Source organism: Stenotrophomonas sp. 05L413 (genome assembly GCF_056397945.1).
Map to the genome: position 1 here is coordinate 679,940 of NZ_JBFTOL010000001.1, position 57,671 is coordinate 737,610.

At 67.4% G+C, this 57,671-nt stretch carries 46 protein-coding genes and 1 riboswitch (2 of these 47 running past the window's edge); of the genes, 20 read left to right on the forward strand and 26 right to left on the reverse strand.

What is annotated here, in order from left to right:
• Window positions 1-67 carry the 3' portion of a phosphoethanolamine transferase gene (locus tag AC1DIQ_RS03090; RefSeq protein ID WP_478049414.1) on the forward strand. It extends 1,586 nt beyond the left edge of the window, so the window shows 67 of its 1,653 coding nt (coding positions 1,587-1,653); the start codon falls outside the window, past its left edge; its stop codon occupies window positions 65-67.
• A 286-nt stretch (window positions 68-353) separates the two neighbouring features.
• Entirely contained in the window at window positions 354-2,348 is a 1,995-nt protein-coding gene (locus tag AC1DIQ_RS03095) for a M2 family metallopeptidase (RefSeq protein WP_478049415.1), read from the forward strand.
• 97 nt (window positions 2,349-2,445) lie between these two features.
• Here AC1DIQ_RS03095 and AC1DIQ_RS03100 read toward each other — a convergent pair whose 3' ends face one another.
• From AC1DIQ_RS03100 to AC1DIQ_RS03110, 3 genes are all read right to left on the reverse strand, one after another.
• Window positions 2,446-2,832, reverse strand: coding sequence for a hypothetical protein (locus AC1DIQ_RS03100; RefSeq protein ID WP_121038811.1), 387 nt, complete (start codon window positions 2,830-2,832; stop codon window positions 2,446-2,448).
• 80 nt (window positions 2,833-2,912) lie between these two features.
• Window positions 2,913-3,806, reverse strand: coding sequence for a siderophore-interacting protein (locus AC1DIQ_RS03105; protein WP_478049416.1), 894 nt, complete (start codon window positions 3,804-3,806; stop codon window positions 2,913-2,915).
• A gap of 157 nt (window positions 3,807-3,963) precedes the next feature.
• A complete protein-coding gene (locus AC1DIQ_RS03110; RefSeq protein WP_478049417.1) occupies window positions 3,964-5,187 on the reverse strand; it encodes a multidrug effflux MFS transporter in 1,224 nt (407 codons plus the stop codon).
• Between the two features lie 281 nt (window positions 5,188-5,468).
• A riboswitch (glycine riboswitch) is annotated at window positions 5,469-5,570 on the forward strand.
• Between the two features lie 88 nt (window positions 5,571-5,658).
• On the opposite strand from AC1DIQ_RS03110, the gene gcvP reads away from it, so the two are divergent.
• Window positions 5,659-8,538, forward strand: a complete 2,880-nt coding sequence (gene gcvP / locus AC1DIQ_RS03115; RefSeq protein WP_478049418.1) for an aminomethyl-transferring glycine dehydrogenase — start codon at window positions 5,659-5,661, stop codon at window positions 8,536-8,538.
• 744 nt (window positions 8,539-9,282) lie between these two features.
• On the opposite strand, the gene AC1DIQ_RS03120 is transcribed toward gcvP, so the two are convergent.
• Window positions 9,283-10,674, reverse strand: coding sequence for an amino acid permease (locus AC1DIQ_RS03120; RefSeq protein WP_121038824.1), 1,392 nt, complete (start codon window positions 10,672-10,674; stop codon window positions 9,283-9,285).
• A gap of 81 nt (window positions 10,675-10,755) precedes the next feature.
• Window positions 10,756-11,466 (reverse strand): AraC family transcriptional regulator, encoded by a 711-nt coding sequence (locus tag AC1DIQ_RS03125; RefSeq protein WP_121038827.1) that lies wholly within the window; start codon window positions 11,464-11,466, stop codon window positions 10,756-10,758.
• Window positions 11,467-11,648: 182 nt separating this feature from the next.
• On the opposite strand from AC1DIQ_RS03125, the gene AC1DIQ_RS03130 reads away from it, so the two are divergent.
• Together AC1DIQ_RS03130 and AC1DIQ_RS03135 are read left to right on the forward strand one after the other, a co-directional pair.
• The gene (locus tag AC1DIQ_RS03130) at window positions 11,649-13,739 is read left to right on the forward strand and encodes a catalase (protein WP_478049419.1); all 2,091 of its coding nucleotides are present in this window, start codon (window positions 11,649-11,651) and stop codon (window positions 13,737-13,739) included.
• A 36-nt stretch (window positions 13,740-13,775) separates the two neighbouring features.
• A complete protein-coding gene (locus AC1DIQ_RS03135) occupies window positions 13,776-14,264 on the forward strand; it encodes a HupB (RefSeq protein WP_478049420.1) in 489 nt (162 codons plus the stop codon).
• 74 nt (window positions 14,265-14,338) lie between these two features.
• Here AC1DIQ_RS03135 and AC1DIQ_RS03140 read toward each other — a convergent pair whose 3' ends face one another.
• The 4 genes from AC1DIQ_RS03140 to AC1DIQ_RS03155 all read right to left on the reverse strand — a co-directional run bounded on the left by AC1DIQ_RS03140 (window position 14,339) and on the right by AC1DIQ_RS03155 (window position 18,315).
• The gene (locus AC1DIQ_RS03140) at window positions 14,339-15,127 is read right to left on the reverse strand and encodes a hypothetical protein (RefSeq protein WP_478049421.1); all 789 of its coding nucleotides are present in this window, start codon (window positions 15,125-15,127) and stop codon (window positions 14,339-14,341) included.
• Between the two features lie 104 nt (window positions 15,128-15,231).
• The gene (locus tag AC1DIQ_RS03145) at window positions 15,232-16,497 is read right to left on the reverse strand and encodes a sensor histidine kinase (protein WP_478049422.1); all 1,266 of its coding nucleotides are present in this window, start codon (window positions 16,495-16,497) and stop codon (window positions 15,232-15,234) included.
• Window positions 16,494-17,180, reverse strand: a complete 687-nt coding sequence (locus tag AC1DIQ_RS03150) for a response regulator transcription factor (RefSeq protein WP_478049423.1) — start codon at window positions 17,178-17,180, stop codon at window positions 16,494-16,496. The genes AC1DIQ_RS03145 and AC1DIQ_RS03150 overlap by 4 nt, the downstream gene beginning before the upstream one ends.
• A gap of 4 nt (window positions 17,181-17,184) precedes the next feature.
• Window positions 17,185-18,315 carry a type 1 glutamine amidotransferase domain-containing protein gene (locus AC1DIQ_RS03155; RefSeq protein WP_121038842.1) on the reverse strand — a complete coding sequence of 377 codons (1,131 nt, stop codon included), beginning with the start codon at window positions 18,313-18,315 and terminating at the stop codon, window positions 17,185-17,187.
• 191 nt (window positions 18,316-18,506) lie between these two features.
• Here AC1DIQ_RS03155 and AC1DIQ_RS03160 point away from each other — a divergent pair, with 191 nt between their 5' ends.
• Complete coding sequence (locus AC1DIQ_RS03160; RefSeq protein ID WP_478049424.1) at window positions 18,507-19,367, forward strand: PA4780 family RIO1-like protein kinase; 861 nt, start codon at window positions 18,507-18,509, stop codon at window positions 19,365-19,367.
• Window positions 19,368-19,461: 94 nt separating this feature from the next.
• Here the strand turns inward: AC1DIQ_RS03160 and AC1DIQ_RS03165 are convergent, their stop codons facing one another.
• Window positions 19,462-21,594: a methyl-accepting chemotaxis protein gene (locus AC1DIQ_RS03165; RefSeq protein ID WP_121038848.1), complete on the reverse strand. Its 2,133-nt coding sequence runs from the start codon at window positions 21,592-21,594 to the stop codon at window positions 19,462-19,464.
• A gap of 205 nt (window positions 21,595-21,799) precedes the next feature.
• On the opposite strand from AC1DIQ_RS03165, the gene AC1DIQ_RS03170 reads away from it, so the two are divergent.
• Window positions 21,800-22,777, forward strand: coding sequence for a L,D-transpeptidase family protein (locus tag AC1DIQ_RS03170; RefSeq protein WP_478049425.1), 978 nt, complete (start codon window positions 21,800-21,802; stop codon window positions 22,775-22,777).
• Between the two features lie 3 nt (window positions 22,778-22,780).
• A complete protein-coding gene (locus tag AC1DIQ_RS03175) occupies window positions 22,781-23,476 on the forward strand; it encodes a M23 family metallopeptidase (RefSeq protein WP_478049426.1) in 696 nt (231 codons plus the stop codon).
• Here the strand turns inward: AC1DIQ_RS03175 and AC1DIQ_RS03180 are convergent, their stop codons facing one another.
• The gene (locus AC1DIQ_RS03180) at window positions 23,477-23,830 is read right to left on the reverse strand and encodes a DUF6966 domain-containing protein (RefSeq protein ID WP_147433863.1); all 354 of its coding nucleotides are present in this window, start codon (window positions 23,828-23,830) and stop codon (window positions 23,477-23,479) included.
• 207 nt (window positions 23,831-24,037) lie between these two features.
• Between AC1DIQ_RS03180 and AC1DIQ_RS03185 the strand changes: the two genes are divergently transcribed.
• A complete protein-coding gene (locus tag AC1DIQ_RS03185) occupies window positions 24,038-24,451 on the forward strand; it encodes an EF-hand domain-containing protein (RefSeq protein WP_121038860.1) in 414 nt (137 codons plus the stop codon).
• A gap of 106 nt (window positions 24,452-24,557) precedes the next feature.
• Here the strand turns inward: AC1DIQ_RS03185 and AC1DIQ_RS03190 are convergent, their stop codons facing one another.
• From AC1DIQ_RS03190 to hflK, 4 genes are all read right to left on the reverse strand, one after another.
• Entirely contained in the window at window positions 24,558-25,850 is a 1,293-nt protein-coding gene (locus AC1DIQ_RS03190; RefSeq protein WP_038686937.1) for an adenylosuccinate synthase, read from the reverse strand.
• A 339-nt stretch (window positions 25,851-26,189) separates the two neighbouring features.
• Complete coding sequence (locus tag AC1DIQ_RS03195; protein WP_121038863.1) at window positions 26,190-26,375, reverse strand: DUF2065 domain-containing protein; 186 nt, start codon at window positions 26,373-26,375, stop codon at window positions 26,190-26,192.
• Window positions 26,376-26,444: 69 nt separating this feature from the next.
• The gene (gene hflC / locus AC1DIQ_RS03200) at window positions 26,445-27,308 is read right to left on the reverse strand and encodes a protease modulator HflC (RefSeq protein WP_019186091.1); all 864 of its coding nucleotides are present in this window, start codon (window positions 27,306-27,308) and stop codon (window positions 26,445-26,447) included.
• Window positions 27,305-28,426 carry an FtsH protease activity modulator HflK gene (gene hflK / locus AC1DIQ_RS03205; RefSeq protein WP_478049427.1) on the reverse strand — a complete coding sequence of 374 codons (1,122 nt, stop codon included), beginning with the start codon at window positions 28,424-28,426 and terminating at the stop codon, window positions 27,305-27,307. Before hflK ends, hflC begins: the two co-directional genes overlap by 4 nt.
• 221 nt (window positions 28,427-28,647) lie before the next feature.
• On the opposite strand from hflK, the gene AC1DIQ_RS03210 reads away from it, so the two are divergent.
• Together AC1DIQ_RS03210 and pilH are read left to right on the forward strand one after the other, a co-directional pair.
• Window positions 28,648-29,643 (forward strand): YhdH/YhfP family quinone oxidoreductase, encoded by a 996-nt coding sequence (locus tag AC1DIQ_RS03210; protein ID WP_152151995.1) that lies wholly within the window; start codon window positions 28,648-28,650, stop codon window positions 29,641-29,643.
• 89 nt (window positions 29,644-29,732) lie between these two features.
• Window positions 29,733-30,116: a twitching motility response regulator PilH gene (gene pilH, locus AC1DIQ_RS03215; RefSeq protein WP_461770167.1), complete on the forward strand. Its 384-nt coding sequence runs from the start codon at window positions 29,733-29,735 to the stop codon at window positions 30,114-30,116.
• 123 nt (window positions 30,117-30,239) lie between these two features.
• Here the strand turns inward: pilH and AC1DIQ_RS03220 are convergent, their stop codons facing one another.
• Window positions 30,240-31,136 carry a DnaJ C-terminal domain-containing protein gene (locus AC1DIQ_RS03220; protein WP_121038875.1) on the reverse strand — a complete coding sequence of 299 codons (897 nt, stop codon included), beginning with the start codon at window positions 31,134-31,136 and terminating at the stop codon, window positions 30,240-30,242.
• Between the two features lie 250 nt (window positions 31,137-31,386).
• On the opposite strand from AC1DIQ_RS03220, the gene AC1DIQ_RS03225 reads away from it, so the two are divergent.
• Window positions 31,387-31,869, forward strand: a complete 483-nt coding sequence (locus AC1DIQ_RS03225; protein ID WP_121038878.1) for a peroxiredoxin — start codon at window positions 31,387-31,389, stop codon at window positions 31,867-31,869.
• Window positions 31,870-31,898: 29 nt separating this feature from the next.
• Window positions 31,899-32,483 (forward strand): ferritin-like domain-containing protein, encoded by a 585-nt coding sequence (locus AC1DIQ_RS03230; protein WP_455900323.1) that lies wholly within the window; start codon window positions 31,899-31,901, stop codon window positions 32,481-32,483.
• A 57-nt stretch (window positions 32,484-32,540) separates the two neighbouring features.
• Here AC1DIQ_RS03230 and pbpC read toward each other — a convergent pair whose 3' ends face one another.
• The 7 genes from pbpC to prpB all read right to left on the reverse strand — a co-directional run bounded on the left by pbpC (window position 32,541) and on the right by prpB (window position 47,568).
• Window positions 32,541-34,916, reverse strand: coding sequence for a penicillin-binding protein 1C (pbpC, locus tag AC1DIQ_RS03235; protein WP_478049428.1), 2,376 nt, complete (start codon window positions 34,914-34,916; stop codon window positions 32,541-32,543).
• 53 nt (window positions 34,917-34,969) lie between these two features.
• Window positions 34,970-39,889, reverse strand: coding sequence for an alpha-2-macroglobulin family protein (locus AC1DIQ_RS03240; RefSeq protein ID WP_478049429.1), 4,920 nt, complete (start codon window positions 39,887-39,889; stop codon window positions 34,970-34,972).
• A gap of 130 nt (window positions 39,890-40,019) precedes the next feature.
• Window positions 40,020-41,477, reverse strand: a complete 1,458-nt coding sequence (locus AC1DIQ_RS03245) for a bifunctional 2-methylcitrate dehydratase/aconitate hydratase (protein ID WP_478049430.1) — start codon at window positions 41,475-41,477, stop codon at window positions 40,020-40,022.
• Window positions 41,478-41,496: 19 nt separating this feature from the next.
• On the reverse strand, window positions 41,497-42,681 hold the full coding sequence (gene prpF / locus AC1DIQ_RS03250) for a 2-methylaconitate cis-trans isomerase PrpF (RefSeq protein WP_478049431.1): 1,185 nt from the start codon (window positions 42,679-42,681) through the stop codon (window positions 41,497-41,499).
• A gap of 56 nt (window positions 42,682-42,737) precedes the next feature.
• Complete coding sequence (gene acnD / locus AC1DIQ_RS03255) at window positions 42,738-45,353, reverse strand: Fe/S-dependent 2-methylisocitrate dehydratase AcnD (protein WP_478049432.1); 2,616 nt, start codon at window positions 45,351-45,353, stop codon at window positions 42,738-42,740.
• Window positions 45,354-45,492: 139 nt separating this feature from the next.
• On the reverse strand, window positions 45,493-46,650 hold the full coding sequence (prpC, locus tag AC1DIQ_RS03260; protein WP_346490187.1) for a bifunctional 2-methylcitrate synthase/citrate synthase: 1,158 nt from the start codon (window positions 46,648-46,650) through the stop codon (window positions 45,493-45,495).
• A gap of 27 nt (window positions 46,651-46,677) precedes the next feature.
• Window positions 46,678-47,568, reverse strand: a complete 891-nt coding sequence (prpB, locus tag AC1DIQ_RS03265; RefSeq protein ID WP_123730476.1) for a methylisocitrate lyase — start codon at window positions 47,566-47,568, stop codon at window positions 46,678-46,680.
• 163 nt (window positions 47,569-47,731) lie between these two features.
• On the opposite strand from prpB, the gene prpR reads away from it, so the two are divergent.
• Window positions 47,732-49,342, forward strand: a complete 1,611-nt coding sequence (gene prpR, locus AC1DIQ_RS03270; protein WP_478049511.1) for a propionate catabolism operon regulatory protein PrpR — start codon at window positions 47,732-47,734, stop codon at window positions 49,340-49,342.
• Window position 49,343: 1 nt separating this feature from the next.
• Here prpR and pdxH read toward each other — a convergent pair whose 3' ends face one another.
• Complete coding sequence (pdxH, locus tag AC1DIQ_RS03275) at window positions 49,344-49,943, reverse strand: pyridoxamine 5'-phosphate oxidase (protein ID WP_282262376.1); 600 nt, start codon at window positions 49,941-49,943, stop codon at window positions 49,344-49,346.
• A 41-nt stretch (window positions 49,944-49,984) separates the two neighbouring features.
• Between pdxH and AC1DIQ_RS03280 the strand changes: the two genes are divergently transcribed.
• Window positions 49,985-50,812, forward strand: a complete 828-nt coding sequence (locus tag AC1DIQ_RS03280; RefSeq protein ID WP_121038905.1) for a kinase — start codon at window positions 49,985-49,987, stop codon at window positions 50,810-50,812.
• 27 nt (window positions 50,813-50,839) lie between these two features.
• Here AC1DIQ_RS03280 and AC1DIQ_RS03285 read toward each other — a convergent pair whose 3' ends face one another.
• The gene (locus AC1DIQ_RS03285; RefSeq protein ID WP_121038908.1) at window positions 50,840-51,043 is read right to left on the reverse strand and encodes a dodecin family protein; all 204 of its coding nucleotides are present in this window, start codon (window positions 51,041-51,043) and stop codon (window positions 50,840-50,842) included.
• A gap of 95 nt (window positions 51,044-51,138) precedes the next feature.
• Between AC1DIQ_RS03285 and AC1DIQ_RS03290 the strand changes: the two genes are divergently transcribed.
• From AC1DIQ_RS03290 to mdtD, 5 genes are all read left to right on the forward strand, one after another.
• On the forward strand, window positions 51,139-51,681 hold the full coding sequence (locus tag AC1DIQ_RS03290; RefSeq protein ID WP_121038911.1) for a shikimate kinase: 543 nt from the start codon (window positions 51,139-51,141) through the stop codon (window positions 51,679-51,681).
• Window positions 51,678-52,787 carry a 3-dehydroquinate synthase gene (aroB, locus tag AC1DIQ_RS03295; protein ID WP_478049433.1) on the forward strand — a complete coding sequence of 370 codons (1,110 nt, stop codon included), beginning with the start codon at window positions 51,678-51,680 and terminating at the stop codon, window positions 52,785-52,787. The genes AC1DIQ_RS03290 and aroB overlap by 4 nt, the downstream gene beginning before the upstream one ends.
• A gap of 70 nt (window positions 52,788-52,857) precedes the next feature.
• Complete coding sequence (locus AC1DIQ_RS03300) at window positions 52,858-53,109, forward strand: WGR domain-containing protein (RefSeq protein WP_121038917.1); 252 nt, start codon at window positions 52,858-52,860, stop codon at window positions 53,107-53,109.
• Between the two features lie 60 nt (window positions 53,110-53,169).
• Window positions 53,170-54,243 carry a uroporphyrinogen decarboxylase gene (hemE, locus tag AC1DIQ_RS03305; RefSeq protein ID WP_478049434.1) on the forward strand — a complete coding sequence of 358 codons (1,074 nt, stop codon included), beginning with the start codon at window positions 53,170-53,172 and terminating at the stop codon, window positions 54,241-54,243.
• A 518-nt stretch (window positions 54,244-54,761) separates the two neighbouring features.
• Window positions 54,762-56,165: a multidrug transporter subunit MdtD gene (gene mdtD / locus AC1DIQ_RS03310; RefSeq protein ID WP_478049435.1), complete on the forward strand. Its 1,404-nt coding sequence runs from the start codon at window positions 54,762-54,764 to the stop codon at window positions 56,163-56,165.
• A 50-nt stretch (window positions 56,166-56,215) separates the two neighbouring features.
• On the opposite strand, the gene AC1DIQ_RS03315 is transcribed toward mdtD, so the two are convergent.
• Window positions 56,216-57,671 carry the final stretch of a hybrid sensor histidine kinase/response regulator gene (locus AC1DIQ_RS03315; RefSeq protein ID WP_461770172.1) on the reverse strand. 2,075 nt of this gene lie beyond the right edge of the window, so only the last 1,456 of its 3,531 coding nucleotides appear in the window; its start codon lies off the right edge, out of view; its stop codon occupies window positions 56,216-56,218.

A 57,671-nucleotide genomic window follows, 5' to 3' on the forward strand; every position in this document is an offset into this window, starting at 1 on the left:
GCTGATGCAGGTCAAGACGTCGGTGTATGAACGTGACCGGGATCTGTTTGCGTCGTGCGAGGTTTGAAGCGGAACGACCACTGCTGTCAGCTATTCGCTCTTCCGTTTTGGTCGAGGCAGGCCAGACCGTGGCGGGACCGTTATGCGCCATGGACGGCGCATAACGGTCCCCCATGGACGGGTTCACGGCGGGTCCCGACAACCCGCCCGCACCGACCCAAACCACGATGCAATGACGCCACGCCGTTGACGTTGGCGCTACGATCCCACCCGAACCCTGCTGCCCTGCCCCTTGCGGTGCGCCCGGCGCTTCACTAGCCTTCGCCGGTCTGTCACCACCCAAGGATGTGCCCGTGAACCACCGCCCGCTCCTGCTGGCCCTGGCTGTCAGTGCTGCCGCACTGACGCTGGCGGCCTGCCACAAGGAACCGTCCCCCGCCGATGCACCGGCCACGGGCACCACCCAGTCCAAGGAAACCGCGGACCAGTTCATCGCCCGCGTCAACGCCGAGTACAAAGCCATGTACCCGGAAATGACCTCGGCCCAGTGGCTGTCTTCGACCTACATCAATGACGATTCCGAGCGCGTCGCGGCCAAGGCCAACGAACGCTGGCTCACCGTGCTCAACGGCTGGATCGCCCAGGCCGGCCAGTACGACGGCCAGCCGATGAGCGAAGACACCAAGCGCCAGATCCACCTGCTCAAGCTGATGACCTCCATGCCCGCCCCGCGCGACCCGGCCAAGCTCTCCGAGCTGACCCGCATCGCCAGCCGCATGGAAGGCGCTTATGGCTCCGGCAAATACTGCACCGATGAAGCCAACCCCCAGACCTGCCGCCAGCTCGGCGATCTGGAACAGGTCCTCGCCCGCAGCCGCGACTACGACGCGCAGCTGGACGCCTGGCAGGGCTGGCATGGAACCACCAAGCCGATGCGCGCTGATTACGAGCGTTTCGTCAGCCTGGTCAATGAAGGTGCCAAAGAAATGGGCTTCGCCGACGCCGGGCAGATGTGGCGCAGCGGCTACGACATGCCGGCCGACCAGATCGGCCCGGAAACCGACCGGCTGTGGGACCAGGTCAAGCCGATGTACGAGCAGCTGCACTGCTATGCCCGTACCAAGCTCGATGCCACGTACGGCAAGGACAAGGCCGAGGTCAACGGCGGCCTGATCGCCGCGCACCTGACCGGCAACATGTGGCAGCAGGACTGGTCCAACCTGTGGGACCAGCTGGAACCGTATCCCGGTGCCGGCAACCTGGACATCACCGCCGCACTGGAAAAGCAGTACCAGACCAACCTCAGTGGCGCACTGGCCAAGGCCGGCAGCGGCGCGAACGTGGAAGCGCTGTACAAGGCGCAGCGTGAGGCCGAACTGCGTACCGCCAAGCAGATGACCGAGCGCGCGCAGGACTTCTATGTCTCGCTCGGCATGCCGGCACTGCCGAAGTCGTACTGGGACAAGACCCAGTTCATCAAGCCGCTGGACCGTGACGTGGTCTGCCACGCCAGCGCGTGGGACATGAACATGGAAGGCGACGTGCGCACCAAGATGTGCATCAAGCCGAACGAAGAGAATTTCACCACGATCTACCACGAGCTGGGTCATATCTATTACGACCTGGCCTACAACCCGCTGCCGCCGTTGTTCCAGGGCGGTGCCAACGACGGCTTCCATGAAGCGATCGGCGACACCATCGTGCTGGCGATGACGCCGCAGTACCTCAACTCGATCGGCCTGGTCGACGCCCCGCAGGAAAGCCGCGAGGCGACCATCAACGCGCAGATGCGCATGGCCCTGAGCGGCGTGTCGTTCCTGCCGTTCGGCCTGATGATCGACCGCTGGCGCTGGGGCGTGTTCGATGGCTCGATCACCCCGGACCATTACAACCAGGCGTGGTGGGACCTGAAGGCCAAGTACCAGGGCGTGGCCCCGGCCAGCGCGCGCGGTGAGGAATTCTTCGATGCGGGCGCCAAGTACCACGTGCCGGGCAACACCCCGTACACCCGCTACTTCCTGGCGCGCATCCTGCAGTTCCAGTTCTACAAGGGCCTGTGCGATGCCTCCGGTTACAAGGGTCCGCTGCATCAGTGCAGCTTCTACGGCAACAAGGAAGCCGGCCAGAAGTTCTGGGCCATGCTGAGCAAGGGCGCCAGCCAGCCGTGGCAGGCCACGCTGAAGGAAATCACCGGCGGCGACAAACTCGATGCCGGCCCGATGATCGAGTACTTCACCCCGGTCAACGAATGGCTCAAGCAGCAGAACCAGGGCCAGATGTGTGGTTGGCAGGTGCCGGCGGCCACCGCTGCGGCCCCGGCCACACCGACGGCGCCCGCGGCACCGTAACCCGTGGGTTGGGCCGGGCTCGGCCCGGCCGCAGCCCGCAACGAAAAAACCGGCCGAAAGGCCGGTTTTTTCATGCGCTTCCACGCAGGGCGTGGCGCTACGACGTGGGTTTCAGGGCGGCCGCCAGCTCGGTCTTGAACTGCTCGAAGTCCATGCCGTCGGCCTTGGCCTCGGCGTGCGCGGCATCCTTCAACGCATCCGAGTACACCAACCGGACCGGCGTGCCCTGCCGCTCGTGCAGTTCGGCGGCCTGCATGATCAAGGCCAGCACGCGTGCCGCGCTGGTGGTCTGCCCCGCGATGCGTCCGTCCATGCCCAGCACCCACTCACCCTCGCGGCGCACCACACCGGCCAGCAGCGTGCGTTGCTGGTCGCGCAGTTCGGCATGCGGCTCGACCGGCGGGGTGGCGGCCTGCTCGCGGTTGGCGGCCTGGGTTTCGCGGCGCCGGCGGATGTCGCGGCGCAGTTTGGAGGTGGTCGACATGGGGAAATCCGGACTGCGGCAAAGCGCCAAGGATACCGCACGGACCCTGGCGAGCCCGTATCGCAGCACGGGCGGCCCTCTCAATCCAGGACCTTGCCGTGCCGCCAATAGCCCATGAAGGTGATGGCCTGGCGGTCGATACCACAGGTTTTGACCAGGTGCCGGCGGACCGCCATCACCGCGCCGGCCTCGCCGGCGACCCAGGCATACAGCCCGCCGCCCGGCGCACCGGCCTGCTCCCACAGGATGTCCTGATCGATGTCGATCTCGGCCAGTTCCTGCTCACCATGGCGCGTACCGGAGGGACCGACCCGGGCCCGTACCGCGTCCTGCAGCCGCTGACCATGCGCGGCGCCCTCGCGGGCCAGCCAGAACAGCTGCGCACCGGGCGGTGCCTGCAGCGGCATTACATCCGCCTCGTGCTCCACCTCCAGGAAGGCCTGCACGTCCGGCGGCTGCGGCCACTGCGCCAAGTCTTCCAGAATGCCGGCCACGGCTGGCAGCGCAGTGTCATCGGCCACCAACAGCACGCGCTTCACCTGCGCCGGCGGCTTCCACTCGTAGCCCTCGCTGCTGGCCTCGACCCGCGCATCGGGCGCCAGCAGTCCGACCCGATCGCCGACACGTGCCTGCATGGCCCAACGCGAGGCGGGGCCGGTCTCGCCGTGCAGCACGAAATCGACATCAACTTCGCCCACTTCAGGGCGCAGCGCACGGATGGTGTAGGTGCGCATCGGCGCACGCTCGGTGTCGGGCAGCGCGCGATAACGCGCGTACCAGTCCTCGCCCTGCGGCACCTCGGGGGCTGGCTGGCCGGGTAGCGGGAAGAACACCTTGATACGCTGATCCGGCCCGTCGGTCTTCATGTTGGCCACATCGGGCGCAGCGAAGACCATGCGGGTAAGCGACGGAGAGAGAACGGTGCGCTGCTTGAGCGCGACATCGAACAGGCGGTAGGTCTGATGGGCAGCCATGCAATCACCCTGAGTTGCGGCGGACGCGGCGTCCGCAGGGGAGCGTATTGGCTGTCGTGGAGCACGAACTGGCTGGCGAAGGCACAGGATACGCCGCAGTCGCGCAATGGCAATGCCGCCACGCCTGCGTTGTGTGCAGGCGTGGCATGCATGCGGCTCACTCGATGGGCGTGAGCAGGTCGCGGCGGCGTTCGCAGCGCCGCTCCCAGTACCAGAAGACGGCACCGATGGCGAAGAAGCCCGCGTAGCCCAAGGCCAGGTGCATCGGGCTGCTGCTGAGCATCGGCGAGACCACGCCGGCCACCACCGTGTTGATCATCAGCTGGATGAACATCTGCATCGAGGAGGCCAGGCCGCGCTGATGCGGGTACATGTCCAGCACGGCCAGCGCCAGGATCGGGAAGATCAAGGCCATGCCGACGCCGCCCAGGAAGATCGGCATCACCGCCCACGGCAGCGCGATCTGCGGTACCGATGTCACGTAGCCGAAGTTCAACAGCGCCGAGACCGCGCACAACGCAAACCCGATCGCGATCTGTCGCTGCGGCACGATCCGCCCGGCCATGCGCCCGGACAGGAACGAGCCCACGGTCATGCCGCCGATGGTGGGAATGAACAACCAGGCAAATCCGCCTTCGCCGAGCTTCAGGTGCTGCATCACGAACACCGGCGCCGAGGCGATATACAGGAAGATGCCGGAGAAATTGAACGCACCGGCTGCAGCAAGACGCAGCAGGCGCGCATTGGAACCCATCCGCGCATAGCTGCGCAGCAGTTCCCGCATCGACAGTGGCGTGCGCGCCTCGACCGGATGGGTTTCGGGCAGCCACTTGCCGGTGGCCAGCAGCAACACCACGCCGAACAGCACCAGGAACCAGAAGATCAACGGCCAGTCGCCGCCGCCGAGCAGGATCCAGCCACCGATGATCGGGGCGATCGCCGGGGCGACGCCGAAGATCATCGAGACCTGGCTCATCAAGCGCTGCGCGTCGGCACCGTGGTACAGATCGCGGATCACGGCGCGGCCGACGATCACACCCACACCGGCCGTCACGCCCTGCAGCGCGCGGAACACCAGCAACGTGGTCATGTCCCGCGACAGCGCACAGCCGATCGAGGCGCCGATGAACAGCACCAGCCCACCGATGATCACCCGCTTGCGGCCGAACGCATCCGAGAGCGGGCCGTGGGCCAGGCTCATCAGCCCATAGAACAGCAGGTACACGCTGATGGTCTGCTGCACCGCGACCTGGTCCACCTGCATGCGGTCGCCCAGCAGCAGGAAGGCGGGAAAGATAGTGTCGATCGAGAACGGACCGAACATCGCCAGGCCTGCGAGCAGCAGGGCCAAGCGGCGGGTCGAGGGTGAGGCGGGCGTCATGCGGGCTTCCGTCAGCGGCCATGCGCACTGCACGGCGGGCGCCTGGCCCGGAACGGGCGGCGCCAGATGAATACGAGGATCCAGTGATCATAGGCCTTTGCCGCCCCCGGCACCATGCCCGGGCCGGGTTTCCGGGGTCCTGCGCGGCTGCGTATTCATGTGCCGGAAAGGCCCAGTGCCCGAAACGGCTGGGCTATAATCGCCGCGCTACATGGTGGGAGAAGCGGACACCCGCTGCCGAAGGCGCAACGCCCGTAATCGCTCAGGCCCGATACCACCCGTACCAAAACTCTGGAGAGACCGGCGAATGCCGGCGCCGAAGGGGCACGAAGCACGCCGATGCGCGCTTTTAAACTCTCAGGCAAAAGGACAGAGGGGCACCCAGGAAGACCGCAAGGTCCGGTGGATCGCTGTCGCCCGCGACGCGCCCTGGCCCGGCCGCCTTCCGAACGTGCGTGCCCACTCTCCGAGATGCCAGCCATGTCCCAGAACACCCCCTCCCTGCGCGAGCTTGAACACAGCCACGCGTTCGTCGAACGCCATATCGGCCCCAACGACGCCGAAATCGCGCAGATGCTCGACGTGGTCGGCCACGCCTCGCTGGACGCGCTGACCGATGCGATCGTCCCGGCCGGCATCAAGTCGCCGGCACCGCTGGATCTGCCCGAGTCCCTCACCGAAGTGCAGGCGCTGGCCAAGATCCGCGCCATCGCCGACAAGAACCAGGTGTTCCGCACCTTCATCGGCCAGGGCTACTACGGCACGCTCACCCCGAACGTCATCCTGCGCAACGTGCTGGAAAACCCGGCGTGGTACACCGCCTACACCCCGTACCAGGCCGAGATTTCACAGGGCCGCATGGAAGCGCTGATCAACTTCCAGACCCTGTGCGCGGACCTGACTGGCATGGAGATCGCCAACGCTTCGCTGCTGGATGAAGCCACCGCCGCCGCCGAAGCGATGACGCTGGCCAAGCGCTCGGCCAAGTCGAAGTCCGATACCTTCTTCGTGCACGACGCCGTGCACCCGCAGACGCTGGAACTGCTGCGCACCCGCGCCGAGCCGATGGGCATCGTGCTGCGCGTGGGCACCCCGGCCGAGGCGATGGAAGCCGAAGCCTACGGCGTGCTGCTGCAGTACCCGGATACCTTCGGCCATATCGGCGATTACAAGGCGCTGGCCGATGCCGTGCACGCGCGCGGTGGCCTGGTCGCCGTGGCCACCGACCTGCTGGCGCTGACCCTGATCGCCGCCCCCGGCGAATGGGGCGCGGACATCGTGGTCGGCAACTCGCAGCGCTTCGGCGTGCCGTTCGGCTTCGGCGGCCCGCATGCCGCTTTCATGGCCTGCCGCGACGCCTACAAGCGCTCGATGCCGGGCCGCCTGATCGGTGTCTCGGTCGATGCGCAGGGCAACGCCGCGTACCGCCTGACCCTGCAGACCCGCGAGCAGCACATCCGCCGCGAGAAGGCGACCTCCAACATCTGTACCGCCCAGGTGCTGCTGGCGGTCATGGCCTCGATGTACGCCGTGTACCACGGCCCGGAAGGCCTGACCCGCATCGCCCGCCGCACCCACCGTCTGGCCAGCATCCTGGCCGCCGCGCTGCGCGGCGCCGGCGTCAACGTGGGCGAGCACTTCTTCGACACCCTGCACGTCAAGGACATCGACGCCAAGGCGATCCACGACAAGGCTGCGGCGGCGCGCATCAACCTGCGTGCGATCGACAGCGATGCGGTCGGCATCAGCCTGGATGAAACCGCCACCCGCGCCGACATCATCGCGCTGGGCCAGCTGTTCGGTGCGACCGTCGACGTGGACGCGCTCGATGCGGCCACCGCCGATGCGTTGCCGGCCGATCTGGTGCGCACCAGCGCCTTCCTGACCCACCCGGTGTTCAACACCCACCACAGCGAACACGAACTGCTGCGTTACCTGCGTTCGCTGGCGGACAAGGACCTGGCGATGGATCGCACCATGATCCCGCTGGGCAGCTGCACCATGAAGCTCAACGCCACCGCCGAGATGATCCCGGTGACCTGGCCGGAGTTCGCCAACATCCATCCGCTGGCCCCGGCCGACCAGGCTACCGGCTACAAGGAACTGATCGACGGCCTGGAAGCGATGCTGGTCGAGTGCACCGGTTACGACGCGGTGAGCCTGCAGCCGAACTCCGGCGCTCAGGGCGAGTACGCCGGCCTGCTGGCGATCCGCGCCTACCACCGCTCGCGCGGCGAGGGCCATCGCGACGTCTGCCTGATCCCGGATTCGGCGCACGGCACCAACCCGGCCTCGGCGCAGATGTGCGGCATGAAGGTCGTGGTGACCAAGACCGATGCCAACGGCAACGTCGACCTGGAGGACATCCGGGTCAACGCGGAGAAGTACAGCGACCGCCTGGCCGCGCTGATGATCACCTACCCGTCCACGCATGGCGTGTTCGAGGAAGAGGTGGTGGATATCTGCGAGATCGTGCACAAGCACGGCGGCCAGGTGTACACCGACGGCGCCAACATGAACGCCCTGGTCGGCGTGGCCAAGCCCGGCAAGTGGGGCTCGGACGTCTCGCACCTGAACCTGCACAAGACCTTCTGCATCCCGCACGGCGGCGGTGGCCCGGGCGTCGGCCCGTGTGCGGTCAAGTCGCACCTCGCCCCGTTCCTGCCGAAGGTGCTGGGCGGCGAAGGCGATGTCGGCATGGTCAGCGCGGCCAGCTTCGGCAGCGCCTCGATCCTGCCGATCAGCTGGATGTACATCACGCTGATGGGCACCGCCGGCCTGCGCAAGGCAACCCAGGTGGCCCTGCTCAACGCCAACTACATCGCCAAGCGCCTGGCCCCGCACTTCAAGACCCTGTACACCGGCCGCAACGGCCTGGTGGCGCACGAGTGCATCCTGGACGTGCGACCGCTGGAGAAGACCTCCGGCATCGGCGCCGAGGACGTGGCCAAGCGCCTGATCGATTTCGGCTTCCACGCCCCGACCCTGAGCTTCCCGGTCGCCGGCACGCTGATGGTGGAACCGACCGAGAGCGAATCGCTGCACGAGCTGGATCGCTTCATCAACGCGATGATCCAGATCCGTGAGGAAATCGCCGCGATCGAAGACGGGCGACTGGACCGCGAGGACAACCCGCTCAAGCACGCCCCGCACACCGCCACGGCGGTCTCGGCCAGCGAGTGGGCCCACGCCTACCCGCGCGAGCTGGCGGCCTTCCCGCTGGCCAGCCTGCGCCAGCAGAAGTACTGGCCGCCGGTGGCACGCGTGGACAACGTCTACGGCGACAAGAACGTGATGTGCGCCTGCATCCCGGTCGATGCGTACAAGGAAGACGAGGGCGTGGAGGTCTAAGCCTCCCTGCCCTGACGCAACAGCAGACGGCCCGCGCAAGCGGGCCGTTTTTGTTATGGGCTGCTGCCGACTCCCCGTCTCCCGGCTCCTGCGCGCCGTGGAGGAGAGCCGCCTTTGGATTCTGCCGGCTGGGCGGGGGTGTGTGGGTTCGCGGGACACGCCGTGAATCCGTCCATGGAGGCTCATGTCGCGCCATCCATGGCGCTCATGGTCCCGCCAACCCACACACCCCCGCCCTCGACAGCCTGTCGGCCGCCCATGAAGAAACAAACGCAGATGCCCTGCGGCGGAGATGAGCGTCAGTAGGTCATGCCGTCGTCGCGTCACGTTGCAGTCAATCACCCAGGCATCAGCATCTGCATCGGCGTTGGCGTTGGCGTTGGCGTTGAACATCGAGCACTGTGCGTCGAGCATCGAGCATCGAGCACTGAGTACTTGGCACTGAGCACTGAGAATTGAGCTGAGCGCCGAGTATCCAGATTCGAGAAGCGAGCAGCGCAGCACCAGCTCGGCAGCGTTCTGCGTTCTGCGCTCTGCGTTCTGCGTTCTGCTTTCGCTTTTGACTTCCCATTGCCCACCAGCCCCCTGTCAAAGGGTGGGCACGGGTGGGTTGGCGGGACCGTGTGTTGCCATGGATGGCAACACACGAGCCTACAGGGACGTACTTGCGGCGGGTCCCGACAACCCACCCGTGCCCGCCCAGGCAAGCGGAGTCACGAACCTGCGGCTGTTGGCCGTTGGCTGTTAGCTGTTAGCTGTAGCACGCACCCGACGCGCGATCTCACTGCTCGCCGCAATCACCACCGTCAGCGCCGCCATCGACAGGAACTGCACCCGCGTGTGCGCTTCGGATAGCAACAGACCGAAGATCAGCGCCAGCACCCCCAACCCGATCACCGTCAGATACGGATACCCCGCCATCCGGAACGGCAACCGCGTCCCATCCCGGTTCGCACGATGGCGCAGAATCAACTGCGACAGCAACGAAATCGTCCACACCAACAGACACGTCGAGCCCACGATGTTGAGCAGCACCGGCAACACCTTGTCCGGGAACACCAGCTCCATCACCGTCGCCGCAAAACCGAACAGCACACTGGCCAGCACCGCGATGATCGGCACCTGGCGCGGATCGGTCCAGCCCAGCACCGCCGGCGCCTCGCGGCGCTGCGCCAGCGAATACATCATCCGCGACGCACCGTAGAGATTGGCGTTCAACGCCGACAGCAGCGCGATCACCGCGATCAGCGTGATCGCCGTCGCCGCGCCCGGAATCTTGGCCGCTTCCAGCACCGCCGCGAACGGCGACCTGAGTGCCTCGCTGGTCCACGGGACCACCGCGATGATCACGCTCAGCGAGCCGATGTAGAACACCAGGATGCGCCAGGCCACGGTGCGGATCGCACGGGCGATGCTGCGCTCAGGATCTTCAGTTTCGGCTGCGGCCACCGCCACGATCTCGGTGCCGCCAAAGGCGAATATCACCACCAGCAGCGCCGCGCCGATCCCGGCCAGGCCCTTGGGCATGAAGCCACCGTGCTCGGTGAAGTTGCGCAGGCCCGGCGAGGCCACGTCCGGCAGCCAGCCCATCAGCAGCGCCACGCCGATCAGGATGAAGCCGACGATCGCGGCGACTTTGAGGATCGCGAACCAGAATTCGAACTCGCCGAAGTTCTTCACCCCGAGCAGATTGATGGCGGTGAAGAACAGCATGAAGGCCAGCGCCGCCATCGGCACCGGAATCGCCGGCCAGACCGTGGCGAGCAGGCCGGCCGCACCGACTGCTTCAGCGGCGATCACGATCACCAGCTGCACCCACCACAGCCAGCCCACCGTGGCGCCGGCGGTGGCGCCCATGGCGTCGGCGGCGTACACCGAGAACGCGCCGCTGGTCGGCTTGGCCGCGGCCATTTCGCCGAGCGCGTTCATCACGATGATCACCAGCGCGCCGGCGACCAGATACGACAGCAGGACCGCCGGGCCGGCGGCCTGGACGCCCACCCCGGAACCGAGGAACAGGCCGGCGCCGATCGCGCTGCCCAGGCCCATCATGATCAGCTGGCGGGGCTTGAGCGCGTGTCCCAGGCGGGTATCGGCGGGCGGAGTGGCAGGAGCCGGAGTCTGGGATGCGGGCATCGGAATCGATTGGCGGGCAACAAGTGCGACACCATACCCTGTCGGCCGCGCGACGGCATAGGCCGGAAGCCCCACCCCGCCTCAGGCAGCGGCGCGCTCGCCGATCTGGGCACGGTAGGCCCGCGGCGACAGCCCGACCTCGGCCTTGAACTTGCGGGTGAACGCGCTCTGGTCGGTGAAGCCGCAGGCCTGGCCGATGCTGGCGATGCTGTCCGGGCCATGCAGCAGGTGCACCGCCATCTGGATGCGCAAGCGGGTCAACACCTGTTGCGGGGTCATCTGGAACACCTTGCGGAAGGTGCGCTCCAGCTTGGACAGCGAGAACCCGGTGATGTCCAGCAGGGTCTGCATGCGCACGTTCTCGGCGTAATGCGCATTCAGATGGGCAAGGGCCAGGCGCAGCTGTTCGTACTGGGTGCCCAGGCTGTCCTTCTGGCCCAGGTCGCGCGAGATCCCGATCAGCCCGCGGATCTGCCCCTCCACCAGCAGCGGCCGCTTGCAGGTCAGGCACCAGCCCGGCTCGCGGTTGGCGAACAGATGCAGTTCCATCAGGTTTTCGATGACCTTGCCAGCCAGCACCTGCTCATCCTGGGTGGCGTAGTCCGCGCCCAGCCCGGTCGGATAGATCTCCGCCGCGGTGCGTCCGATCACGTCCTTGCGCGACTTCAGGCCCAGCCGGCGCAGCATGGTCTGGTTGATATGCGTGTAGCGCCCGTCGCAGTCCTTCATGAAGAACAGGACGTCGGGGATCGCATCAAACAGGGCTTCGATGTCGGCGGGTTCAACGCGCATGCGGTTGGGGAGAACAGGGGAAGACGCGCCCAAGGATACCTGCCCGCACGCGCGCCACCCAGCGCCGGGGCACCGCATGTGAAGCGCGGGTGCAAGCAGCGCCCGGTTTTCGCACCCTCGATTAACGCCCCGGCCGCCAGTGTGAAGCGATCCCCCTTCCCGCCAGCTCCCGGAGTCGCCTCATGGCCGCCAGCAAGAAAAGCACGAAGAACGCCCCTGCACCCGCCACCGATGTCCGCGGCGAGGGGGATGAACTGCACCAGCGTGCGGGCAACGGCCACCCGGTGCTGACCACCAACCAGGGCATCCCGATCGGTGACAACCAGAACTCGCTGCGGGCCACCCCGCGCGGGCCGACCCTGCTGGAAGACTTCATCCTGCGCGAGAAGATCACCCACTTCGACCATGAGCGCATCCCGGAGCGCATCGTGCATGCGCGCGGCAGCGCAGCGCACGGTTACTTCGAGCTGACCCGCTCGCTGGGTGAGTACACCCGCGCCCGGATCCTGAGCGAAGTGGGCGTGCGCACCCCGCTGTTCACCCGCTTCTCCACCGTGGCCGGCGGCGCCGGTTCGGTCGATACCCCGCGCGATGTGCGCGGCTTCGCGGTGAAGTTCTACACCAAGGAAGGCAACTGGGACCTGGTCGGCAACAACATCCCGGTGTTCTTCATCCAGGACGCGATCAAGTTCCCTGACCTGATCCATGCAGTGAAGATGGAGCCGGACCGTGCCTTCCCGCAGGCGGCCAGCGCACACGATACTTTCTGGGACTTCGTGTCGCTGATGCCCGAATCGATGCACATGATCATGTGGGCGATGAGCGACCGCACGATCCCGCGCTCGCTGCGCACCATCGAAGGCTTCGGCATCCACAGCTTCCGGCTGATCAACGATGCCGGCGAGTCGACCTTCGTCAAATTCCACTGGCGGCCGAAGCTGGGTATCCAGTCCACCGTGTGGGATGAGGCGGTCAAGCTGCAGAGCGCGGACAACGACTTCCACCGCCGCGACCTGTTCGAGGCGATCACCGCCGGCGATTTCCCCGAGTGGGAGCTGGCGGTGCAGCTGTTCACCGAGGAACAGGCCGAGGCCTTCCCGTTCGACCACCTGGATTCGACCAAGATCATTCCCGAGTCGCTGGTGCCGCTGACCGTGATCGGACGCATGGTGCTGGACCGCTGGCCGGACAACTTCTTCGCCGAGACCGAGCAGGTCGCCTATTGTCCGGCCAACGTCCCGCCGGGCATCGACTTCAGCAACGATCCGCTGCTGCAGGGCCGCCTGTTCTCCTATCTGGATACCCAGCTCAGCCGCCTGGGTGGGCCCAACTTCCACCAGATCCCGGTCAACGCGCCCAAGTGCCCGTTCGCCAACCACCAGCGCGACGGCCACATGCAGATGAACATCCCGAAGGGCCGGGTCGCTTACGATCCCAGCTCGCTGCAGGGCGACAGCCCGCGTGAGACCGCCGATGGCTTCCCCAGTCACGCCACCGCGCCGGATGACGGCCGCAAGGGCCGCGTGCGCGCGGAGAGCTTTGCCGATCACTACAGCCAGGCCCGGATGTTCTTCCGCAGCCTGGAAGCCCCGGAGCAGGCGCACCTCGCCTCCGCACTGGTGTTCGAGCTGTCCAAGGTGGAAACGGTCAAGGTCCGCGATCGTACGGTGAGCCACCTGCGCAACATCGATGAATCCCTGGCCAAGCGGGTCGCCGATGGCCTGGCGATGCCCGCGCTGCCCGAGCCGGCGGCCACGCAGACCCCGGCACAGGATTTCCCGAAGGCGCCGGAAGTGCGCATCATCGGCCGCACCAAAGACCTGCTCAAAGGCCGCTGCATCGGCATCCTGTTCGACGAAGGCTCCGACGCGGCCTTGATCGCCAACCTGCGCAAGGCGGCCGACAAGGCCGGGGCGAGCGTCAAGCTGGTCGCACCGAAGATCGGTGGCGCCAGGCTCAGCGATGGCAAGACGCTCGCCGCGGACGGCCAGTTGGCCGGCACGCCGTCGGTGGTCTTCGATGCGGTCGCCGTGGTGCTCAGCAGTGATGCCGCCAAGAAACTGAGCAAGGAATCGGCCGCGATCGATTTCGTCAGTGATGCCTGGGCCCACCTCAAGGCGATCGCCGCCGACGACGGTGCACAAGCGCTGCTGAAGATTGCCCGGGTCGGCAACGATGCCGGCGTGGTCGAAGCGGAGGACGCCAAGGCATTCCTGGCTGCCGCCGCTACGCGGCAGTGGGCCCGCGAACCGAAGGTGCGCGCGCTCGCCTGAGCGGCGCCACCTTCGTCACCAGACAGGAGCACGACCATGCCACGCGGTGATAAATCCAGCTATACCGACAAGCAGAAGCGCACAGCCGAGCACATCGAGGAAAGCGAGAAAGCGCGGGGCCGCAGCGAGGCCACCGCCGCACGCATCGCCTGGGCCACGGTCAACAAGCAGGATGATGGCGGGAAGAAGCGCGGCAGTGCGAACAACACGGCCGCCAAGACCGCGAAGACCTCGCCGACGAAGAAGGCAGCGGTAAAGAAAACCGCTGCCAAGAAGGCCGCTCCGAAAGCAGCCGCCGGGAAGGCCACCAAGAGGACCGTAACGAAGACGGCGAAGAAGGCCGCTGAAAAAGCGACAGCGAAAACCGCGGTCAAAACGACGACAAAAAGAGCGGCGAAGAAGACCGTCGCGAAGCAGGCCACCCGGAAATCCGCATCAACTACCGCCGCCCGGACGCCTGCGAAAAAGACGGCAACAAAAACGACAACGACCGGCGCCCGAAAGCGAGCGGCCGGCAAGGCCTGACCTGCGCACAGGGCCCGCCGTGCATCTACCGCGTGCTGCCTGGAGCAGCACGCGGCAGAGCGCAGGCGCAGCGCTTACCGCGGCACTGGCACGGTGGACGGCTTCGATGGCGTGACCGTTCCAGGTGCTACCGGTTTCACCGGCAGCGGCATCGACTGCAGCCGGCGGATCGAGCCGATCGGCACGGCTTCGGCACGCCGTTGTTCCGGCCACCACAGGAACACGAACGCACTGCTGGAACCCAGCAGTTTCGCAGTGCCGGGCAGCGCGACCGCGTCACCCCCGAGCACGACCTGCACCGACGTACCGCCCCTGCCATCGCGGATCTTCTCGGCCGAGCTGAGGGCATACAGCGCCGCGCCGAATGCCATGAAGCAGACCACCGCAATGCACATGCCGGTCAGCGGGCGCAGCCCGGAGAATTCCCAGTTCATCCACGGCGACTCCGAGAACAGCATCCGCCATCCCCAGTGCCGCGCGCGCAGGCGCGCCACCTTGGAAGGATTGCGCCGCCGCAGCGTCTCCGGCCAGCCCAGCACCACGGCAAGCAGGGCCCCCAGCAACAGGATCAACAGGTAGGCCGGATCGCGCAGCCCGGCGACCAGGAAGTCACTGACCTGCAGGTAGTCCAGGATCGACAGCCGGAATTTGAAATAGAAAAAGTAGCTCGACCACAGCCCCAGCACGGAGAGGAACACATATCCCGCGCTCACCATCAGCGCCGGCTCCTGCCGCAGCAGGCGCCAGATCACGGCCACCATCGAATCTTCGTTGCCATGCGTGATCGGCAGCAACGACCAATCGGTCGGCGTCTGCTCCGCCGGGACATCCCCGTGAATGCTGCCCTCGTCCCTGTTGCCCATGCGCCCCTCCCCCGTTCGGCAGAGCATCGCGCACTTTGGCGATGGACGGAAGCGGGCCCGCCTCGGATGGCACCCGGTCGCCGCGGCCGCCATGCCGGATCGCCTCACTGCACGCTGAAACTGGCCACCGTGGCGTGCTCGCTCCCTTCGATGCGCAGGTCGATGGCGAAGCGGGCGCACAATCGCTGCACGATCGCCAGGCCGAGCCCGAACCCGGCACTGCCCTCGCCCTTGGTGAACGGCCGCATGATCGCCTCGGCATCGCCCGCCAAGGCGGTGTTGCGGATCCGAAGCCGCCCGCTCGCCACCTCGATGTGCACCTCACCCGAACGGGTATGCGCGAATGCATTGCCGACCAGATTGGCCAGCAGCATGTGCAGCACCGGCCCGGGCACCGGCAGGCGCACGTCGGCCGGCACGTCGACCCGCACTTCCACCGGTTTGCCCTCCAGCAGCGCGGCCTGCTCGATCACCACCTGTTCCAGTACCGGCAGCACCGCCAGTGGTGTCGCGTCCTGTTCCACGTTCTCTTCGCGGGCCAGCGTGAGCAGGGTGATGACGGTCTGTTCGAGCTGCCGCGCCGAGTGCTGCACATGCTCAAGCTGCTGCCGCCCACGCTCGGACAGGCCCGGTTCGCTGGCCAGCTGTTCGGTAGCGCTGCGGATCACTGCCAATGGCGTGCGCAGCTCATGGCTGGCATCACGGGTGAAGGCATGCTCGCGCGCAATGAAGGCACGCACGCGCCCGCTCAGATTGTCCAGGCCGCGGGCGAGCACGCCGACCTCGTCATCGGGGAAGCCCCCGGCGAACCCCACCGGCAGCCTGTCCGGCACCATCTCATCGACCAGCGCTGCCAGCTTCGACAAGGGCCGCGTGGTACGTCGAGCCAGCCATGCGCCGGCCAGGATGGCGACCACCACCACGGCCAGTCCGGACCAGGCCAGCAGCGCCAGGATCTGGCTGCGCATCGGCCGCACCACCAGCTGCTGGCTGACCTCGGCGACCAGCCACCCTGGCGTGGCGGCTCCTTCCGGCTGCACCGGCCGCAGGTGATAGTGCCGCCCCTGCGTACCGGCGATCTCGCGGCGCCAGGGCTCGGCATCGAAGGTGGCCTTGAGATCGGACGGGAACGTGGCAGGGCTGTCGTGGATCGTCATGAACGCATTGCGCGGCGGCGACCACGTCCCACGGGTGGCCCGCTGATCCAGCTGCTGCTGCGCTTCCTGCTCAAGCATCGCATCGAAGAAGCGATCCTCCACGCTGTACACGAATACCGCCACGTACAGGCCGAACAGGCCGGCCACCACCAATGCGAACACCGCGAAAGCCAGCATCAACCGGTTGCGCAGGCAATGCACCCGTGCCGTCATGCGTCGGCCTCCAGCTTGAAGCCGACATCGTGCACGGTCTTGAGCATCGGCCGCTCGAACGGTTTGTCCAACGCCTGGCGCAGCAGGTACAGATGCGAGCGCAGCGGATCCGACGGCGGCGCCTCATCGCCCCAGAGACGGCGGATCAACTCGCTGCGGGTCACCGTACGCGGCCAGGCTTCGGCGAGCAGCACCAGCAGCCGATAGGCGGTCTGCGGCAACTCGATCGCCTGCTCACCGCGGCACACGGCGCCGCTACGGCGGTCGATGCCGAGCGATCCGATACGCAGCGTGTGCCCGCCGCGTCGGCCGTGTCGGTGGGCCAGAGCCAGGCATCGCGCCAGCAGTTCCTCACCTGCGAACGGTTTGACCAGATAGTCATCGGCACCGGCCTGGAAGCCGACCAGCTTGTCGGCCAGCGTGTCGCGCGCGGTCAGCATCAGGATCGGGATGTGGCGGTCGGCCTGTTCACGCAGATGGCTGCACACGCGCAGACCATCCATGCCCGGGAGGGTGAGGTCCAGCACCAGCACCTCCGGCGGCTCTTCCAGCGCCATCTGCAGGCCGCTGCGGCCATCGGCGGCGAAGGCCACGCGATGGCCGCGGGCCTCCAGCAGCGTGGCCATGCCGGCGCGCAGCGCCGGGTTGTCCTCGATCACCAGGATGTGCAGGCCGTCGTCCATGGTGTCAGCCTTCGATCGTGTCCTTGAGCTGCTTAGCTTCGGCCATGTCCGGGTGGGTTTCCAGCAGTTTGCCGAGCACCGTGCGCGCCTGTGCCACCTCGCCCAGCCGCCAATGCGCCTGGGCGATGCCCAGCGGCAGCTGCGGTTCGCTCATGTACGGCGCGGCCAGCTGCATGATCGCCAGCGCGTCACGTACGGCAGCATCGTCCTGCGCGGCCTGCAGCTGGTAGTAGCCGAGCACGCCGATCAGCTGGTCGTGATAGCCCGTACGGTTGCTGGCCAGCTCGTGCTTGACCGCCTCCCCCTCACCGGCCAGCAGGCGCTGCACCAGCGCCATGCTGGCCTCATCGCGCCAGGGCGTGCGCGTGACCGGGGTGCGACCGGTGGCGCGCACGATCGCCTCGGCGACGGCCGGTGTCGAATACGGGTTCTGCCCGGTGATCAGGCGACCGTCCACCACCAGTCTGGGCATCATCAGCGGCGCCTGTTCCCAGCGCGCGCCGCGCTCGCGCAGCGCCGTTTCCAGCAGGAACGGGAATTCCTTCGCCCAGCGCTTGCCGAACACGCCCTCCTCTGCATTGGTGAAGCCGGTCACGCGCCGCCCGGCCACCAGCAGCGATCCGTCCGCCAGCCGCACGTCCACCAGCGCAGCCGGGCCGTGACAGACCGCCGCGACCACCGCGCCGCGATCGTGCATCGCGCCCAGCAGACCGCGCAGTGCGGCATCGGCGGGCAGATCGAACATCGCCCCCTTGCCCCCGACCACGTAGACGGCCGCATAGTCGGCCGCCCGGAGGGTGGCGGTGGCGCGGGTATCGGCCAGCAACGCGGCCGCGGCCGGATCGGCGAGGACGCGTGCATTGAAGGGCTCCTTGGCATCGAACTTGTCGGCCTCCACCGGCCCGCCGCGTGGGCTGGCCACCTGCACGGCCAGGCCGTTGTCGCGGAAGATCAGGTAAGCCTGGGCGAATTCGTCCATCTCGAACCCGGGGCGGGTCTTGCCCTGGTCACGGCCCTCGCCGCTGACCACGATGAGCACCGTATCGCCCGCCGAAGAAGGGCGGGCATGGAGCAAGGGAACGGCCAGCAACAAGGCCAGCACGGCACCGGTATGGCGCAACAGGGACAGCATCATGGGCGGCACTCCTTGGGAAAGTGACGTCAGCCTGCAGGCCGGATGTGAATCAGAGTTCAAGCCCGCGTGGACGTGCACGCAGCTGAACAACCGGGCCGCCGAGCGCCGTGTCGATGGCTCCATCGGCCCGAAGATGCGAAAATCCCTCCCCCTCCAGGGCAGGCCCCGCGCCAGCCGATTCCCGAGATACCGTGAAGACCCCCCAAGGCTTGCAGGCGCTGATCGACGACGGCGTGATCGATGAAGTGCTCCGCCCGCTCAAGAGCGGCAAGGAAGCAGCGGTATACGTGGTCCGCAGCGGCGACGATGTGCGCTGCGCGAAGGTCTACAAAGACATGGCGCAGCGCAGCTTCCAGCAGCGCGTGCAGTACCAGGAAGGCCGCAAGGTCCGTGGCAGCCGCGAAGCGCGCGCCGTGGGCAAGGCCAGCAATTACGGCCGCAAGCAGCAGGAAGCGGCCTGGAAGAACACCGAAGTGGAGGCGCTGTACCAGCTGCGCGATGCCGGCGTGCGCGTGCCCGAGCCGTATGGCTACTTCCACGGCGTGCTGGTGATGGAGCTGGTCACCGATGCCGAAGGTTATTCCGCCGCGCGCCTGGGCGAGGTCGAGCTCAGCCCGGAACAGGCACGCGAGTTCCACCAGATCCTGGTCCGCCAGGTGGTGCGGATGCTGTGCTGCGGCCTGATCCACGGCGATCTGTCGCCGTACAACGTGCTGGTCGGCCCGGAAGGCCCGGTGGTGATCGATTTCCCCCAGGTGGTCAGTGCGGCGGGCAACAATGCCGCGCGCACGATGCTGCTGCGCGACGTCAACAACCTCACCGCGTACCTGGGCCGCTGGGCGCCGGAGCTGCTGGAGACCTGGTATGGCGAGGAGATGTGGGCGCTGTTCGAGGCCGGCGATCTGCTCCCGGACAGCGTGCTGACGGGCGAGTTCGAACAGGATGAAAGCACCATCGATCTGGATGGCGTACGCCATGCGATCAACGATGCGCGCGAAGAAGCGCTGATCCGCCAGCAGGGCCGGGAAGCAGCGGAAGAGAACGAGGACTGATCGGGGCGCGCCGCTGCGCCGGGCGGCTGGATCGGCATGAAAAAAAGCCCCGCCGATGCGGGGCTTTTCCGTCCAACTCAGCGCGCGGGTGCCGTCACGCGGCCTGCAGTGACGCCGGGCGGCGCAGGCCTGCAGAGGGGTCCTCCAGCGTGAACACCGCCACCGATTCGGTCAGTGCGTGCGCCTGCTGCTCCAGCGCGCGGCTGGCGGCGGTGGCTTCTTCCACCAGCGCCGCGTTCTGCTGGGTCACCTGGTCCATCTGCACGACCACCTGGTTGACCTGCTCGATGCCGGCGGCCTGTTCCTTGGTCGCGGCGGCAATGTCGCTCATCAGCTGATTGGTGCGCGAGCTGGCCTGGGTCAGGCGGGCGATCGCCGCTTCGGACTGCACGGTGACGCTCAGCCCGGTCTTGACCTTGCTGCTGGACTCATCGATCAGGTCCTTGATCTCCTTGGCCGCCGTGCCGGCTCGCTGCGCCAACGTGCGTACCTCGGTGGCCACCACCGCGAAGCCGCGTCCGTTCTCACCGGCACGGGCCGCTTCGACGGCCGCGTTCAGGGCGAGGATGTTGGTCTGGAAGGCGATGCCGTCGATCACCGAGGAAATCTCGGAGATACGCGCCGAGGACTGGTCGATCTCGCTCATCACCGCGGCCATCTGCGCGATCGCCTGCTCGGTCGCCTTGACCGCCGCACCCGCCGCATGGGCTTCATGGTCGGCCTGGTTGGCCAGCTCAGCGTTCTGCCGGACCGTGGAGGTCAGCTCCTCCATCGAGGCCGCCGCTTCTTCCAGGTTGGCTGCCTGCTGCTCAGTACGGCGCGACAGGTCATTGTGGCCGGCCGCCAGTTCCTGCGCGGCATCGTTGATACTGCCGGCCGCGCCCTGGATCTGCTGCACGATGCCGGTCAGCTGCACCGCGGTGGCGTTGGCATCGTCGCGCATCTGCGCAAAAACACCTTCGTACCGGCCGTCCATGCGCGAGGTCAGGTCGCCGGTGGAAATCGCGCGCAGTACCTGCGACAGGTCGGCGATGCTGGCCTGCGAGCTGGCCATCATCCCGTTGAGCTGGGCGACCATCGCGCGGAACTGGAACTGGAACGCCGGCTCGTCGCCGCGCACGGAGAAGTCGCCGGCACGTGCGGCCGAGGCCAGTGTCTCGATCTGCTGGTTGATCGCCATCAGACTGGCCTTGACGGTGGCCATGGTGGTGGTCAGCACGGCCTTCTCGCCCGGGTAGCTGTCCAGATCACGGCTCAGGTCGCCGATGGCGTAGCGCTGCATCACCTCGACCATGTGGAACTCGACGGCCACGTGCGAACCGACCAGCTCGTTGGTGGCCCGGATCATCCGGCCGAAATCGCCCGGGAAGGCCGTTTCATCCATGCGATGGCTGATGGCACCGGCCTCATGCTGGCGGGCCATGTCCAGCTGCGCGGTGATCGCGCCCTGGACGCCCTGGCGGACCGTGGCCATGGCGTTGCCGAGCTGGGTGATCTCATCGCGACCGCCCAGATGGACGTCATGGGCCAGATCACCCTTGGCCATCCGGGTGGCCAGGCCGACGGCGCGGGCCAGCGGACCGGTCAGGCTGCGGCCGATCAGCACGGAGGCGGCGATGCCGACCACCAGCGCGATCGCGCCCAGCACCAGCAGCTGCAGCAGGGTCCGCTCGCCCAGCCGGATCGCTTCGGCAGCGGCCTCGCGGCTTTCCTTTTCCTCGTAGACCACGCCATCGCTGAGCGCCTGGTTCCAGCCATTGGCAGCGGCCTGCACGGCGCCCAGGGTGAGGGCCGTGGCAGCGGCGAAATCGCCCTGCTGCAGCTGTTCGCTCATCTGCTTGTTGAGCGGACGCGCCACCGCGCGGGCGGCCGCGATGGCGTCTCCGACGGCCTTGTCTTCCGGCTGTGCGGGCAAGGCCTGGTAGCCGGCCCAGCTGGCTTCATAGCGCGCGACCAGCGCGGCGATGCGCGCCTCATCCTCGGCCAGACCGTCGCCCTGGCGGATCAGCATCTCCCGGCGCACGACCATCATCTGGTTGTTGGCATCGAGCATATCCGAGAGCAGCCGCACCTTGGCCACGTTGACCTCGACCACCTGCTGCATCGCGCGCTTCTGTACCGCACTCCCGGTGGCGCCGGTGGCGACGACGGCCGCGACCAGCAGCAACAACAGGCCAAAGCCCATACCTAGACGCCAGACAACGCTGACGTTCCGCAAAAATTCCATGAGACATCCGAAAAACGTGGGGGGGGGTGGGCTGGTATCGGCGCCAGACGCAGCGCCTTGACCGACGGCCGTGAGCCCGCTGTGAATGGATTCACATAACCCCGGCGTTGCCCCCGCATCGCCGCTCAGCCCTCCGTCAGGCTTTTCACGGCAAGTGCGCACGCCCGGCAGGCATGGTGGAAACACGTTCCCGCTGGAGTTGCCGATGTCCCTTCGCCTGCACCGTATCGCCCGCCTCACCGCGCTCTCCCTCGCCCTGGGGGCCTCCTCCGGTTGGGCGGTCGCACAGACGGCACCCGCGCCCGCCGCGATCCCGGACGCCGACGCGACGTCGCTGGCGACCGGGCCACGCTCGGATCTGCATGCGCAGGTGCTGCTGGACCGCGCGCACTTCTCCCCCGGCCAGATCGATGGGGAGCGCGGCTCCAACCAGAAGCGCGCCGTGTCCGGCTTCCAGGCCGCACGCGGGTTGAAGGTCAGCGGCGAACTGGACGATGCCACCTGGCAGGCGCTGCAGCCGGATGCCGCCCCGCCGCTGGTGCGCTACACGCTCACCGCGGAAGACGTGGCCGGTCCGTTCCAGCCGGTGCCCAAGGGTCCGGCCGCGCAGGCCAAGCTGAAAACCCTGGGCTTCGGTTCGATCGAAGAAGCGCTGGGCGAGCGCTTCCACGCCTCCCCCGAGCTGTTGAAGACGCTCAATCCGGGCGTGGACCTGGGCAAGGCCGGCAGCGTGATCCAGGTGCCGAACATCGCGGCCGCCCCGCTGCCGAAGGCCAGCAAGCTGGTGATCGACAAATCCGACTCCACGCTGCGGCTGTTCGATGCGGACGGCAAGGTCTACGCGCAGTTTCCGGTGTCCTCGGGCAGCAAGCATGACCCGCTGCCGATCGGGAAATGGAAGATCCTGGGCATCTCCCGCGATCCCACCTTCCACTACAACCCCAAGCTGTTCTGGGATGCCAAGGCGGGCGACAGCAAGGCGGTCCTGCCGCCGGGCCCGAACAATCCGGTCGGCGTGGTCTGGATCGACATCTCCAAGCCCCACTACGGCCTGCACGGCACGCCCGAACCCGGCCATGTCGGCAAGACCGAATCGCACGGCTGTGTGCGCATGACCAACTGGGATGCGCTGCAGGTCGCCGCTGCGGTCGATGCCTCGGTGCCGGTCGTGATGCAGGAGTAAGCCATGAAGACCTTTCGACTGCTGGCAGTAGGACTGGTGATCGGCGTGGTCGGCTACTGGCTGCTGGGGCCCGGCCCCTCCGCCCGGCTCGGCGCCGCCGAACCGGCCAAGGTGGGATCGGCCACCAGTTCGGCCCGCGCAGCGCTTGATGCCCCGCCGCCGACGACGCCGGCCACGAACCCGGTGCCTGCCGAAACGTCAGCCACACCGCCCGCGCCGGACGCGGGCGGTTTGACACCCGCACCGACAAGCGGCGCGGCGGGCGCGCTGCTGCTGCCCGTGCAGGGCATCGGGGCCGATCAGCTGCAGGACACCTTCACCGATGCGCGCAGCGAAGGCCGCGTGCATGATGCGATCGACATCCTGGCGCCGAACGGGACGCCGGTGCTGGCCGTCGCGGACGGGACGGTGGAGAAACTGTTCGACAGTGTGCGCGGCGGACTGACGGTGTACCAGTTCGAGCCAAGCGGTCGCTACTGCTACTACTACGCGCATCTGGACCGCTACGCCGATGGGCTGGCCGAGAAGAAGACGATCAAGCGCGGTGAGGTGATCGGCTATGTCGGCAGCACCGGCAACGCCAGTCCCGAGGCGCCCCACCTGCATTTCGAGATCCATGTACTGGGTCCGGAAAAGCAGTGGTGGAAAGGCGAATCGATCAATCCTTATCCGGTGTTGAAGGGGCAGCAGGCCCTGTGATCAACGCGTACCGGGGGGGGCGTCCCGGATCGCCCGCGCCAGTTGCCAGGCGCGACCGCGCAGTGCATCCAGGCGCTCATTGAGTTCACCTGCGTCTGCGCGCCACTGGAAGTGGCCGTTGCTGTAATCCAGGCCCAACGCAACATCATTGAACGACCCCATGCCGCCATAGGCGCGCAGCACGCTCTCCGGCGCGCCTGGATCGCCCTGCTCAAGCTGGGTGATGACCCGCTGCATCCAGTCGGCCCAGTGGGTTTCCCCGTCGCTGCGCAGCAACGCTTCAAGCTCGGACACCACCGCATGCAACGCGCGGTCCGCGCTGCTCATGCCGGTGGCCACGTGATCTTCAGACACCCTGTCGCCCCTGCTGATTGGTGAGGCTGCACAGCATGCCATGGGCCCGCGCTGGCGGACGTGGTCACGCCGGTCCGATGGGCACGGGCAACCAGTAAAACTACTGTCGCGAATGCGGGAAATTGCCGTTGCCCCGGGCATCGACGCGGCGGACACTGCGTGCTGAAGGCATGCCCCCCTCCCCCTGCGGTCTTGGAGACAACTGTGATGATGCTCGCGCACCGCGTTGCCCTGCTCCTTCTCTGCGGCGCTGTCGCCGCAAGCGCCGCCGCGGCGCAGGACCTGCCCGCCACCGCACCGGACCGCTTCGCAATGCTGGATCGCAATGGCGATGGCAAGGTCAGCCGTGATGAGTACGACGGAGATGCTTTTTTCCGCCTGGTCGATGCGGATCACAATTACCGGGTGAGCGTGGATGAAGTGCAGGCGGTGCTCGGCCCACAACGCGATGGCGAGTTCTCGGCGGCGGAATGGGTACGCATCGCCGACCTCAACGGCGATGGCGAATTGAGTGCCGAGGAGATGCGTCGCTCCTCGCAGATGCGCTTCCAGAGCCTGGATGCCAACCACGATGAGAACCTTGAACTGTCGGAACTGCAGATGGGCGTCGGCCGGCGCTGAAGGGGGCGAGGCAACGAAAAAGCCCCGCTTGCGCGGGGCTTCGTTTCACACCTTGCACCTTACACAGTCACGCAATGCCGGGCATGGCCCGGCACTACGCGCCTGATCAGGCGAACGGATCCTGCAGGACCATGGTGTGGTCGCGGTCCGGGCCGGTCGAGACGATGCTCACCGGGCAGCCGGCCAGCTCTTCCAGCGCGCGCAGGTAAGCGCGGGCGGCCGGCGGCAGGTCATCCCAGTTGGTGATGCCGTGGGTGTTCTCGGTCCAGCCCGGGAACTCCAGGTACACCGGCGTGCATTCTTCCCAGCCCTGCGCGTCCAGCGGCGCGTACTCGGTACGCTTGCCGCGGTATTCGTACGCGATGCAGACCTTCAGCTTTTCCATGCCGTCGAGCACGTCCAGCTTGGTGATGCACAGGCCGCTGATGCCATTGATGGCCACGGCGCGCTTGAGCGCGACGATGTCCATCCAGCCGCAGCGACGCGGGCGGCCGGTCGAGGCGCCGTACTCGGCACCGCGGTCGCGGATGCCCTGGCCGACTTCATCGTCCAGCTCGGTCGGGAACGGGCCACCGCCGACGCGGGTCGCGTAGGCCTTGGCGATACCCAGCACGTAGTCGATCGCATCGGCGCCGACGCCGGCCCCGGCCAATGCGCCACCGACGGTGGTGTTGGAGCTGGTGACGTACGGGTAGGTGCCGTGGTCGATGTCCAACAGGGCGCCCTGGGCGCCTTCGAACAGCACGCGCTTACCCTGCTTGCGCAGGTCATGCAGGATGCCGGCAACGTCGGACTTCATCGGCTCGACGTATTCGCCGAAGGCCAGTGCTTCGTCGTAGGTCTTCTGGAAATCGACCGCGTCGGTCTTGAGGTAATTGGTCAGCACGAAGTTGTGGTAATCCAGCGCGGTGCGCAGGAGTTCTTCCAGCTGGGCCGGGTAATGCAGGTCGGCGATGCGGATGCCGCGACGTGCCACCTTGTCTTCATACGCCGGGCCGATGCCACGGCCGGTGGTGCCGATCGCCTTGCCGCCGGCGGCGCGTTCGCGCGCCTGGTCCAGGGCGATGTGGTACGGCATGATCAGCGGCGCGGCCGGGGAGATCTTCAGGCGCGAACGCACTTCCACGCCGGAGGTTTCCAGCTCGGCGATTTCCTTCTGCAGCGCGGCCGGCGAGATCACCACGCCGTTGCCGATCAGGCACAGCGCGTCTGCACGCAGGATGCCGGATGGAATCAGATGCAGCACGGTCTTCTTGCCATTGATGACCAGCGTGTGGCCGGCATTGTGGCCGCCCTGGAAGCGCACGACAGCGCCGATTTCCTCGGTGAGCAGATCGACGATCTTGCCCTTGCCTTCATCGCCCCACTGGGCACCCAACACGACAACTGACTGACCCATGACGGGTAACTCCTGGTTTTTGTGCGGCCATCGGGGCCGCGGGTTTGGGACCATGCCGGGGTCGCCGCGCAGCGCGGGGTGGCGGGCTCCAGCGGGGAGCGCGCCGACGCTGGGGTACCCAGACACGGAAAAAGCCGGACGAGTGACTCTGAAACAGAGTGCCCGTCCGGCTTTTGTGCATTATCCGGGTTTCCGGTGGCCGCTGCCACCCCGGGGGCCGGTGGACTTCACCGGCCGGTCAGGACCGCCGCGGCAGGTGCCGGCCACTGGCCGGCTCGCGGGATGGCATGGAGCCGGCCAGCGGCCGGCACTACCAACCAGCGCATGGCGGGAACCCGCTCAGTGCTTCAGCCACCACAGGGTGGTCAGGCCGGCCAGCAGGATCACCCCGCCCCAGGTGCGCAGGGCGCTGCTGCGCAGCATCAGCAGCTGCTCGGCCATCCGCTTCCAGGCCAACGGGGCGGCGAACAGGAACAGGCCTTCGAGCACGGCGACCAGGCACAGGGCCGAGAACAGATCTTTCATGACATCTCCACAAACAAAACGGGGACCCGGTCTGCACCGGGTCCCCGTGGATGACTACCGCCTGCGGCCTCAGCGATCGCTCTTGAGGTACTGCAGGAACGGGTCGTTCTTGTCGAGCACGATCACGCCGTTGCCGTCGGTCATGGAGCCACGGTAGGCCTCCAGGCTGCGGTAGAAGGCGTAGAACGACGGGTCGGCCGAGCCGGCCTTGCCGTAGATGCGGGCGGCATCGGCATCGCCGGCACCGCGCAGCTGCTGGGCGTCGCGCTCGGCTTCGGCCACGATCACGGTGCTCTCGCGGTCGGCCTGGGCACGGATGGTCAGCGACTGCTCTTCACCCTCGGCGCGCAGCTTGGCCGCTTCCTGCTTACGCTGGGCGCGCATGCGCTCATACACATCGTTGATCACCTGGCTGTCGGTCGGCAGGTCGATCTGCTTGATGCGCAGGTCGATGATCTGCATGCCCAGCGCCTTGACCGACTCGTTGATGCCGGTCAGCTGGTTGGCGATCAGTTCGCTGCGATCCCCCGACACCAGCTGCTGCAACGAACGCGAGTTGATCTGGTTGCGCAGGGAGTCGGTGATGATCGGGGCCAGACGGGCATTGGCCACGCGGGCATCGCCGCCGGTCGCACGGAAGTACGCGCGCACGTCGGAGATGTAACCGATGGCGAAGAAGTCGACGCTGACGTCCTTCTGCTCGGCAGTGAAGTAACGCGCCGGGGCGGTATCGAGCACCTGGAAGCGACGATCGAACACGCGCACCGTTTCCACCAGCGGCACCTTGAAGTGCAGGCCCGGCTTGATGTCCGCACGGACCACCTTGCCCAGGTTCAGCACCATCGCAGTCTGGTCCTCACGGACCACGTAGACCGAACCCAACAGGCCGAGCAGGACCGCTACGGCCAGACCAATCCACAGTGAACTTCTCATCGGCTGCCCTCCTCACGACCGGTCGGGCGCGTCGTCGGACGCTCCGCATTGCGAACGCCATCCACCGCCGTGCTGGCAGGCAGCGACGGCAGCATGACTTCCGGGGTCACCGCCGGGGCGGCATTGGTGCTGGTGCGGTTGTCGCCCGGCATCGGCACGTAGATCAGCTGGCGGCCATCGCCACCGATGATCTTGCGGTTCTCCGAGAGCACCTTCTGCACCGTTTCCAGCCACAGGCGCTTGCGCGTCACTTCCGGGGCGTCCTTGTACTGGGCCTGCAGCAGGCTGAAGCGCGAGGCATCACCCTCGGCCTTGGCGACCACGGCCTGCTTGTAGCCTTCGGCGGTGGTCCGGGCCCGCGAGGCCTGGCCGCGCGCTTCCGGGACCACCTTGGCCGCGTAGGCCTGGGCTTCGTTGATCAGACGTTCCTTGACCTGCTGGGCACCGTTGACCTCGTCGAAGGCCGGCTTGACCTCCTCGGGCGGGCGGGCATCGGGCAGGGTCAGACCGGTCACCGACAGACCGGTGCGGTAGCTGCCGAGCGAGGCCTGCAGGCGCTCTTCGGCGGCCACGGCCAGCGGGCCACGGTTGTTCAGCACGTTGTTGAGGTCGGCACGACCGACCTGCTCACGCACGGCGCTCTGCGCGGTCTGTTCCAGCACCTGGTCGGCATCGACCGAGCCGAACAGGTACAGGCGCGGATCGTCGATGCGGTACTGGACGTTGAGCGAGACGTTGACGATGTTCTCGTCGCGGGTCAGGACCGGCACCTGGCTGCTGAACGTCTTGATCTCGGTGGCATTGACCTTGGTGACCGATTCCAGCGGCCACGGCAGCTTGAAGTTCGGGCCAGGCTGCAGGATGCGATGGAACTGACCGAAGCGCAGCACGACGCCGCGTTGCTGTTCGCCGATCAGCTGGAAGCTGGAGAACAGCAACAGCAACACCGCCGCCACTGCAACCCACCGCAGGATGCCGCCATCGAACAGGTCTTTCAGCGGACCGGGCAAACCGCCCCAACCGCCGCCATTGCCGCCACCGCGAGGACCGAACGGCCCACGTCGATTCTCGTCGGGGCCTTGTCCGCCCTTGTTGCCGCCGGGTGTATTCCAGGCCATGCACGCTCCATCAAGGTAAGGTTGCCTGCGGGCCATTCCCGCACCGTCAACCGTTAAAACGTTAAATCGCTGTCGATTCTACTAGATGGGGCAGATCGACAGGATTGGAAGGGGTCACCCATCTCGGGGAACGATTCATAACCGCATCCGCGAAGGTCCGTGAGGGTCCCCGCGCGCCGGAGCAGCGGGTAAGGTGGTGTTTTCCCCCGTCAGGCATCTTCATGGCAATTCCCGACCGGTTCAACGCTTTCCGCATCCACCAGGACGATACCGGCTACCACGCCGGGCTGGAACCGATCGGCCTGGACCAGCTCAACCCTGGCGAGGTGGTCCTGCGCGCGCACTGGTCCTCGGTCAACTATAAAGATGCGTTGGCCGGTACCGGCAAGGGCAGGATCCTGCGGCGCTTCCCACTCGTCGGCGGCATCGACGTGGCCGGCACGGTGGTCGCTTCGACCGACCCGGCCTACCGCGAAGGCGATGCGGTGCTCGCCACCGGGTGCGGGCTGAGCGAGACCCGCGATGGCGGGTACAGCCCGTATGTGCGCCTGGCCGCCAGCGCGGTGATCCCGCAGCCCGCCGGGCTGACCCCACGCGAGGCGATGATCCTGGGTACGGCCGGCTTCACCGCTGCACTGGCCCTGGTGCGGATGCTGGACAACCGGCAGACCCCCGCCCACGGGCCGCTGGCCGTGACCGGGGCCACCGGCGGGGTCGGCTCGCTGGCAGTGGATATCTTCACCCGGGCCGGTTTCGAGGTGCACGCGATCAGCGGCAAGGCCGACCAGGCCGGCTATCTGCGGAACCTGGGAGCCCGCGAGGTTCTGCCGCGTGATGTGCTGGCGACCTCCCGCCCGATGGAATCGGCCCGCTTCGGCGGTGGCCTGGACAATGCCGGCGGCGCGATGCTGACCAGCCTGCTGGCCCAGACCGTGCCCTACGGTTCGGTGGTCAGTGCCGGCCTGGCCGCCAGCCCCGCGCTGGAGATGACGGTGATGCCCTTCATCATCCGCGGCGTGTCGTTGCTGGGGATCTCCTCCTCCAGCGCACCGCGTGATCTGCGCGAAGCGGTCTGGGACAAGCTGGGCGGCGCGTGGAAGCCGGCGCATCTGGAGACGATCTGTACCGGCGAAGTGGGGCTGGATGGCCTGCCCGCCGCGTTCGACAGCCTGCTCGCGGGCGGCAACCACGGCCGCACGGTGGTACGAATCGACTGAGCGTGGCAGCCGGGCGACAGACGGCACGCCCGGCGCTTCACGACGGTGCGAGGCCCGCACTACACTGCGGGCATCACACGGGGAACACCATGGCACGCATTCTGATCGTCGACGATTCACCGTCGCAGCTGCTGGGGATACAGCGGATCGTCGAAAAACTCGGGCACCAGATCCTGACCGCCACCGATGGCGCCGCCGGGGTGGAAACGGCCAAGGCCGAGCTGCCCGATCTGGTGCTGATGGACGTGGTCATGCCCAACCTCAATGGCTTCCAGGCGACCCGCACGCTGGCACGCGACGTGGCGACCAAGCACATTCCGGTGATCCTGGTGACCACCAAGGACCAGGACACCGACCGCATGTGGGGCATGCGCCAGGGCGCCAAGGCCTATATCACCAAGCCGTTTTCAGAAGACGAACTGTCCGAGGTGCTGGAGCGCGTTTTCAGCCACCAGGAACCGCCGACGGCGTGAGCCGATGGCACGGTGAGCCGACCAACGGTCGGCTGCTGCCGCGAAGGCAATCGCGGCCGGCCCGGTAGACACCGCCCGTTGGTCAGTGCGCAACGATGACCCGGACGCCGCGCACCGCCTGCATCACACCTTCTCGCCGAATGCCTTGGCCAGCGCCTTGTAGGCCTTCTTCTGCGCCTCATCGGTGGGCGCCGGCGCGATGATCTCCAGCTCCACGATCTGATCGCCATCCGGATTGCCCGGCAGCCCGCGGCCACGCAGGCGCAGCTTGCGGCCAGCATCGGACTCGGCCGGCACCTTCAGTTCCACCGCACCGCCCAGGGTCGGCACGCTGATGCTGGTACCCAGTGCGGCCTGCCACGGGGTCACCTGCAGGGTGTACAGAATGTTGCGGCCATCCACCTCGAACTGCGGGTGTTCGGCGTATTCCACTTCCAGCAGCAGGTTGCCGCCACCGGTACCCTGCCCGGTCAGCCGGATCACCTGGCCCGGACGGATGCCCTTGGGCACGCGCACGTCCAGCTGCTTGCCGCCCACGTTGATGCGCAGGCTGTCGCCCTGATAGGCCGCTTCCAGCGGCACCGACAGCTTGGCGCGGGTATCGCGGGTCGGCTGCGGGCCCTGGCTGGCACCGCCGAAGCCACTGGCGCGGCCACCGCCACCGCCGCGCTGGCGCGCGAACAGGCTCTCGAAGAAATCGCTGAAGCCGCCGCCACCGGCGCCGCCCCCGAACACCTCTTCGAAGTCATAGCCCTGGCCACCGCCGTAGTTCGGCGGGGTATGGAACTCCTCGCCGGGCCGGTAGCCCTGCGCCTTGAGCTGGTCATAGGCCGCGCGCTTCTGCGGATCGCGCAGCGCCTCGTAAGCCTCGTTGACCGCCTTGAATTTGTCCTCGGCCCCGGCTTCCTTGCTCACATCCGGGTGGTACTTGCGCGCCAACCGGCGGTAAGCGGTCTTGATCTCAGCATCGCCCGCGGTGGGTTCCACCCCGAGCGTGGCGTAGTAATCCTTGAATTCCATCCAAACACCTCGACTAAGTTCGGCCACCCGCGTGGGCGGGCGCCGTCCGCGCAATTCTAGCCGCTGCGGACCGGCCCACCGTGACGCCGGGCGCGAATGATCCTGCGCAATGCGGCCGACCTCCCGGACGGCTACGCTGCCCCCGTGGCCTGCCTTTCCCGCTACAGATGGGTCTGCACGGCTGCTTTTCAACGTGTTGACATGGCCATCCCATGCCCCTCACTACCCTGCCTGTGTCCAAGGAGTCCGCATGACCATCCACGTTGGCGACCGCATTCCCGAAGTCACCCTCAAGCGCATCCGCGAGGGCATGGAGACCATCGATACCCATGCTCTGTTCGATTCGCGCAAAGCGGTGCTGTTCGGCGTGCCCGGCGCATTCACCCCGACCTGCTCGGCCCGGCACCTGCCCGGCTACATCGAGCAGTTCCCCGAATTCCGCCACCGCGGGATCGAGGTGTTCTGCATGGCGGTCAACGATCCGTTCGTGATGAAGGCCTGGGGCGAGAGCCAGCAGGTGCCCGACGGCCTGCAGCTGCTGTCTGACGGCAATGGGGAGTTCACCCGTGCGCTCGGCCTGGAAATGGATGCCAGCAGCTCGGGCATGGGCATCCGCTCGCGCCGCTTCGCGCTGTACGTCGAAGACGGTGTCGTGCGCGAGACCTTCATCGAGGAACCCGGAAAATTCGACGTGTCTTCGGCGCAGTACGTGCTGGAGCATCTCCCCCGCTAGACCCACGCAACAGAGGAACCCGGCCAGCCATGTCAAAGCCAGCCAAGAACACCCCCAACACCGCCCCGGACAACGCCCGCCCGCCGGGCATCAGCGACACCGCCACCCTGCGGGCCAAGGCCCGGAAGGACATCGAAGACGGCGCCATCACCGACAGTTACAGCGCCGACCGCGAAGCGGTGATCAAGCTGCTCAACGATGCGCTCGCCACCGAGTACGTGTGCGTGCTGCGCTACTACCGCCATTACTTCATGGCCAAGGGCATGCTCGCCGATTCGATCAAGGCCGAGTTCCTGGAACACGCACAGCAGGAACAGGCGCACGCCGGCAAGCTGGCCGAACGCATCGTGCAGCTTGGCGGCGAGCCCGATCTCAACCCGGATACGCTCACTGCGCGCTCGCATGCCGAGTACAAGGAAGGCAGCGACCTGCGCGACATGGTCCGCGAGAACCTGATTGCCGAGCGCATTGCGATCGACAGCTACCGCGAGATGATCAACTTCGTGGGCGACAAGGACACCACGACCAAGCGCATCCTCGAAGAGATCCTGGCGCAGGAAGAAGAACACGCCGACGAATTCGCCGACCTGCTGGACGGCTGGATCGGGGAGTAATGTTGGACGGCAGTGCCGGCCCGTGGCCGGCACTGCCAGACCCTGCGCACCGCATGATCAGCGCAGGATCCGGAACCGCACCTGCGTCCACGCGCCATCGGCGGCCAATGCCGTCAATGTGTGCTCGCCCACTTCATCGAAATCACGCTGGAACAGTCGCGCCCCTTCGGTGCGGGCAATCCAGCGGTCATCCAGCAGCCAATCCACTGTTGTTTCGTTGCCCAGTGCACGCAGTTGCAGGCGCACGCCGTGCTCGGCATTCGGGGCGCGTGCGAGGGTGGCGCGGTCGTTGAGCCCCTCGATATGCAGCGTCCCGCCGCTCTCGCGGCCGTCGGCGCTGCAATCGGGTGACAGTGCCGGCAGCTGCGAGGCCTGACGCTGCGCCTGCGGCAGCCACGGCGACAACAGCGCCGGCCAGCGTGCGATCTCACGCGGCTCCGCCGCATGCGGCCGGCTGCACTCCGGCGACAGCCGCAGCCCCGTGCGAGCATCCACCTGGAACCGCTGCAGACCCGGCTGCCACAGCCGCGCCTCGCGTTCGGCGAAGGTCGGTGGCACGACCCCGTCCAGCACGAAGGCCGGCATCCGGCGTTGGCACAGCGGTGGCGCCGTCTGTTCGGCCAAGCCGCCGGTCGGCCAGCAGATATCGGCCTGCGCCACGCTCGCCGGCATCGGCGCTGCACTGGCATCGCCGGCTTGGCGCGGCAGGCTGTCGATCACTTCGAACATCAGCGGCAGGGCCGTCACCGCGCCGTACTGCCCGGGCAGCGGCGTGCCGTCCGGACGCCCCACCCAGACGCCCACCGTGTAATGCCGCGTGGTGCCGATCGCCCAGGCATCGCGATAGCCGTAACTGGTGCCGGTCTTCCAGGCCACACGCGGGCGGCCGGTGACATCGAAGGTGCCGGTGCCGTAGCCCGGGCGGGGATTGGACTCGAGCACCTCGCGGGTGATCCACGCCGCGCCGGGGGACATCAGGCGCCGTTCGATCACCGCATCCTCGGCGGTGTAACGCACCCGCCCCGCGATGCCGTTGCGGTTGAACGCGGCGAAGGTGCCGACCAGATCCTCCAGCCGCGCGCCGGTGCCGCCGAGAATCAGCGAGAGATTGGGCGCACTGCCATGCGGAAAGCGCAGGTTGATGCCTGCATGCGACAGGCGTGCGGCAAAACGCGCCGAGCCGACCCGATCCAGCAGGTCCACCGCCGGCACGTTGAGCGACAACCGCAGGGCCGTGGCGGCACTGACCGGCCCGTTGAAGGCCGCATCGAAGTTGCCCGGCCGGTACCCGCCGAAGCTCTGTGGCGCATCCACCATCAGGCTTTCCGAATGGATCAGGCCATCATCCAGCGCCATGCCATACAGGAACGGTTTGAGCGTGGAACCCGGTGAGCGCCACGCCTGCACCATGTCCACATGGCCGAGCCGCTGCTTGTCGCCGAACGCTACCGAACCGACGTAGGCGCGTGCCTCCAGCGTGCGGTTGTCCACCACCAGCAACGCCGCCGAGGTGCGCTCGGGCAGCTGCGAAAAGTAGGACGACACACGCTCTTCCAGCGTGCGCTGCAGGCCGATATCCAGCGTGCTCTCGATCCGCGCCGCCCGCGGCTGGGCCGAGCGCAGGCGCTGGGCGAGCAGCGCCGCATGCAGCGGGGGCTGCAGGGCGCGGGTGACCACCGGTTCGATGCGCGCATCGTCGACCTCCTCGCGTGACCACACACCGAGTGACACCATGCGTTCGAGCACCTTGTCACGCGCCCGCTGTGCCGCCTCCGGATGACGGTCCGGACGCAACCGGCTGGGCGACTGCGGCAGCACCGCCAGCAACGCCGCCTCGGCGTGCGACAACTGCGAGGCCGGCTTGCCCAGATAGGCCCAGCTCGCCGCCTCCACACCTTCGATGGTGCCGCCATAGGGCGCGCGCTCCAGATACAGCGCCAGGATCTGCGCCTTGCTCAGGTGCAGTTCCAGCTGCACCGCGCGCAGCAGCTGCTTGGCTTTGCCCCACGGCGTGCGCGTATGCGGATCGAGGATCCGTGCGACCTGCATGGTCAGCGTTGAACCGCCGGAGACGATCCGCTGCGCGAACAGCCATTGCTTGCCGGCGCGCAGCAGGCCCCACGGGTTGATGCCGGGATGCCGCCAGAACCAGCGGTCTTCGTAGTTCAGCAGGGCCTGCAGATACAGCGGCGAGACGCTGTCGGCCGAGGCAGGATAGCGCCACACCCCGTCGGCATCGGCGAAGGCGCGCAGTGGCGTGCCATCGCGCGCCACCACCAGGGTGCTGGTGTCGCGCTGCCTGGGCAGCGGTGGCGGGAACGCGAGGTCCAGCGCCAGCAGCAACGCGAGCACCGCGGCCGTGCCCCATCGCAGGTACGGCAGCACGCCGCGCAGCACCGACGCCCACCACCGTTTGGAAAAAAGAGACGTCATGTCGATTCAGCAGCGAGGCAGGCGGGCCGTCACCGGGACGGCCCGCCCTGCGATCAGGGCTGCACCACGGTCAGCGACGCCGGGAGGCTGCGCCCCACCCCGCGCAGGTCGGGACGGTACATGTCCTCCACCAGCGGCGGCGGCACGCGATACGTACCCGGCGTGACCGCACGCACCAGATAGAACACCTTGGCAGTGCTGCCACGCGAGAGTTTCAGCGCGGCCACGTAGCGGTCGTCGCGGAACTCCTCGTGCTTGATGTTGGCCGCATCGGCCCGGTCGTTGACGCTCAATCCGTCGACCACCACATCGGCCCACTGCTTGGCATCGCCAAGGTTGAAGTTCTCGATCTCCAGCCCGGCCGGCAGCAGATCGGTCAGCAGCGCATCGGGCATGTCCACGTTCGGGGTGACGCTGACCCGCACGATCAGGGCCTCGCCTTCCTTCAGCGGACGCGGCGTCCACGGCTTGCCATCAGTGGTGTACCAGCTGCGCTCCACGCCGAGCGTTCGGCTGTCCGGTTCCGGCGGGTTGCGCGGAATGCCGGCCACTTCCAGGCTGGCGAACATCGGCGGCTCCCCCTGCGGGGTGAAGCGCACACCCTTGGCCAGCGCGGCGTAGTCGAAGCTGCGGCCGAACATGCGCCGTGCCGGGATGCTCTCGCTCTCGCCCCCCACCACCAGCTCGCCGGAGACCAGTTTCTTCTGGTTGGCCGACAACGCCTTGCCCATGCGGGCCAGCGCCACCTGCTCCTGGGTGCTCAGCCACATCCAGCCACTGTTGCGGCGGGCATCCAGCGCGCGGCCGAGATCGACCGCGCGTGCATCGTAGGCGGGCTTGGACAACTTGCGCTCGTGCAGCAGCGCGATCATCAGCGCGTCGTCGCGCACCGCGCTGCCGTAATCGCCGAAGTATGCCGGACGGTCAGCCGCGCTCTTGGCAAAGCCGGCGGCAATGGCCGCATCGCCGCGCTTGTGATCGCCCTGCAGGGACAGCGCGATGCCCAGGTGCACCAGCGACAGGCCGGTCAGCGACTTGCTGCGCTCGTTGTCGTACAGCGCACGCAGGGTACCCAGTGGCGCGCGGTTGACGCGCGCCAGCACGTAGCCCGAATAGGCCTGGTTGGCGAATTTCAGGTTCTCGCGGCGATCCTCGCCATAGAACTGGTTGCCACCGGAGAGCAGATCTTCGCTCAAACGGTTCAGCGCTTTCTGCAGCACGTTGTCCGGCACCGCGAAGCCGGCGTCCTTGGCGTCGAGCAGGAACTCGGCGATGTACGGCGTCAGCCACGGATTGATGTAGCCGTCGTCGCCCCACATCGAGAAGTTGCCGTTGGCCACCTGCATCGAGGCCAGGCGGCCGAAGGCACCTTCCATGCGCTCGCGGCGGGTCTTGGCATCCAGCCCGTCCGCACCGAGCATGGCCGAGGTCGCCTCATCCAGCATCAGCGCGGCGTAGCCCTTGCTGGTGGTCTGCTCGGCGCAGCCATACGGATAGTTGAGTGCACCGTTCAAGGCACTGGCGAACGGAATCGGCGGCAGCGCGCTGACCAGCATGCGTGCGGTCACCGAGTCGTTCATCAGGCCATCGGCCAGGCCGGCTTCCATCGTGACGGCGGCCAGCGGATCCAGCGTGCGGGTCTGCGCGCGCAGCACCTGCGGCCACGCCGCGCGCACCGGCAGGTCATAGCGGCGATCAACCTTGAAGCCGTTGCCATCCACGCGCACGCGCACCTTGGCCACGGTATAGCCCTCGCGCGCGGTCAGCGGGAAGCTCAGCGTGCTCTTCGCATCGGCGTTGAGCTTGAGCGTGCGGCTGGATTCGCCCAGGGTCAGCGGGCCGATGCCATCCACCTGCACCTTGAACTCGCCCGGCGTGCCGGTGAAGTTCTGCACGTCCAGGGTGACTGTACTGGTATCCCCGGGCGCCATCACGCGCGGCATGCTGGCTTCGGCCAGGATCGGCGCGCGCACCACGGTTTCCACGTCGCGCTTGCCGTACTGGTCGTCGGCATAGACCAATGCCGACACGCGCAGCGTGCCGTTGAAATCCGGCACCTTCAGCGCGATCCGCGCGATGCCCTTGGCATCGAGCTTCACCGGGCCGGAGAACAGGTCCACCGTCTGCACCCGCGCGGTCGGGCGCTTGGCCTGCGGCATCGCCGCCAGCGCCATGTCGCCACCGAACTTCAGCTTGCCGCTGCTGCCGTCGAAGCTCTCGATCACGCGGCTGTAGATGTCATACGCATCCACGCCCAGGCGACGCTGCGCGAAGAAGTGCGCGGCGGCATCGGGCACCGGGAAGCGGGTGATGTTGAGGATGCCCACATCCACGGCCGAGACGGTCACATGCGCGACCTTGCCGGCCAGCTGCGGGGCACTCACGGTGACCGGCAGCGTCTGCTCCGGGCGCATCTGCTTGGGGGCCACCAGGCCGACCGCGATCTGCCGCGTCTTGCGGTCCATCGGCACATGCACCACGCCGACCGCACGGGCCGGGGTGATCTTGCTCGGGGCGCTGCCGCCACGGAACACCAGCGCGGTGATGTAGACGTCGTGACGTTCCCATTCGGCGGTGACCGGAATGTCGTAGGTGCTGCCCGGCTTGGCGTCGATATCCTGGACGTAGAGCATCTTGTCGCTCTCGACCATCAGCACACCCTTGCCGGCATGCGGCGGGGTCACGGTGACGCGCACCGTGTCGCCGGCCTTGTAGCCGGTCTTGTCCAGCGCCAGCTTGACCTTGTCCGGGCGCGCATCCAGGCCGCGGTTGTCGTCGTTCCAGCTCCAGCCGGCGTTGAACGGATAGCGGCTGGTCAGCCCGGTGGCCGGATCGAACACGTCCAGCCGGTACTCGCCCCACTCCACCGGGACATCAACGCCGACCGCCGCACTGCCGGCATCGACGGTGCGGGTGTCCTTGTTCTCGAAGCGGCGGGTGAAGTCGTAATCCCAGCGGTTGTCGTTGAAGGTCCAGTGGTAATCGCGCAGCTCGCGCACCAGCGTGACCTTCAGGCCCTTGGCCGGCTGCGGCTTGCCCGCCGCGTCCACGCGCATCAGTTCGAAGCGCGCGTTGCTGTTGGCATCCGCGCCGTCCTTGGGATCGAACAGCGGGCGCACACCGACCAGCGCCGCGGCCGGCCACATCACCCGCTTCAGCGTGCGGGTCACGGTGCGGCCACCGGTTTCATACACGCTGCCGGAGAGCACCACGGCGATCGGTGCGGTTGGCTTGACCTCGGCCGGCAACTCCACGTCCTGGCGAAGTTTGCCGTCGGCCGGGAACTCGGTATCGATGACGTCGCGCGCCTCGCGCGGCAGCGCGGTGGTCGGGTCGCCGAAGAAGTAGCCCGGCAGCGACTCGACCGGCGACTGCTCAGCCGCTACGGCCAATCGCGCGGTGAAGCGGTTGCCGTCGGCCGGCGCACCGTACAGATACGCCGCATCGGCCTGCAGCTTGAGCGGCTCGCCCGGCTTGAGCGTCTTCTGCGCGCTGTCCAGGTCCAGCTTCATGCGCTCGGGCAGGAACTCCTCGATGCGCAGGGTCATGCCCTGGATCGCTTCTTTGCTGGCCGGGTTGGTGCGGAACTCCACCTGCCAGCGCCCGGTCGGGGCCTCGGCCGGGATCAGCTGCTCGAAGCTGAAGTAGCCCTGCTCGCCGGGGGTCAGGCGGGTCTCGCGGAAGGTCTTGCCGTCCGGCTGCTTCAGGCGCAGGAAGACGGGCTGTGGCTTCACCGGCTTGCCGTCGTTGTCGCGCAGCAGGGCCGAGATGCGCACGGTCTCGCCGGGGCGGTACAGGTCGCGACCCGACCAGGTGAACACGTCGAACCAGGCGTTGTCGCGGCCGGCCACGGCGAACTCGCTCAGGTCCAGCGCGGGCTGGTTGAACGGCAGCATCGAGGTATCGCCGCCACTGCTGGCGATCAGCACATGGCTGGCATCGAGGGTGTAATTGAGCAGCGCATTGCCGTTGCCGTCGGTCGCCCCCTTGAGCACCACCTCACCCTTGCCATCCAGGATGCGCAGCTCGATCTTCTTCAGCGACGCCCCGCTCTGCAGCGAGGCGGTGTGCACGAACAGCGTGTCCTTGTAGGCACGCGTATGCAGGCCGATGTCGCTGACGGTGAAGAAGGCGGTGTCGTACTCGCCTTCGAACGAGCCGCTGCGTTTCATCACCGCGAAATACAGACCGGGCTGCTGCAGCTCCTTGATGTCCTGCGTGGGCAGGTAGGTGAGCACGCGCTCGTTCTGCTTGCCGCCGATCACGAAGCGGTTGACGTACACCGGCTCGGCCAGCTGCGACATCGGCGTCTTGTCGCCGTACTCGCTCTCCAGCTCCCAGCTGCCGCGGCGGCCACCGCGCTGGTACTGGCTGAAGAAGGCAGGCAGTTCCTTCTCGCGCACGCGCAGGAACTCCACGTCCACTTCCGGCACGTTGACCGACACCACCGGCAGGCCACGGCTGTCCTTGGCCGGCAGCACGCTGCCCTGGGAGGCGAACCCGGCCACCGGCTTGAGCTCGCCGGTGAAGACCTTCTGGCGCAGCTCCTTGCCGATCCGGCTGCCATCGGCGGCGAGCAGGTCGGGCGAGACGATCAGCGAATATTCCTTGGCCGCCTCCACGAACGGATAGCGCAGGGTCTTGCCGTCATCGGACAGCGACCAGCTGCTGTCCTCGGTGCCGACCTTCTCGGCAAAGCGGACCAGCGCGTCGAAATCCTGGGTGCCGACCAGCGGGCGCGAGAACTCCAGCGCCAGCGACAGGCCATCGCTCTTCTGATCCGGGTAGGCCCGGACCAGGGTGAACTCGGTGACGGCCTCGGCCTTGGCCGCGATCGGTGCGCCGGATGGGGCGGGCAGCTGGCCGCTGTCGTTGCGCTTGCAGCCCCCGACGCCGATGGCCAGGCCGGCGACCAGCGCCAGGCCCGCGATTCCCTTCCAGCTCCACTGCCCGAACCGACTGCGGCTAGCCATGACGTCACTCCTTGAACAAGGCGGCCAGTATACGGGCCGTCCCCGCTCGTTCGCGGGCGACCCCGGGCGATCCGGGCGTCATGGGTGGCCGGCAGGGCCACCGCCAAGGACAGCCGACCAACGGTCGGCTCTACCCGGCGACGTAGAGGTCCACGTACTCGTGCACCGGCATCGCTTCCAGCGCGACCGGGTCCAGCGAGGCCTCGAGGATCCGGCGCTGCTGCACGGTCGGGAACACCCCGGCCAGGTGACGGCGGAACTTGTCCTCCAGCAGCGGGATGCCCTCGGCCCGGCGCCGGGCGTGGCCCAGCGGGTACTCCACCACGGCCTCCATCGTGCTGCCATCGGCGAAGGTCACGTGCAGTGCGTTGGCGATGCTGCGCTTGTCCGGGTCCAGGTAGTCGGCCGTGAACTGCGGCGCTTCCACGCAGGTGATCTTCGCCCGCAGCGGATCGATGCGCGGATCGGCCGCCACGTCATCCTCGTAGTCCTCGGCAACCAGCCGGCCGAAGATCAGGCCGATCGCCACCATGTACTGCACGCAGTGGTCACGGTCGGCCGGGTTATGCAGCGGACCGGGTTTGTCGATGATGCGCAGGCAGGCCTGCTGGGTGCGCAGGGTGATCTGCGCGATGTCTTCGCTGCGTCTGCCGCTGGCGCGCATCTGCGCATGCACCTGCATCGCCGCTTCGACCGCGGTCTGGCCATGGAACTCGGCCGGATAGCTGATCTTGAACAGCACGTTCTCCATCACGTAGCTGCCGTACGGCCGCTGGAAGCGGAACGGCTGCCCGCCGAAGGAGACATCGTAGAAGCCCCAGGTCGGCGCGGTCAGCGCGCTTGGATAGCCCATCTCGCCGGCCGCGGCCATCAGCGACAGGCGCACCGCACGGCTGGTGGCATCGCCCGCTGCCCAGCTCTTGCGCGAGCCGGTGTTGGGTGCGTGCCGGTAAGTACGCAGTGACTGGCCGTCCACCCAGGCCAGCGAAAGCGCGTTGAGCATGCGCTCGCGGTCCAGCCCGAGCATGTGCGACACCACCGCGGTGGAGGCGACCTTGACCAGCACCACGTGGTCCAATCCAACCCGGTTGAACGCATTCTCCAGCGCCAGGCAGCCCTGGATCTCATGCGCCTTGACCATCGCCTCCAGCACATCGCGCATGGTCAGCGGTGCCCGCCGCAGCGCCTCGGCATTGCGGCTGAGCCAATCGGCGGTGGCGAGGATGCCACCGAGATTATCGGACGGATGCCCCCACTCCGCCGCCAGCCAGGTGTCGTTGAAATCCAGCCAGCGGATCATCGCGCCGATGTTGAACGCGCCCTGCACCGGATCAAGCTCGAACCGGGTGCCGGGCACCCGCGCGCCGTTGATCACCTGCATGCCGGGCACCAGCGGCCCGAGCAGCTTGCTGCAGGCCGGGAACGAAAGCGCCGCCAACCCGCACCCCAGCGTATCGATCAGGCAGTGCCGCGCGGTGGTGTACGCCAGCGGCGAGCTGACCTGGTAATCGCGGACGTAATCGACGATGTCGGTCAGGACCGTGTCCCATGCAGGACGCTGGTTGCTGTGGCTGTCATGACCGGACATCGTGATTCTCCTGTTGAGGTTACAAGGTCGTGGCGGGCACCCGTACCGCACCGTCCATCAATACGCGGGCACTGCGGCTCATGATGGCCTTGGTGACCGTCCACTGCCCGTCAACGAGCACCGCCTGCGCGCCCACCCGCAACGTGCCGGAGGGATGGCCGAAGCTCACCGATTCACGCTCGCCCCCCCCGGCGGCCAGGTTCACCAGCGTGCCCGGGATGGCGGCGGCGGTGCCGATGGCGACCGCGGCGGTGCCCATCATCGCGTGGTGCAGCTTGCCCATGGACAGCGCGCGCGCGTGCAGATCGATATCCCCGGCGGCGATCTGCTTGCCGCTGGAGGACACGTAGTCCTGCGCGGGGGCGACGAAGGCGACCTTGGGCGTGTGCTGGCGGGTCGCGGCCTGTTCAATGGTCTCGATCAGCCCCATGCGCACCGCGCCGTGCGCGCGGATCGCTTCGAAGCGCGCCAGGGCCGCCTTGTCCTCGTTGATCGCCGGCTGCAGCTCGGTACCGGTGTAGCCCAGGTCGGCCGCGTTGAGGAAGATGGTCGGAATGCCGGCGGTGATCATCGTGACCTGGAAGCTGCCCACGCCCGGCACGTCGAGCGTGTCGACCAGGTTGCCGGTCGGGAACATCGCCCCGCCCTCGCCATCATCGGAGGGATCCAGGAACTCCAGCTGGATCTCCGCGGCCGGGAAGGTCACGCCATCGAGTTCAAAATCGCCGTCCTCCTGCACCTGGCCCTCCACGATCGGCACGTGCGCCAGGATGGTCTTGCCGATGTTGGCCTGCCAGATCCGCACGGTGCACAGGCCGTTGTGCGGAATCCGCGCCGGATCCATCAATCCGTTGCTGATCGCGAACGGGCCCACCGCCGTGCTGAGGTTGCCGCAGTTGCCGCTCCAGTCGACGAACGCCGTCTCGATCGCGACCTGGCCGTACAGATAATCCACGTCGTGGTCCGGCACCGACGGCGCGGAGAGGATCACGCACTTGCTGGTGCTGGAGGTCGCGCCGCCCATGCCATCGGTATGCTTGGCATACGGATCAGGCGAGCCGATCACGCGCATCAGCAGCGCATCGCGCGCCGGGCCGGGCACCTGCGCGGCGGCGGGCAGGTCGGTCAGCTTGAAGAACACGCCCTTGCTGGTGCCACCGCGCAGGTAGGTGGCGGGAATGCGGAGCTGGGGGAGAAACGCCATATCGAAGTCCTGATGGAACGACGGCCCGTTGCCGGGCCATCGTGATGCGGGTGGGATCAGGCGACCTGCGCCGATTCCAGGAAGTCCTGCGCGAACCGCTGCAGCACGCCACCGGCCTCGTAGATGGAGACCTCTTCGGCGGTATCCAGCCGGCAGGTGACCGGCACCCGCAGCTGTTCACCATTGCGGCGATGGATGACCAGGGTCAGCTCGGCACGCGGCACACGCTCGCCGAGCACGTCGAAGGTTTCGGTGCCATCGATGCCCAGGGTCTTGCGGTTGACACCTTCCTTGAACTCCAGCGGCAGCACGCCCATGCCGATCAGATTGGTGCGATGGATGCGCTCGAAGCCTTCGGCGGCAATGGCTTCCACGCCGGCCAGGCGCACGCCCTTGGCGGCCCAGTCACGCGAGCTGCCCTGGCCGTAGTCGGCACCGGCGATGATGATCAGCGGCTGCTTGCGGCCCATGTAGGTTTCGATCGCTTCCCACATGCGGGTGACCTGGCCTTCCGGCTCCACGCGCGCCAGCGAGCCCTGCGTGACCTGGCCATCGACCACGGCCATTTCATTGATCAGCTTCGGGTTGGCAAACGTCGCGCGCTGCGCGGTGAGGTGGTCGCCACGATGGGTCGCGTAGGAATTGAAGTCTTCCTCGGGCAGGCCCATCTTGGCCAGGTACTCACCGGCCGCGCTGCTGGCCATGATCGCATTCGACGGCGACAGGTGATCGGTGGTGATGTTGTCGCCGAGCACGGCCAGCGGGCGCATGCCGGTCAGGCTGCGGGCACCGGCCAGCGCGCCTTCCCAGTACGGCGGGCGGCGGATGTAGGTGCTCTGCGGGCGCCAATCGTACAGCGGGCTGATCGGGGCGCCGTGCTCCACCTTGAAGGTGAACATCGGGTCGTAGACCTTGCGGAACTGTTCCGGCTTGACGCTGGCCTTGACCACCGCGTCGATCTCGGCATCGCTCGGCCACAGATCCTTCAGCGTGATCGGGTTGCCGTCGGCATCATGGCCGAGCGCGTCCTTCTCGATATCGAAGCGCACCGTACCGGCGATCGCATAGGCCACCACCAGCGGCGGCGAGGCCAGGAAGGCCTGCTTGGCGTACGGGTGGATGCGGCCGTCGAAGTTGCGGTTGCCCGAGAGCACGGCGGTGGCATACAGATCGCGATCGATCACTTCCTGCTGGATCTTCGGGTCCAGCGCGCCGCTCATCCCGTTACAGGTGGTGCAGGCAAACGCCACGATGCCAAAGCCCATCTGCTCCAGTTCGGTCAGCAGCCCGGCTTCTTCCAGATACAGCTGCACCGCCTTGGAACCGGGCGCCAGCGAGCTCTTCACCCACGGCTTGCGGGTCAGGCCGGCGCGGTTGGCGTTGCGCGCCAGCAAGGCCGCGGAGATCACGTTGCGCGGGTTGCTGGTGTTGGTGCAGCTGGTGATCGCGGCGATGATCACCGCGCCATCGGGCATCAGCCCGTCAGCCTGTTCGAGCTTGCCCGAGGCCAGCTTGCCTTCATCGGCGATGCCGCGCGCAGCCAGATCGGTCGTCGCCACGCGCTTGTGCGGGTTGGACGGGCCGGCCATGTTGCGCACCACGGTGGACAGGTCGAACTGCAGCACGCGCTCGTACTGCGCGGTGACCAGATCGTCGGCCCACAGGCCGGTGGCCTTGGCGTAGGTTTCCACCAGTGCGACCTGGGCATCCTCGCGGCCGGTCAGGCGCAGGTAGTCCAGGGTCTGCTGGTCGATGTAGAACATCGCCGCGGTGGCGCCAAACTCCGGCGTCATGTTGGAAATGGTGGCGCGGTCGCCGATGGTCAGCGCATTGGCACCCTCCCCGTAGAACTCGATCCACGCACCGACCACGCGCTCCTTGCGCAGGAACTCGGTCAACGCCAGCACCACGTCCGTGCAGGTGATGCCCGGCTGCGGGCGGCCGGTCAGCTCCACGCCGATGATGTCGGGCAGGCGCATCCAGGAGGCGCGGCCGAGCATCACGCTCTCCGCTTCCAGGCCACCCACGCCGATCGCGATCACGCCCAGCGCGTCCACATGCGGGGTATGGCTGTCGGTTCCCACGCAGGTATCCGGGAAGGCCACGCCATCGCGCACCTGCACGACCGGCGACATCTTCTCCAGGTTGATCTGGTGCATGATCCCGTTGCCCGGCGGAATCACGTCAACGTTCTTGAAGGCCTTCTTGGTCCAATTGATGAAGTGGAACCGGTCTTCATTGCGGCGGTCCTCGACGGCGCGGTTCTTCTCGAACGCAGCCTTGTCGAAGCCGGGGAATTCCACCGCCAGCGAGTGATCCACGATCAGCTGGGTCGGCACCACCGGATTGATCTGCGCCGGGTCACCGCCGGCGTCGGCGATGGCATCGCGCAGGCCGGCCAGATCGACCAGGGCGGTCTGGCCGAGAATGTCATGGCACACCACGCGGGCCGGGAACCACGGGAAATCCAGGTCCTGGCGGCGCTCGATCAACTGGCGCAGCGAGGCCTCCAGCGTGGCCGGATCGCAGCGGCGCACGAGGTTTTCGGCCAGCACGCGCGAGGTGTACGGCAGCGTGGCATAGGCACCGGGCTGCAACGCGTCGATCGCGGCACGGGTATCGAAATAGTCCAGCGCGGTGCCGGGGAGGTTCTTGCGGTACTGAGTATTCATGGCTGGCGATAGCTGCTTGTTGGCGGGCCGGGGCGTCGTGACACCGGCGAAGAAGGAGTAGCGACGCCGCAACGGAGCAGACCGGCATCGCGCCGGCCTGGTCCGCAAAGCACCCGCGAACGGGTGCGGTACGTCTGTCTTACTTGCGCTGGTCGATCGGCACGAAGGCCTGGTCTTCCGGGCCGGTGTAGTTCGCACTCGGGCGGATGATCTTGCCATCGATGCGCTGCTCGATGATGTGCGCGCTCCAGCCGGAGGTGCGGGCGATCACGAACAACGGGGTGAACATGGCCGTCGGCACGCCCATCATGTGGTAGCTGACCGCGCTGAACCAATCCAGGTTCGGGAACATCTTCTTGATGTCCCACATCACCGACTCCAGACGCTCGGCGATGTCGTACATCTTGACGTTCTGCTGCTCGGCGGACAGGTCGCGCGCCACGTCCTTGATGATGTTGTTGCGCGGATCGCTGACGGTGTAGACCGGGTGGCCGAAACCGATCACGACTTCCTTGCGCTCCACGCGGGCCTTGATGTCGGCCTCGGCATCGTCCGGACTGTCGTAGCGCTTCTGCACTTCGAAGGCCACTTCATTGGCGCCGCCGTGCTTGGGACCGCGCAGGGCGCCGATACCGCCGGTGATCGCGCTGTACATGTCGCTGCCGGTGCCGGCGATGACGCGGCACGCGAAGGTCGAGGCGTTGAACTCGTGCTCGGCGTACAGGATCAGCGAGGTGTGCATCGCCTTGACCCACGAATCCTGCGGCTTCTCACCGTGCAGCAGGTGCAGGAAGTGGCCACCGATGGAGTCGTCGTCGGTCTCCACGTCGATCGCGCGGCCGTTGTGGCTCCAGTGATACCAGTACAGCAGCATCGAGCCCAGGCAGGCCATCAGCTTGTCGGCGATGTCGCGCGCGCCCGGATGATTGTGGTCGTCCTTCTCCGGCGACACGCAGCCGAGCACGGATACGCCGGTGCGCATCACGTCCATCGGGTGCGCCGACGGCGGCAGTTCTTCCAGCGCGGCCTTGACCGCGGCCGGGATGCCACGCAGCGACTTCAGCTTGGTCTTGTAGGCCACCAGCTCGGCGCGGGTCGGCAGCTTGCCGTGGACCAGCAGATGCGCGATTTCCTCGAACTCGCTGGTGTTGGCCAGATCGGCGATGTCATACCCGCGGTAGTGCAGGTCGTTGCCGCTGCGGCCGACGGTGCACAGTGCGGTGTTGCCGGCAGCGGTGCCCGACAGGGCGACGGATTTCTTCGGCTTGAAGCCGGGGGCGGTAGTGGTGTCGCTCATGATCCCTCCAGAAAACAGTGTGCGGTCTTACTTCTTGGCGGCGAACAACGCATCGAGCTGCTGCTCGAAGGCGTGGTAACCGATACGGTCGTACAGCTCTTCGCGCGTCTGCATCGCCTCCACCACATTACGCTGGTGGCCCTCGCGGCGGATGGTCTCATACACGTTCTCTGCCGCCTTGTTGGCCGCGCGGAACGCCGACAGCGGGAACAGCTGGATGGCGACGCCGGCCGAGGCCAGTTCATCGCGGCTGAACAGCGGGGTGGCGCCGAACTCGGTGATGTTGGCCAGCACCGGCACCTTCACCGCATCGACAAAGCGGCGGTAGGTCTCCAGATCGTAGGCGGCCTCGGCGAAGATGCCATCGGCACCGGCCTCGACGCAGGCGATGGCCCGTTCGATCGCCGCATCCACGCCATCGACCTGGATGGCATCGGTGCGCGCGATCAGGAAGAAGTCCGGATCGGTCTTGGCATCGGCGGCGGCCTTGACCCGGTCCACCATCTCACCCTGAGACACGATCTCCTTGCCCGGGCGGTGACCGCAGCGCTTGGCGCCGACCTGGTCTTCGATATGGCAGGCGGCCGCGCCGGCCTTGATCAGCGACTTGACCGTACGCGCGATGTTGAACGCGCTGGGGCCGAAACCGGTGTCGATATCCACCATCAGCGGCAGGTCGCACACATCAGTGATGCGGCGCACATCGATCAGCACGTCTTCCAGGGTGTTGATGCCCAGGTCCGGCAGGCCCAGCGAGCCGGCCGCGACGCCGCCGCCGGAGAGGTAGATCGCCCGGTAGCCGGCGCGCTTGGCCAGCAGCGCGTGGTTGGCGTTGATCGCGCCGATCACCTGCAACGGCGATTCGGCGGCCAGTGCGGCGCGGAAACGGGCGCCAGCGGAGGAAACAGGGGTGCTCATGCGGCATTCCATCGTGGTTGACCTTTACATAGGCGCAAGGGCCGTGCCAGCTGGCAAGTGTCTGATTTGATTGAGGCAGCGCGATGACCCCAGCGTTTCACCTTCAACTATTGAAACATCTGTAACATGGATGGAACTGAAACATCGAAACATGCCCATGTCCATCAGCCTGCCCCGCTCCCGCCTGTCCGATCCGGATGCCGGCCAACTGCCCGTGATCTGGACGGTCAGCGTGTCGCGCCTGACCGGCCTGCTCGGCGATGTGATTCCGGAGTTCGACCGCCGCGCCCGCATCGTGCCGATCAATCTCGGCTTCGAGGAGGCGGTGGATGTGATCGGCCAACGCCTGCGGCGCGAACACTGCGACGTGGTCATCGCCGGCGGCTCCAATGCCGCCTACCTGCGCAGCCGGCTGGAGGTACCGCTGGTGCCGATCCAGGCCAACGGCTTCGACCTGATGGAAGCGCTGGCACGGGCACGCCGGATCGCCCCGCGGATCGGTCTGGTCACGCATGCCACCGACGTGCCGACCTTCGGCAGCTTCCAGCACAGCTTCGGGCTGGACATCGAGCACCGCCGCTTCGTGACCCGTGAGGATGCGCGCGACTGCATCGCCGATCTGCGTGCCAACGGGATCGAGGTGATCGTCGGCACCGGCATGGCGATCGACCATGCCGAGCAGGTCGGCCTGCCCGGCGTGCTGCTGTACTCGGCCGACTCGGTGCGGCAAGCGTTCGAACATGCCTTGGAGCTGACCCAGACCCTGGCCCGTTCCGGGGCATCATCACTGCGGCGGCGGGCACCGGCCAAGCGCCGGGAGGCGGACCACGCCCTGCTCGGCGACAGCACGCCGATGCAGCAGGTGCGCGAGCACATTGCGCTGTACGCCCCGTACGACAGCACCGTGCTGGTCACCGGCGCGACCGGCACCGGCAAGGAACTGGTGGCGCGGCAACTGCATGCCGCCAGCGGCCGCCGGGGTCGTTTCGTCGCGCTGAACTGCGGGGCGATCAGCGAGTCGCTGCTGGAAGCCGAGCTGTTCGGTTACACCGAAGGCGCGTTCACCGGCGCACGTCGTGGCGGCCGTGTCGGTCTGGTGGAAGCGGCCGAGGGCGGCACCCTGTTCCTCGATGAAATCGGCGAACTGCCGCTGCCGCTCCAGACCCGGCTGCTGCGAGTCCTGGAAGAGCGCGAAGTGCTGCGCGTGGGCGCCACCGAGCCGACGCCGGTGGACGTACGCGTGGTCGCTGCAACGCTGCAGACGCTGGAATCGCTGGTGGACACACAACGCTTCCGCCGCGATCTGTACTACCGTCTGGCCGCGCTGCGCATCGCGCTGCCCACGCTGCACGAACGGCGCGAGGATGTCCCCGTGCTGGTGAGCCACTTCTTCCGGCAGCTCGCCGGCATGGACGCCCCCTTGTCCGCCGAGGCGATGGCGCGACTGCGCGACTACGCATGGCCGGGCAATGTGCGCGAACTGCGCAACATGGTCGACCGCCTGCGCATCCACTGGCAGCAGCAGCCGGGCACGTTGTCGCTGCCGCAGATGCTGAAGTGGTTGCCGGAGCTGCATGCGGTGCAGCGCCCTCGGGTGCTGCCAGGCGCCGGCGCCCCGGCAGCGCTCACTGCTGCCTCGCCGGCACGACCGGATGCGGCCGCGCTGCAGCAGTTGCTGGCCGACTGCGGCGGCAACCGCGAGCAGGCCTGCGCGCAGTTGGGGGTCTCGCGGACGACGCTGTGGCGTTGGCTGCGCGAGGCAACGCCTGCCTAGATCAGGGGAACAGCATCCGCTTGCTCCACTGCCCGTCCGCGCCGATCTCATAGCACCAACGCTCATGCAGGCGGAACTGCGCGCCGTACCAGAACTCGATCCGCTGCGGCACCACGCGCAGCCCGCTCCACCCTTCCGGGCGCGGCACGTCGCGGCCGTCGAAGCTGGCTTCGGTGGCGGCCACGCGCGCATCGAATTCCTCGCGCGAGGTCAGCGTCCTGGACTGCAGCGACGCCCACGCACCGATCTGGCTCATGCGCGGGCGCGAGGCGAAGTACGCATCGGCCTCGGCGTCACTGACCTGCGCCACCCGGCCCTCGATACGCACCTGGATGCCGGCCTCGCGCAGACTGCGCCACAGCAACAGCAGCGCCGCCTGCGGATTGGCCTGCAGCTCACGGCCCTTGTGGCTGTCCAGGTGGGTGTAGAACACGAAGCCGCGCTCATCGAACGCCTTCAACAACACCGTCCGCGCGGAGGGCTGGCCGTTCTGGTCGGCCGTGGCGACGGTCATCGCATTGGGTTCAACTTCGCGGCTGGCCTTGGCTTCCTCGAACAGCCCGGCAAAGGTGGATAGCGCTTCGGCATACAGATCGGTCATGGCGGTTTTCTTGTCACGCGGTTTGGGTTTATTGTCGCTGCATGCCTGCACCTGCGTACATGCCCCCGACGAAAGGTTTTCCGGATGCACTGGTCGCGCAGGCGCTGGACGACGCGCTGGGCTGCGGCGCGGCGGTTCCAGTATTGGCGATCAGCGGCCTGCAGGGGAGCGGCAAATCGACGCTGGCGGCCCAGGTGGTCGCATTGGCGGCATCGCGCGGCCTGCGCGCGGCCATGCTCTCCATCGACGATGTGTACCTCACCCGTGCCCAACGCCAACGTCTGGCACGGCAGGTGCATCCGCTGCTGCTGACCCGCGGTCCGCCGGGCACCCACGACCTGGCCTTGGCCCATGCCACGTTGGACGCCGTTGCGGCCGGCGGCCCGGTCGCCCTGCCCCGCTTCGACAAACTCGCCGATGAGCGGCAAGCGGAAAAGGACTGGCCGCGCGTCGACGGCCCGCTCGACCTGCTGGTGTTCGAAGGCTGGTTCCTCGGGACCCCGGCGCAGGACGAGACCGATCTGGACCCACCGCTCAACGCACTCGAGCGCGAGGCCGACGCGGACGGCCGCTGGCGGCGCTGGTGCAACCACGCCCTCGCCACCGACTACCCCGCGCTGTGGCAGCGCTGCGACCGGCTATGGTTCCTGCAGCCGCCGGATTTCTCGGTGATCCCGCGCTGGCGCTGGCAGCAGGAGCAGAACCTGCAGGCGGCCCAGCCCGACCGAAGCAGCATGAGCCGCGCCCAGCTGGAGCGCTTCGTCCAGTATTACGAACGGGTCAGCCGGCAGGCACTGCGTACCTTGCCCGCGTTGGCAGACACCGTGATTGCGCTGGACGAACAGCGCCGGGTCATTCCGACGCGCTGACCACGGCCACCGGTAGGTGCGCGGGGATCAACCGACCAGGAAGGTCACCCGCAGGTTCACCCGCCACTCGGTGATGTTGCCCTCGCCATCGGTCACCACCTTGGTTTCATTGATCCAGGCGCCCTGGATGCCTTTGACCGTTTCGGACACCTTCTTCAGGCCACTGCGTACGGCGTCTTCCACGCTGGTTTTGGAGGACGCGTTGATCTCGATGATTTTGGCGACGGACATGGGGCGCTCCGGTAGCGCGCGGGACAGTCCGCGCCGGCCCACCATGGGGGCCGGCGCGTAAAGGCGATGGCACGGAGATGTTAGGATCGAGGGTAATGAACCCCGCTCCGAACCTCATCCTGATTGGCCCGATGGGCGCCGGCAAAACCTGCATCGGGCGCCGGCTGGCCGAGCGCTTCACGCTGGACTTCGTGGATGCCGACCAGGCCATCGTGGACAGCACCGGGGCCAGCATTCCGGCGATCTTCGAGCACTCCGGGGAGGCCGGCTTCCGCCAGCACGAGCGGCAGGTCCTGCACGCCCTGCTGGACGGCCACGGTCAACTGATCTCCACCGGCGGTGGCGCGGTGCTGGATCCGGTCAACCGCGCGGCGATCGCCCGCCGTGGTTTCGTGGTCTACCTGCGTGTCAGCGTGCCGGCCCAGCTGGAGCGGCTGGCCCGTGACCGCGGCCGCCCATTGCTGCAGCGCCCGGACCGCGAACAGGTACTGCACGACATGGCCGCCGCCCGTGACCCGCTGTACCAGGGCCTGGCCGACCTCACCCTGGATACCGATCTCTACACGCCCGCCGAGGCCACCGCGCAGTTGGTGCTGCGCCTGGCCGCGCAGTGGCAGCGACAGGAAACACCCGAATGACCCCTTCCCCGCGCACCGTTGCCGTCAGCGGCGACACCCCCTACACCATCCACATCGGCCCGGGCCTGCTCGGCCAGGGCGAGCTGCTGGCCCGCCATGTGCGCGGCCGCCATGTGCTGCTGCTCAGCGATTCCTCGGTCGCCCCGCTGTATCTGGCCGAGGTGACATCGGCGCTGCTGGCCGTGCGCCCGGACCTGCTGATCGGTGAGCTGGTGCTGCCGGCCGGCGAGGCCTCCAAGACCCTGGCCCACTTCGGCGATGCGATCACCGCACTGGCCGCCCTCGGTGCCACCCGCGATGCCTGCGTGATGGCGCTCGGTGGCGGCGTCGCCGGCGATCTGGCCGGCTTCGCGGCCGCCTGCTGGATGCGCGGTGTGGACTGCGTGCAGTTGCCGACCTCGCTGCTGGCGATGGTCGATTCCTCGGTCGGCGGCAAGACCGCGGTGGACATCCCCGAAGGCAAGAACCTGGTCGGCGCCTTCCACCCGCCGCGCGCCGTCATCGCCGATACCGCCGCCCTGCGTACCCTGCCCCCGCGCGAGCTGCGGGCCGGTCTGGCCGAGGTGATCAAGTACGGTGCGATCCGCGACCCGCTGTTCTTCCAGTGGCTGCAGGCCGAACATGCCGCGCTGCTGGCCGGCGATGACACCGCGCTGGCCCAGGCCATCGCGCGCAGCTGCGAGCACAAGGCCGAGATCGTGGCGCGCGATCCGCTGGAAAAAGGCGAGCGCGCCCTGCTCAACCTCGGCCACACCTTCGGCCACGCGATCGAAACCGAACAGGGCTACGGCGCACCCGGCAACGACAACCTCAACCACGGCGAAGCCGTCGCGGTCGGCATGGTCCTGGCCGCGCGCCTGTCGGCCCAGCTGGGCATGAGCGGGGACGCTGATACCGACCAGCTGCGCGACCTGCTGCTGCGCTACGAACTGCCGGTGGCCATTCCTGCCGGCCTGCAGCCCGAGGCGCTGCTGGCCCGGATGCGGCTGGACAAGAAGAACGTCGCCGGACGGCTGCGCCTGGTGCTGTGGCGCGGCATCGGCCGGGCCGAAGTGGTCGCCGATGTCGACGAGGCCGACGTGCTGCGCGTGCTCGCCGCCGGCTGAGCCTGCGACGTTACGCCGCACCTGCCCGTCGCTGACGGCCGCCTCCGGCGTTCACGGCTACAATCGGGGCATGCGCGTCTTCCTGCACCACCACGCCCGCGGTGCCGATCCGGCCCGCTATCTCCAGCTCACCCTGCAACCGGACCTGTTCGGTGGCTGGGAGCTGCTGCTCGAGTCCGGCCCCATCGGCGGGCGCGGGCAGCTGCGCCGCGAGCAATACCTGCAGGAAGACCTGGCGCTGGCCGCGTTCGAGAAGGCACGCGATGCGCACCTGCACCGCGGCTACGAAGTGACCTATACCAGTGGCGATCCGCCGCACTGAGCGGCCCCCACCGCCCTGCCCCATTCGGCCCCGCGCCACCAGATCCCAAGGAAGCGTTCCGTGACCATCCCCTCCCGCCATGATCGCCTGCTGCGCGCCCTGCGCCGCGAACCGGTGGACTGCACCCCCGTCTGGCTGATGCGCCAGGCCGGCCGCTACCTGCCCGAGTACCGCGCCACCCGCGCCAAGGCCGGCAGCTTCCTGGCGATGGCCAAGAACCCGGATATCGCCTGCGAAGTCACCCTGCAGCCGCTGCGCCGCTTCGACCTCGATGCCGCCATCCTGTTCTCGGACATCCTCACCATCCCCGACGCGATGGGCCTGGAGCTGTACTTCGTCGAAGGCGAAGGCCCGAAGTTCCGCCACCCGGTCCGCGACGCGGCCGCCATCGCCAAGCTGGCCGTGCCGGACATGGAAACCGAACTGCGCTACGTGATGGACGCGGTGCGTGTGATCCGTCGCGAACTGGATGGCAGCGTGCCCCTGATCGGCTTCTCCGGCAGCCCGTGGACGTTGGCCTGCTACATGGTGGAAGGCGGCGGCAGCAAGGACTTCGCCCGCATCAAGGCGATGGCCCTGAACGAACCGGCCGCCCTGCACCAGCTGCTCTCGGTCGTCACCGACGCGGTGATCGCCTACCTTGCCGCCCAGCGCGCGGCCGGCGCCCAGGTGCTGCAGGTGTTCGACACCTGGGGCGGCGTACTCAGCCCCACCATGTACCGCGAATTCTCCCTGCGCTACCTGACCCGCATCGCGCAGGAACTCGAACGCGGTGAAGGGGCCGACCGCACCCCGCTGATCCTGTTCGGCAAAGGCACCGGCCTGCACCTCGGCGCTCTTGCCGACACCGGCGCCGACGCCCTCGGCGTTGACTGGACCCTGGACCTCGCCGATGCCGTCGCCCGCACCGGCGGCCGCGTCGCCCTGCAGGGCAACCTCGACCCCACCACCCTCTACGGCAACCCCGCCGCCATCGAACGCGCTGCCGGCCAGGTGCTCGACAGCTACGCCCAAGGCAACGGCGGCTCCCGCGAAGGCCACGTCTTCAACCTCGGCCACGGCATGTCCCCGGACATGAATCCCGAGCACGTGCAGGTCCTGGTGGAAGCCGTCCACCGCTTGAGCCGGCGCTGATCGCCATCGGCAGGTAGCCGGCCAGCGGCCGGCACTACCCGGGCATGGCCAGCGACGCACGCGTTCTGCATCCAGAACGCGTGCTTTCGTTTCCACCCTCGAGACGGACGACGCATGCCGTCAGCAGTTGATCGGCGCCGATCATTGCCGCGCGGCGCGCGGCCATCCACGCATTGCGTGGATCTACCCATGTCATTCCCGGCATCACGTCCATTCCCGGCCATCAAGACGAGCGTGTGATGGCCTGCATTTTCCGTGGCAGCCAACCAACAGTCATGGGTGTGGCACGGGTGGGTTGGCGGGACCATGAGCGCCATGGATGGCGCGACATGAGCCTCCATGGACGGATTTACGGCGTGTCCCGCCGACCCACCCGTGCCGCAGCCTCTCCGGGACACCGACCGCACCAATGCTTCGGCTTCGGCTTCGGCTTCGGCTTCGGCTTCGGCTTCGTCTCTTGACCACACCCTGATCCCACATCGGCGATCATATCGCCCTCGTTGACGAAGGCCCGCACCATGACGACCAGCAGCTACGCCTCGATCCGGCCCCTGTTGTGGCTCGTATCGCTGGCCATCTTCATGCAGATGCTGGACTCCACCATCGTCAACACCGCCCTGCCCGCCATGGCCCGCAGCCTCGGCGAAAGCCCCCTGCAGATGCAGTCCGTCGTCTTCAGCTACGCCCTCGCCGTCGCCACCTTCATCCCCGCCTCCGGCTGGATCGCCGACCGCTTCGGCACACGGCGCACCTTCCTGGTCGCCATCATCCTGTTCACCCTGGGCTCGCTCGCCTGCGCCCTCGCCCAGACCCTGCACCAGCTCGTCGGTGCACGCGTCCTGCAGGGCATCGGCGGCGCCATGCTGCTGCCGGTCGGCCGCCTCGCCGTCATGCGCTCGGTCTCGCGCGAAGAATTCCTGCGCGCCATGAGCTTCATCGCCATTCCCGCCCTGATCGGCCCGCTGATCGGCCCCACCCTGGGTGGCTGGCTGGTCGAAGTCGCCTCCTGGCACTGGGTGTTCCTGATCAACCTCCCGATCGGCATCATCGGCTATGTCGCGGCCATGAAAATCATGCCCGACCACTACGCTGAGCACCGCACCCGCTTCGATATGGCCGGCTACCTGATGCTGGCCTTCGGCATGGTCGTGCTCTCCCTCGCACTGGACGGCATCTCGGGCATGGCCACTCCCCATGCCCTGGTCATGCTCATGACCGTCGCCGGCCTCGCCGCGCTTGTCGGCTACTGGCTGCATGCGGCCAACTCCACGGCGCCGCTGTTCTCGCTCGCGCTGTTCCATGTGCCCAGCTACCGCATCGGCATCCTCGGCAATCTGTTCTCGCGTATCGGCAGCAGTGCCATGCCGCTGCTGATTCCGCTGCTGCTGCAGGTCGGCATGGGCATGAGCCCGATGAACGCCGGCCTGTTGATGATCCCGGTCGCCGCCGCCGGCATGGTCTCCAAGCGCTACGCCGTCAAACTCGTCGAACGCTTCGGCTATCGCCGCGTGCTGATGGTCAACACCGTGCTGGTCGGCGTGGCGATGGCCAGTTTCATCTTCATGACCCCCGGCCAGCCTCTGTGGATCCGCATCGTCCAGCTGGCGCTGTTCGGCGCGGTCAACTCGCTGCAGTTCACCGTCATGAACACCGTCACCCTGCGCGATCTGGATCGCGACTTCGCCAGTGCCGGCAACAGCCTGCTCTCGATGGTGATGATGCTCGCCACCGGCTTCGGTGCCGCGGCGGCGGGCAGTCTGCTCGCGGCCTTCAACCACCTCGATGCCTCGCACGGCGCGACCGCCGCGCTGCACGCCACCTTCGTCTGCGTCGGCGCTATCACGCTGACGTCCACGCTGATCTTCTGGCAGCTGCCCGATACCCGGCCGTCGCCGCGGGATGTCGAAGAAGTCGCCGAGTAACGACAGGCACGTGACGGCAGGCACACCGTCAGCGGACCAACGGTCCGCTGCTACCGGGTGGCGTGCAATACGCGCGCGATTGCCTCCACCAGCAGATCGCCGGTCACCGGCTTGCGCAGGAACGCATCGAAGCCGGCCTGGCGTGCCTGCTGCTCGATCGACGGATCCGTCCGCGCCGTCACCGCGATCAACGGCATCTCGAATCCCTGGCTGCGCAGATGCTCGGCCAGCGCGATGCCACCCAGCCCGGGCAGATCCAGGTCCATCAGCAACACCTCGAACGGCGCCTCGCTGACCTCGCGCAACGCCGACAGCGCGTGCTCGGCGTGTACCACCTCATGCCCGCGCGCCGACAACAACCCGCTGACCACCTCGGCCACGGTCAGATCGTCCTCCACCAGCAGGATACGCAACGGTGGCAATACCCATTGCCCACCTTCGGCCGTTCCGCTCGCGTTGGTCGTCCCGGCCTCCAGCGGCAACGGCAGTGTCACCGTGAAGCGCGTGCCCACGCCGAGCTGGCTCTGGACGCCAATCTGCCCCTGCATGGCCAGTGCCAGTTCGCGACAGATCGCCAGGCCCAGCCCGCTGCCCCCGTACTGCGCGGCGGTGCGGGCGCCATCGGCCTGCTCGAAGCGACGGAACAAGCGCTCCTGCTGATCAGCGCTGATGCCCGGTCCGGTATCGGATACTTCGATGTGCAACCCGCGGCCAGGCGTGATCGCCCGCAGCGTCAGGCGTACTTCGCCGTGGCTGGTGAACTTGACCGCGTTGCCCAGCAGATTGAGCAGGATCTGACGCACACGCAGTTCATCGCCGATGGTGCGCGTGCCGGGCGATACCGTGTTGTCGACCACGAACCGCAGCCCTTTCTGTTCGGCCAGTGCCGCCATCAGCGCACAGACATCGCCGATCGGCCGCTGCAGCTGGAAGGACTGCGCCTGCAGTTCCAGCCGCCCCGATTCGATCCGGGCCAGGTCGAGCGCATCGTTGACCAGGTGCAGCAGATGCTCGCCGGCATGCCGGATCGACTCGGTGTAGCCGCGCTGCTGCGCGTTCAACGGCGAGGACAGCAAGAGCTCGCTCATGCCCAGCACCCCGGTCATCGGCGTGCGTACTTCGTGCCCCAGATTGGCCAGAAAGCGCGTCTTGGCCATCGAGGCCTGCTCGGCGAGCTCCTGCTTCTGCAGCGCCAGCTGATAGGCATGCCGGCGCTGCAGCCGGCGCCGGTACAACCAGGCGAACAGGCTGAGCAGCAACAGCACCGCCGAGGTCAGCAGCAACAGTCCGGACAGGCTGCGCCACCACGGTGGCAGCACGCGGAACTCCAGTACCTGTACCCGCGACCAGATATGGTCGGCCGAGCGTGCCTGCACCTCCAACCGGTAACGGCCCGGTGGCAGACGGGAGAACAGGCGCTCACCGCCCGGCCCCACTTCAACCCAGTCCGGATCGTAGCCGGCCAGGCGGTAACGATAGTTGTTGGAGGTGGAATCGGCGAAGGAC

Coding starts and splice junctions, on each gene's coding strand:
- AC1DIQ_RS03100 (WP_121038811.1), bottom strand. CDS start 2,832: ATGTCGACCACCTCCAAACTGCGCCGCGACATCCGCCGGCGCCGCGAA.
- AC1DIQ_RS03105 (WP_478049416.1), bottom strand. CDS start 3,806: ATGGCTGCCCATCAGACCTACCGCCTGTTCGATGTCGCGCTCAAGCAG.
- AC1DIQ_RS03110 (WP_478049417.1), bottom strand. CDS start 5,187: ATGACGCCCGCCTCACCCTCGACCCGCCGCTTGGCCCTGCTGCTCGCA.
- gcvP (WP_478049418.1), top strand. CDS start 5,659: ATGCCAGCCATGTCCCAGAACACCCCCTCCCTGCGCGAGCTTGAACAC.
- AC1DIQ_RS03120 (WP_121038824.1), bottom strand. CDS start 10,674: ATGCCCGCATCCCAGACTCCGGCTCCTGCCACTCCGCCCGCCGATACC.
- AC1DIQ_RS03125 (WP_121038827.1), bottom strand. CDS start 11,466: ATGCGCGTTGAACCCGCCGACATCGAAGCCCTGTTTGATGCGATCCCC.
- AC1DIQ_RS03130 (WP_478049419.1), top strand. CDS start 11,649: ATGGCCGCCAGCAAGAAAAGCACGAAGAACGCCCCTGCACCCGCCACC.
- AC1DIQ_RS03135 (WP_478049420.1), top strand. CDS start 13,776: ATGCCACGCGGTGATAAATCCAGCTATACCGACAAGCAGAAGCGCACA.
- AC1DIQ_RS03140 (WP_478049421.1), bottom strand. CDS start 15,127: ATGGGCAACAGGGACGAGGGCAGCATTCACGGGGATGTCCCGGCGGAG.
- AC1DIQ_RS03145 (WP_478049422.1), bottom strand. CDS start 16,497: ATGACGGCACGGGTGCATTGCCTGCGCAACCGGTTGATGCTGGCTTTC.
- AC1DIQ_RS03150 (WP_478049423.1), bottom strand. CDS start 17,180: ATGGACGACGGCCTGCACATCCTGGTGATCGAGGACAACCCGGCGCTG.
- AC1DIQ_RS03155 (WP_121038842.1), bottom strand. CDS start 18,315: ATGATGCTGTCCCTGTTGCGCCATACCGGTGCCGTGCTGGCCTTGTTG.
- AC1DIQ_RS03165 (WP_121038848.1), bottom strand. CDS start 21,594: ATGGAATTTTTGCGGAACGTCAGCGTTGTCTGGCGTCTAGGTATGGGC.
- AC1DIQ_RS03170 (WP_478049425.1), top strand. CDS start 21,800: ATGTCCCTTCGCCTGCACCGTATCGCCCGCCTCACCGCGCTCTCCCTC.
- AC1DIQ_RS03175 (WP_478049426.1), top strand. CDS start 22,781: ATGAAGACCTTTCGACTGCTGGCAGTAGGACTGGTGATCGGCGTGGTC.
- AC1DIQ_RS03185 (WP_121038860.1), top strand. CDS start 24,038: ATGATGCTCGCGCACCGCGTTGCCCTGCTCCTTCTCTGCGGCGCTGTC.
- AC1DIQ_RS03190 (WP_038686937.1), bottom strand. CDS start 25,850: ATGGGTCAGTCAGTTGTCGTGTTGGGTGCCCAGTGGGGCGATGAAGGC.
- AC1DIQ_RS03195 (WP_121038863.1), bottom strand. CDS start 26,375: ATGAAAGATCTGTTCTCGGCCCTGTGCCTGGTCGCCGTGCTCGAAGGC.
- hflC (WP_019186091.1), bottom strand. CDS start 27,308: ATGAGAAGTTCACTGTGGATTGGTCTGGCCGTAGCGGTCCTGCTCGGC.
- hflK (WP_478049427.1), bottom strand. CDS start 28,426: ATGGCCTGGAATACACCCGGCGGCAACAAGGGCGGACAAGGCCCCGAC.
- AC1DIQ_RS03210 (WP_152151995.1), top strand. CDS start 28,648: ATGGCAATTCCCGACCGGTTCAACGCTTTCCGCATCCACCAGGACGAT.
- pilH (WP_461770167.1), top strand. CDS start 29,733: ATGGCACGCATTCTGATCGTCGACGATTCACCGTCGCAGCTGCTGGGG.
- AC1DIQ_RS03220 (WP_121038875.1), bottom strand. CDS start 31,136: ATGGAATTCAAGGATTACTACGCCACGCTCGGGGTGGAACCCACCGCG.
- AC1DIQ_RS03225 (WP_121038878.1), top strand. CDS start 31,387: ATGACCATCCACGTTGGCGACCGCATTCCCGAAGTCACCCTCAAGCGC.
- AC1DIQ_RS03230 (WP_455900323.1), top strand. CDS start 31,899: ATGTCAAAGCCAGCCAAGAACACCCCCAACACCGCCCCGGACAACGCC.
- pbpC (WP_478049428.1), bottom strand. CDS start 34,916: ATGACGTCTCTTTTTTCCAAACGGTGGTGGGCGTCGGTGCTGCGCGGC.
- AC1DIQ_RS03240 (WP_478049429.1), bottom strand. CDS start 39,889: ATGGCTAGCCGCAGTCGGTTCGGGCAGTGGAGCTGGAAGGGAATCGCG.
- AC1DIQ_RS03245 (WP_478049430.1), bottom strand. CDS start 41,477: ATGTCCGGTCATGACAGCCACAGCAACCAGCGTCCTGCATGGGACACG.
- prpF (WP_478049431.1), bottom strand. CDS start 42,681: ATGGCGTTTCTCCCCCAGCTCCGCATTCCCGCCACCTACCTGCGCGGT.
- acnD (WP_478049432.1), bottom strand. CDS start 45,353: ATGAATACTCAGTACCGCAAGAACCTCCCCGGCACCGCGCTGGACTAT.
- prpC (WP_346490187.1), bottom strand. CDS start 46,650: ATGAGCGACACCACTACCGCCCCCGGCTTCAAGCCGAAGAAATCCGTC.
- prpB (WP_123730476.1), bottom strand. CDS start 47,568: ATGAGCACCCCTGTTTCCTCCGCTGGCGCCCGTTTCCGCGCCGCACTG.
- pdxH (WP_282262376.1), bottom strand. CDS start 49,943: ATGACCGATCTGTATGCCGAAGCGCTATCCACCTTTGCCGGGCTGTTC.
- AC1DIQ_RS03280 (WP_121038905.1), top strand. CDS start 49,985: ATGCCTGCACCTGCGTACATGCCCCCGACGAAAGGTTTTCCGGATGCA.
- AC1DIQ_RS03285 (WP_121038908.1), bottom strand. CDS start 51,043: ATGTCCGTCGCCAAAATCATCGAGATCAACGCGTCCTCCAAAACCAGC.
- AC1DIQ_RS03290 (WP_121038911.1), top strand. CDS start 51,139: ATGAACCCCGCTCCGAACCTCATCCTGATTGGCCCGATGGGCGCCGGC.
- aroB (WP_478049433.1), top strand. CDS start 51,678: ATGACCCCTTCCCCGCGCACCGTTGCCGTCAGCGGCGACACCCCCTAC.
- AC1DIQ_RS03300 (WP_121038917.1), top strand. CDS start 52,858: ATGCGCGTCTTCCTGCACCACCACGCCCGCGGTGCCGATCCGGCCCGC.
- mdtD (WP_478049435.1), top strand. CDS start 54,762: ATGACGACCAGCAGCTACGCCTCGATCCGGCCCCTGTTGTGGCTCGTA.